General features: G+C 70.8%; 48 protein-coding genes and 1 pseudogene (1 of these 49 running past the window's edge). 23 read left to right on the forward strand and 26 right to left on the reverse strand.

Translation table 11 applies throughout. The annotated features are described in order from the left end of the window. Positions 1 to 164 precede the first annotated feature (164 nt). The 4 genes from ACFYOY_RS21330 (at position 165) to ACFYOY_RS21345 (ending at position 6903) form a co-directional block, all read left to right on the forward strand. On the forward strand, positions 165 to 1397 hold the full coding sequence (locus ACFYOY_RS21330) for a cytochrome P450 (RefSeq protein WP_351893862.1): 1233 nt from the start codon (positions 165 to 167) through the stop codon (positions 1395 to 1397). Between the two features lie 73 nt (positions 1398 to 1470). Continuing rightward, positions 1471 to 2277 (forward strand): methyltransferase domain-containing protein, encoded by an 807-nt coding sequence (locus ACFYOY_RS21335; RefSeq protein ID WP_351893865.1) that lies wholly within the window; start codon positions 1471 to 1473, stop codon positions 2275 to 2277. 228 nt (positions 2278 to 2505) lie between these two features. Next, the gene (locus ACFYOY_RS21340; RefSeq protein ID WP_014058911.1) at positions 2506 to 2946 is read left to right on the forward strand and encodes a PPOX class F420-dependent oxidoreductase; all 441 of its coding nucleotides are present in this window, start codon (positions 2506 to 2508) and stop codon (positions 2944 to 2946) included. A 102-nt stretch (positions 2947 to 3048) separates the two neighbouring features. After that, the gene (locus ACFYOY_RS21345; RefSeq protein WP_388588817.1) at positions 3049 to 6903 is read left to right on the forward strand and encodes a CHAT domain-containing protein; all 3855 of its coding nucleotides are present in this window, start codon (positions 3049 to 3051) and stop codon (positions 6901 to 6903) included. Positions 6904 to 6977: 74 nt separating this feature from the next. Here the strand turns inward: ACFYOY_RS21345 and ACFYOY_RS21350 are convergent, their stop codons facing one another. Both ACFYOY_RS21350 and ACFYOY_RS21355 read right to left on the reverse strand, forming a co-directional pair. After that, the gene (locus ACFYOY_RS21350) at positions 6978 to 7634 is read right to left on the reverse strand and encodes a maleylpyruvate isomerase N-terminal domain-containing protein (RefSeq protein ID WP_351893874.1); all 657 of its coding nucleotides are present in this window, start codon (positions 7632 to 7634) and stop codon (positions 6978 to 6980) included. Between the two features lie 156 nt (positions 7635 to 7790). Next, positions 7791 to 8255, reverse strand: a complete 465-nt coding sequence (locus ACFYOY_RS21355) for an Rrf2 family transcriptional regulator (protein ID WP_014058908.1) — start codon at positions 8253 to 8255, stop codon at positions 7791 to 7793. Between the two features lie 210 nt (positions 8256 to 8465). On the opposite strand from ACFYOY_RS21355, the gene ACFYOY_RS21360 reads away from it, so the two are divergent. Both ACFYOY_RS21360 and ACFYOY_RS21365 read left to right on the forward strand, forming a co-directional pair. Beyond that, on the forward strand, positions 8466 to 11225 hold the full coding sequence (locus ACFYOY_RS21360; RefSeq protein ID WP_351893880.1) for an FAD/NAD(P)-binding protein: 2760 nt from the start codon (positions 8466 to 8468) through the stop codon (positions 11223 to 11225). A 291-nt stretch (positions 11226 to 11516) separates the two neighbouring features. Continuing rightward, complete coding sequence (locus ACFYOY_RS21365) at positions 11517 to 12035, forward strand: lytic polysaccharide monooxygenase auxiliary activity family 9 protein (protein WP_351893882.1); 519 nt, start codon at positions 11517 to 11519, stop codon at positions 12033 to 12035. Between the two features lie 91 nt (positions 12036 to 12126). Here ACFYOY_RS21365 and ACFYOY_RS21370 read toward each other — a convergent pair whose 3' ends face one another. Together ACFYOY_RS21370 and ACFYOY_RS21375 are read right to left on the reverse strand one after the other, a co-directional pair. After that, positions 12127 to 12936, reverse strand: coding sequence for an alpha/beta hydrolase (locus ACFYOY_RS21370; RefSeq protein WP_351893883.1), 810 nt, complete (start codon positions 12934 to 12936; stop codon positions 12127 to 12129). 52 nt (positions 12937 to 12988) lie between these two features. Beyond that, the gene (locus ACFYOY_RS21375; protein ID WP_351893885.1) at positions 12989 to 13447 is read right to left on the reverse strand and encodes a cupin domain-containing protein; all 459 of its coding nucleotides are present in this window, start codon (positions 13445 to 13447) and stop codon (positions 12989 to 12991) included. A 130-nt stretch (positions 13448 to 13577) separates the two neighbouring features. On the opposite strand from ACFYOY_RS21375, the gene ACFYOY_RS21380 reads away from it, so the two are divergent. Continuing rightward, a complete protein-coding gene (locus ACFYOY_RS21380; protein WP_351893887.1) occupies positions 13578 to 14183 on the forward strand; it encodes a TetR/AcrR family transcriptional regulator in 606 nt (201 codons plus the stop codon). A gap of 33 nt (positions 14184 to 14216) precedes the next feature. Here the strand turns inward: ACFYOY_RS21380 and ACFYOY_RS21385 are convergent, their stop codons facing one another. Then, positions 14217 to 15440 (reverse strand): DUF418 domain-containing protein, encoded by a 1224-nt coding sequence (locus ACFYOY_RS21385; protein ID WP_351893890.1) that lies wholly within the window; start codon positions 15438 to 15440, stop codon positions 14217 to 14219. A gap of 164 nt (positions 15441 to 15604) precedes the next feature. Here ACFYOY_RS21385 and ACFYOY_RS21390 point away from each other — a divergent pair, with 164 nt between their 5' ends. After that, positions 15605 to 16408, forward strand: a complete 804-nt coding sequence (locus ACFYOY_RS21390) for a TetR/AcrR family transcriptional regulator (RefSeq protein ID WP_351893893.1) — start codon at positions 15605 to 15607, stop codon at positions 16406 to 16408. Between the two features lie 76 nt (positions 16409 to 16484). Here the strand turns inward: ACFYOY_RS21390 and ACFYOY_RS21395 are convergent, their stop codons facing one another. The 5 genes from ACFYOY_RS21395 to ACFYOY_RS21415 form a co-directional block, all read right to left on the reverse strand. Beyond that, positions 16485 to 16946, reverse strand: a complete 462-nt coding sequence (locus tag ACFYOY_RS21395) for an ATP-binding protein (RefSeq protein WP_351893896.1) — start codon at positions 16944 to 16946, stop codon at positions 16485 to 16487. Positions 16947 to 17035: 89 nt separating this feature from the next. After that, positions 17036 to 18070, reverse strand: a complete 1035-nt coding sequence (locus ACFYOY_RS21400; RefSeq protein ID WP_351893900.1) for an ABC transporter substrate-binding protein — start codon at positions 18068 to 18070, stop codon at positions 17036 to 17038. Positions 18071 to 18198: 128 nt separating this feature from the next. Further along, positions 18199 to 19002, reverse strand: coding sequence for an ABC transporter ATP-binding protein (locus ACFYOY_RS21405; RefSeq protein WP_351893903.1), 804 nt, complete (start codon positions 19000 to 19002; stop codon positions 18199 to 18201). After that, positions 18975 to 19784, reverse strand: coding sequence for an ABC transporter permease (locus ACFYOY_RS21410; protein ID WP_351893907.1), 810 nt, complete (start codon positions 19782 to 19784; stop codon positions 18975 to 18977). Before ACFYOY_RS21410 ends, ACFYOY_RS21405 begins: the two co-directional genes overlap by 28 nt. 110 nt (positions 19785 to 19894) lie before the next feature. Beyond that, a complete protein-coding gene (locus ACFYOY_RS21415; protein WP_350203233.1) occupies positions 19895 to 19978 on the reverse strand; it encodes a putative leader peptide in 84 nt (27 codons plus the stop codon). Positions 19979 to 20079: 101 nt separating this feature from the next. On the opposite strand from ACFYOY_RS21415, the gene ACFYOY_RS21420 reads away from it, so the two are divergent. Beyond that, positions 20080 to 20499, forward strand: a complete 420-nt coding sequence (locus tag ACFYOY_RS21420; RefSeq protein WP_351893910.1) for a YjbQ family protein — start codon at positions 20080 to 20082, stop codon at positions 20497 to 20499. A 98-nt stretch (positions 20500 to 20597) separates the two neighbouring features. Beyond that, complete coding sequence (locus tag ACFYOY_RS21425) at positions 20598 to 20816, forward strand: EF-hand domain-containing protein (protein ID WP_208517458.1); 219 nt, start codon at positions 20598 to 20600, stop codon at positions 20814 to 20816. Positions 20817 to 20857: 41 nt separating this feature from the next. Here the strand turns inward: ACFYOY_RS21425 and ACFYOY_RS21430 are convergent, their stop codons facing one another. After that, positions 20858 to 23317 (reverse strand): ABC transporter permease, encoded by a 2460-nt coding sequence (locus ACFYOY_RS21430; protein WP_351893916.1) that lies wholly within the window; start codon positions 23315 to 23317, stop codon positions 20858 to 20860. Then, positions 23311 to 24048, reverse strand: a complete 738-nt coding sequence (locus ACFYOY_RS21435) for an ABC transporter ATP-binding protein (protein ID WP_388588826.1) — start codon at positions 24046 to 24048, stop codon at positions 23311 to 23313. Before ACFYOY_RS21435 ends, ACFYOY_RS21430 begins: the two co-directional genes overlap by 7 nt. A 183-nt stretch (positions 24049 to 24231) precedes the next feature. Here ACFYOY_RS21435 and ACFYOY_RS21440 point away from each other — a divergent pair, with 183 nt between their 5' ends. From ACFYOY_RS21440 to ACFYOY_RS21450, 3 genes are all read left to right on the forward strand, one after another. After that, on the forward strand, positions 24232 to 25494 hold the full coding sequence (locus ACFYOY_RS21440) for a sensor histidine kinase (RefSeq protein WP_388588829.1): 1263 nt from the start codon (positions 24232 to 24234) through the stop codon (positions 25492 to 25494). Next, the gene (locus ACFYOY_RS21445; RefSeq protein WP_388588832.1) at positions 25467 to 26126 is read left to right on the forward strand and encodes a response regulator; all 660 of its coding nucleotides are present in this window, start codon (positions 25467 to 25469) and stop codon (positions 26124 to 26126) included. The genes ACFYOY_RS21440 and ACFYOY_RS21445 overlap by 28 nt, the downstream gene beginning before the upstream one ends. Positions 26127 to 26263: 137 nt before the next feature. Continuing rightward, positions 26264 to 26641 carry a hypothetical protein gene (locus ACFYOY_RS21450; RefSeq protein WP_388588835.1) on the forward strand — a complete coding sequence of 126 codons (378 nt, stop codon included), beginning with the start codon at positions 26264 to 26266 and terminating at the stop codon, positions 26639 to 26641. 61 nt (positions 26642 to 26702) lie between these two features. Here ACFYOY_RS21450 and dacB read toward each other — a convergent pair whose 3' ends face one another. Next, the gene (gene dacB, locus ACFYOY_RS21455; protein WP_351893933.1) at positions 26703 to 27998 is read right to left on the reverse strand and encodes a D-alanyl-D-alanine carboxypeptidase/D-alanyl-D-alanine-endopeptidase; all 1296 of its coding nucleotides are present in this window, start codon (positions 27996 to 27998) and stop codon (positions 26703 to 26705) included. A 361-nt stretch (positions 27999 to 28359) separates the two neighbouring features. On the opposite strand from dacB, the gene ACFYOY_RS21460 reads away from it, so the two are divergent. Next, positions 28360 to 29775 carry a DUF1996 domain-containing protein gene (locus ACFYOY_RS21460; protein WP_388588838.1) on the forward strand — a complete coding sequence of 472 codons (1416 nt, stop codon included), beginning with the start codon at positions 28360 to 28362 and terminating at the stop codon, positions 29773 to 29775. A 71-nt stretch (positions 29776 to 29846) separates the two neighbouring features. Here the strand turns inward: ACFYOY_RS21460 and ACFYOY_RS21465 are convergent. From ACFYOY_RS21465 to ACFYOY_RS21475, 3 genes and pseudogenes are all read right to left on the reverse strand, one after another. Further along, positions 29847 to 31522 (reverse strand): annotated as a pseudogene (locus tag ACFYOY_RS21465) (IS1182 family transposase). 157 nt (positions 31523 to 31679) lie between these two features. Then, positions 31680 to 32621 (reverse strand): D-alanyl-D-alanine carboxypeptidase family protein, encoded by a 942-nt coding sequence (locus ACFYOY_RS21470; protein WP_388588840.1) that lies wholly within the window; start codon positions 32619 to 32621, stop codon positions 31680 to 31682. 66 nt (positions 32622 to 32687) lie between these two features. Next, on the reverse strand, positions 32688 to 33368 hold the full coding sequence (locus ACFYOY_RS21475; protein WP_388588843.1) for an HAD family hydrolase: 681 nt from the start codon (positions 33366 to 33368) through the stop codon (positions 32688 to 32690). 151 nt (positions 33369 to 33519) lie between these two features. On the opposite strand from ACFYOY_RS21475, the gene ACFYOY_RS21480 reads away from it, so the two are divergent. Further along, complete coding sequence (locus ACFYOY_RS21480) at positions 33520 to 34554, forward strand: lactonase family protein (protein ID WP_351893951.1); 1035 nt, start codon at positions 33520 to 33522, stop codon at positions 34552 to 34554. Positions 34555 to 34753: 199 nt separating this feature from the next. On the opposite strand, the gene ACFYOY_RS21485 is transcribed toward ACFYOY_RS21480, so the two are convergent. The 5 genes from ACFYOY_RS21485 to ACFYOY_RS21505 all read right to left on the reverse strand — a co-directional run bounded on the left by ACFYOY_RS21485 (position 34754) and on the right by ACFYOY_RS21505 (position 39954). Further along, positions 34754 to 35752 (reverse strand): hypothetical protein, encoded by a 999-nt coding sequence (locus ACFYOY_RS21485; RefSeq protein WP_351893954.1) that lies wholly within the window; start codon positions 35750 to 35752, stop codon positions 34754 to 34756. A gap of 295 nt (positions 35753 to 36047) precedes the next feature. After that, entirely contained in the window at positions 36048 to 37229 is a 1182-nt protein-coding gene (locus ACFYOY_RS21490; RefSeq protein WP_351893957.1) for a BadF/BadG/BcrA/BcrD ATPase family protein, read from the reverse strand. Between the two features lie 4 nt (positions 37230 to 37233). Further along, positions 37234 to 38055 carry a phospholipid scramblase-related protein gene (locus ACFYOY_RS21495; protein ID WP_351893960.1) on the reverse strand — a complete coding sequence of 274 codons (822 nt, stop codon included), beginning with the start codon at positions 38053 to 38055 and terminating at the stop codon, positions 37234 to 37236. Between the two features lie 39 nt (positions 38056 to 38094). After that, complete coding sequence (locus ACFYOY_RS21500; protein ID WP_351893964.1) at positions 38095 to 38772, reverse strand: uracil-DNA glycosylase; 678 nt, start codon at positions 38770 to 38772, stop codon at positions 38095 to 38097. Between the two features lie 93 nt (positions 38773 to 38865). Then, positions 38866 to 39954, reverse strand: coding sequence for an exo-alpha-sialidase (locus ACFYOY_RS21505; protein ID WP_351893967.1), 1089 nt, complete (start codon positions 39952 to 39954; stop codon positions 38866 to 38868). Between the two features lie 356 nt (positions 39955 to 40310). Here ACFYOY_RS21505 and ACFYOY_RS21510 point away from each other — a divergent pair, with 356 nt between their 5' ends. Together ACFYOY_RS21510 and ACFYOY_RS21515 are read left to right on the forward strand one after the other, a co-directional pair. Then, positions 40311 to 41390: an NADH:flavin oxidoreductase/NADH oxidase gene (locus ACFYOY_RS21510; RefSeq protein WP_351893970.1), complete on the forward strand. Its 1080-nt coding sequence runs from the start codon at positions 40311 to 40313 to the stop codon at positions 41388 to 41390. Positions 41391 to 41482: 92 nt separating this feature from the next. Beyond that, a complete protein-coding gene (locus ACFYOY_RS21515; protein WP_388588849.1) occupies positions 41483 to 41866 on the forward strand; it encodes an ArsR/SmtB family transcription factor in 384 nt (127 codons plus the stop codon). On the opposite strand, the gene ACFYOY_RS21520 is transcribed toward ACFYOY_RS21515, so the two are convergent. The 3 genes from ACFYOY_RS21520 to ACFYOY_RS21530 all read right to left on the reverse strand — a co-directional run bounded on the left by ACFYOY_RS21520 (position 41780) and on the right by ACFYOY_RS21530 (position 45587). Further along, positions 41780 to 43186, reverse strand: coding sequence for a nucleobase:cation symporter-2 family protein (locus tag ACFYOY_RS21520; RefSeq protein WP_351893973.1), 1407 nt, complete (start codon positions 43184 to 43186; stop codon positions 41780 to 41782). The two genes, ACFYOY_RS21515 and ACFYOY_RS21520, sit on opposite strands and share 87 nt — an antisense overlap. A 165-nt stretch (positions 43187 to 43351) precedes the next feature. Next, complete coding sequence (locus ACFYOY_RS21525; protein ID WP_351893977.1) at positions 43352 to 44695, reverse strand: FAD-dependent oxidoreductase; 1344 nt, start codon at positions 44693 to 44695, stop codon at positions 43352 to 43354. Positions 44696 to 44909: 214 nt separating this feature from the next. Beyond that, the gene (locus ACFYOY_RS21530) at positions 44910 to 45587 is read right to left on the reverse strand and encodes a DUF305 domain-containing protein (RefSeq protein ID WP_388588853.1); all 678 of its coding nucleotides are present in this window, start codon (positions 45585 to 45587) and stop codon (positions 44910 to 44912) included. Positions 45588 to 45779: 192 nt separating this feature from the next. Between ACFYOY_RS21530 and ACFYOY_RS21535 the strand changes: the two genes are divergently transcribed. Next, complete coding sequence (locus ACFYOY_RS21535) at positions 45780 to 47261, forward strand: hypothetical protein (RefSeq protein ID WP_351893984.1); 1482 nt, start codon at positions 45780 to 45782, stop codon at positions 47259 to 47261. Positions 47262 to 47273: 12 nt separating this feature from the next. Here the strand turns inward: ACFYOY_RS21535 and ACFYOY_RS21540 are convergent, their stop codons facing one another. Both ACFYOY_RS21540 and ACFYOY_RS21545 read right to left on the reverse strand, forming a co-directional pair. Continuing rightward, positions 47274 to 47915 carry a helix-turn-helix domain-containing protein gene (locus ACFYOY_RS21540; protein ID WP_351893986.1) on the reverse strand — a complete coding sequence of 214 codons (642 nt, stop codon included), beginning with the start codon at positions 47913 to 47915 and terminating at the stop codon, positions 47274 to 47276. Between the two features lie 173 nt (positions 47916 to 48088). Further along, a complete protein-coding gene (locus tag ACFYOY_RS21545; RefSeq protein ID WP_351893990.1) occupies positions 48089 to 48802 on the reverse strand; it encodes an HAD-IA family hydrolase in 714 nt (237 codons plus the stop codon). 810 nt (positions 48803 to 49612) lie between these two features. Here ACFYOY_RS21545 and ACFYOY_RS21550 point away from each other — a divergent pair. From ACFYOY_RS21550 to ACFYOY_RS21570, 5 genes are all read left to right on the forward strand, one after another. Continuing rightward, complete coding sequence (locus ACFYOY_RS21550; protein ID WP_351893993.1) at positions 49613 to 52450, forward strand: AAA family ATPase; 2838 nt, start codon at positions 49613 to 49615, stop codon at positions 52448 to 52450. A gap of 156 nt (positions 52451 to 52606) precedes the next feature. Further along, entirely contained in the window at positions 52607 to 53800 is a 1194-nt protein-coding gene (locus tag ACFYOY_RS21555) for a cytochrome P450 (RefSeq protein WP_351893996.1), read from the forward strand. 42 nt (positions 53801 to 53842) lie between these two features. Beyond that, positions 53843 to 54037 (forward strand): ferredoxin, encoded by a 195-nt coding sequence (locus ACFYOY_RS21560; RefSeq protein WP_351894036.1) that lies wholly within the window; start codon positions 53843 to 53845, stop codon positions 54035 to 54037. 76 nt (positions 54038 to 54113) lie between these two features. Next, positions 54114 to 55178 (forward strand): 3-dehydroquinate synthase family protein, encoded by a 1065-nt coding sequence (locus ACFYOY_RS21565; protein ID WP_388588859.1) that lies wholly within the window; start codon positions 54114 to 54116, stop codon positions 55176 to 55178. A 323-nt stretch (positions 55179 to 55501) separates the two neighbouring features. After that, positions 55502 to 57671, forward strand: partial view of an AAA family ATPase gene (locus ACFYOY_RS21570; protein WP_388588889.1) — the 5' portion only. It continues 560 nt past the right edge of the window; the window shows 2170 of its 2730 coding nt (coding positions 1-2170); its start codon is at positions 55502 to 55504; its stop codon lies beyond the right edge, outside the window.

Consider the following 57671-nt stretch of genomic DNA (forward strand, 5'->3'; position numbering starts at 1 on the left):
CCTGACCATCCCCCTCAACTCCCCTGATGACGGCCGTGGTTGTGGGTAGGGCGGGGCCGTTGACAGGAGCACCGCCGGAGCAGGGGGGATGAGGGGGCTGGTTAGGGGAGCCGCCGAATGCCACCCGGGCAAGAATCCATGCAGGCCAAGGAAGCGAGGAAGCGATGACGGGCATGGATACGCCGGACGAGCATCAGGCCGAGATCGCGGAGTTTCCGATGCGCAGGGCGGCGGGCTGCCCGTTCGACCCGCCCCCCGGCCTACGGGCCATGCAGCGGCAGGGACCACTGACGAAGGTACGGCTGTGGAACGGCAGCACACCGTGGCTGGTGACCCGGCAAGCCGACCAGCGGGCGCTGCTGCGCGACCGGAGACTCAGCGCCGACTTCACCAAGCCCGGCTACCCGAGTCCCATCCCGATCGACAAAGACGCCACGTTCATCGCCAGTTTTCCGCTCATGGACGACCCCGAGCACGCCCGGCTGCGGCGGATGGTGCAGGGGCCGTTCGCCGTCAAGCGGGTGGAAGCCATGCGGCCCGCGGTGCAGCGGATCGTGGACGACGCGATCGACACCATGCTGGCCGGTCCCAACCCGGTCGACCTGGTGACGGCGTTCGCGCTGCCCGTGCCCTCCCTGGTGATCTGCGAGCTGCTCGGTGTGCCGTACGACGACCACGCCTTCTTCGAGACGAACAGCGCGGTCATGATCCGGCAGGACGTGACCCCCGAAGAACGGGCGGGGGCCAGCGAGCGGCTGCTCGACTATCTGCGGGTGCTGCTGCGCGCGAAGACCGCCGCCCCCGCGAACGACCTGCTCTCCGCGCTGGCCGCCCAGGTCGAGGCGGGTGAGCTGAGCAGTGAGGAGGCGGTCCAGATGAGCGTGCTGGTCCTCTCCGGCGGACACGAGACCACCGCGAACATGATCGCGCTCGGCACGGTCGCCCTCCTGCAACACCCCGACCAGCTCGCCCTGTTGCGCGGCACCGACGATCCCAAACTCATCGCCTCGGCCGTGGAGGAACTGCTGCGCTACCTGAACATCTCCCACACCGGAATGCGCCGGGCGGTACTGGCGGACGTCGAGGTCGCCGGGCAGGTCATCCGCGCCGGCGAGGGCATCATCATGGCCAACGACATCGGCAGCCGCGACCCCGATGCCTTCAGCGGCGACCCCGAGCGGCTGGACATCCGGCGCGATGCCCGCCGCCACCTGGCCTTCAGCTTCGGAGTGCACCAGTGCCTGGGCCAAACCCTCGCGCGCATGGAGCTGCAGGTCATCTACCGCACCCTCTACCGGCGCATTCCCACACTGAAACTGGCGACCGAACTGGAGAAGATTCCGTTCAAGCACGACGGGATCGTCTACGGCGTCTATGAGCTTCCCGTGGCCTGGTGATGTCCCTCGGACATGCACGTCCGAGCCGCGGGTGGACCAGACAGAGGATCCATCGATCAGGAAGGCAGTGCCCATGCCCGAGTCCACCCTGCCCGTGCCGGTGCCGGAAGCCGTCGGCAAGCTCTACGACGAGATCCTCCACGAGGAGCTGAGCTACGGCTTCGTCAACCGCCAGCTCCACATCGGCTTCTGGGACGACCCGGAGTCCGAGACCCCGTACGAGGAAGCGGCCGTACGGTTCACCGACGTCGTCATCGAGCGCCTCAAGGTGGACGCCACCGCCCATGTCCTCGACCTCGGCTGCGGGGTGGGCGGGCCGGGCCTGCAGATCGTGGAGCGCACCGGCGCCAGGGTCACCGGCATCAGCATCAGCGAGGAGCAGATCAAAGCCGCGAACAAGAACGCCGCCGAGGCGGGCTTCGCCGATCGCGCCGTCTTCCGCCACGCCAACGCGATGCAGCTCCCCTTCGAGGACGAGACCTTCGACGCGGTGATGGCGCTGGAGTCGATGGTCCACATGCCCGACCGTGAGCAGGTGCTCGGCGAGGTCTACCGGGTGCTGCGCCCCGGCGGCCGGCTCGTCCTCACCGAGTTCTTCGAGCGCGGCCCGCGCAAGGCCGAGCGGAACCCCGCCATCGACGGCTTCTGCAGGGTCTCCATGGTGACCCTGCCCGACGTCGACGACTACGTGCCGATGATGCACCGCAGCGGACTGCGGCTGCGAGAGCTGCTGGACATCACCGAGAACACCATGCAGCGCACCTTCCGGGAAATGTCCAACGCCCTTACCGAGATCGACCGTCCCGTCCGCTTCCAGCTGTCCGACCTGCTCGGGGTGGACGAGTTCGGCTGTCTCCTGGCCGTGGCCGGGCGTCCCTGATCAGCCCTCCCCGGCACGACTGAACCACGACTGAACCTCGCCGAGACGAGTGAACCTCGCCGAGACGAGTGAACCTCACCGGCCGACGCCGAGGCAGGGCGCGGAGCCGCCCCCGCCTCGGCGTCGGCCGGTGTGTGTTCGTCCGCGGTCGGGGCGGCGGGCAGTTCGGAACCCCGGTGGCCGGATATGCGTTGGACCGCTTGAACGATGAGTAAGGAGCGGAACCGCATGGCTGCCACGCTGGACGAGATCACACGTGCGTGGCTTCAGGAACCCAGGTTCTGGCAAGTGGCCACCCTGAACCCGGACGGGTCGCCGCAGTTGACCCCGATGTGGGCCGACCTGGAGGACGGCCTGGTGGTGATCAACACCTCGGCAGGGCGCATCAAGGAGGAGAACCTTCGACGCGATCCAAGGGTGTCACTGTGCTGTATGGACACCGAGGATCCGTATCACCGGGTGGAGATCCGGGGCCGTGCCGTCCGCTTCGTCGAGGGGGAGCCGGGCGTACACGTCATGGACCGTCTCGCGCAGAAGTACCTGGGCACGGAGACGTTCCCCTGGCTGGCCCCCGGCGAGGTGCGCGTGGCGGTGTACATCGAGCCGCACCATGTCCACCGCGTCGTCGGCGTCGAGAAGTTCCGGCCCGGAGTGCTGCCGGACGCCTGAGAACACACCCTCCCGCGGTCGCTCGGGTGTCACAGCCCTTTTCCGTCCCGTGGGAGGCTGGTCGTCAGCGGGTACGTGTCCGGGCACCGGGGGGAGTGCGGCATGGAGGACGAGCAACGGCGCCATGGCGAAGGTGAGGACGGTGCGCGGGCGCTGCGAGTGTGGACCGCCACTGCCGCCCGACAGGCCGGCGAGGTGTTGCGCCGAGCGGGGGGCGACCCGGGGCGGACCGTCGCGCTGGCCCATACGATCGAGCATATTGCCGCCATCGAGCAGCTGTTGCCCGAGGACGATCCGCTCCGGGACGGTTTCGTCCCCTTGCTCGGCATCCTGTTGTGCGTCCGGATCGGCAGCCGTGGGACGGACGACACGTCCGACGCCGCCCGGCGCGAACGGGAGTACGCGCTGCGTCATCTGCGCTGGGCCGACCGCACCAGACCGCTGACCGACCCGATCGCCGCGAAAGCCCGGGGAGCGCTGCTCCGGCTGCTCGTCCCCGCGCACTACGCGCGGGCCGTGCGGGCGGAGCGGCAAGACCCCCGCCAGGAGCCACGGCTGCGGGCCTCCGGCCCGCAGCCGCTGACCGCGTCCCTGCGGGAGGACCTGGCGGAGGCCAGGGAGGTCATCGAGCGCCTGGCCGGTGGCCCGAAAGATCCGGAGGTGCGTCGGCTCCTCGGGCTTCTCACGTCGGAGATCGAGCTGACGCTGTCGTCCGCCTCCGGCTTCTCGGCCCTGTCCGGGGAGAGTTCCGCAGCCGCGGCCGAGCAGTCCGATGTGGTGGCGTCGCAGGAGGAGGGCACGCCGAACCCGACCGGCACCGCCCCTCTCGCGGAAATCGGGGAAGCCGAGGGGAGCGGGGAAGCCGGGGAACGCGCCGACGACCCGCTGGCCGACGCCGTCCACACCGTGCTGGGCTGGGCCTCCGACGACCTGGCGCGGTTCACGGAGCTCCTGGTGTGGCTGTACAGGACCGCGGACCGCGCCACTGCCTCCCCCGAGGAGGCAGACGCGGAAGTGGCGGCCCTCGGGCTGGACCGACCGGCCTTCGAGCCGCTGCGCGAGCTGCTGACCGGGCTCAGGTCGGGCGAGGGTGACCCCCGGGAGCTGGCCCCGCGTGTCCGTCACGGCGCGGACGTCGCCCGGCGGGCCCTGGGGGAGCTGCCGGAGCGCACACCCGAACGGGCCCGCATCGCCAAGCTGCACGCCGTCCTGCTGGTGCACGCCAACCTTCTGGTGCCCGGCACGATGGACTTCGACGACGTGGACGAGGCCATGTCGGAGCCGGGGCCGGACCCCGAGGATTTTCCCGGCGGCCCGGGGTATGTCGGCCTGGCGCCGCGGCTGGCCGCACTGGTCGATGCCGTACGGGTGTCCCAGACCGGAGATCTGGCACACCTGGAGACCAGCGCCGCCCGGCTTCAGGAGATGATGGACACGTTGCCCGGGGACGGTGAGAGGGCCACGGCCAACCGTCGTGCCCTGGCCATCGGCCTGGCCGGGCGCCTCCATGAGGCGGCGACACTGGGGGGCAGCCTTCGGGCCGCCGACGCCGCCCGGACGATGGCCAGGGAATTGCGCGCCGCTCACGAGCGCGAGGGCTCACCGCCGTCCACGGACACGCTCACCTTGATGGTGTTCACCGCCCAGCATGAGCTGGCTCTGGCCCGCCGCAGCGAGGATCCCACCGTGCTGCCGCGCCTGGTCGAGGAGCTGACCGGCCTGTACGCCACCCTGCCGCCCGATCAGGAGAACCGCTTCGCGCTCGCCGCCACCCTGGCCGAGGTACATCAGGAACAGGCCGCCCGCAACCAGGATCCGGAAGAACTCCGCGCCGCGGCCTGGTACCTGAGGGAGGTCGTGGGGACCGACTCGCGGCGGATCGCCCCCATGCTCAGACCGTACTTCCCCACCGTGCGCACCTCCGCGCTGATCCAGCTGATCAGGATCGAGCCCAGCCGGGACGCCGCCGACGAGGCCATCGCGGAGGTCCACCGGATCCTCGAGGGACCGCAGCCCACCCCCCACGAGGAACTCCGGCTGCGGTATCAGCTCGGCCGGGCCCTGCTGCACGCGGCCCGCCACCTCGATGACCCGGACCTGCTCGACGTGTGCATCACCGAGCTGTCCCAGGTCCGTGAGATGTTCGCCCGGGGACACGGCTTGCCGCACTCCGCCGACGCCCTGACGCAGTTGTCCGAAGCCCACTGGCTGCGCCGTGAGCGCGGCGGTCCGAGCACCAAGGAGGACCGGGAGGCCGCCCTGGCCACCAGAAGCGAGGCGCTGGTCCGGCTGTCCGCCGACGTTCTCCTCCAACTCGGCTCCGAACACGGCCTGTCCGTGGCCCGCTTCGGGTCGGCACAGGCGCTGTGGTTGGCCTACTGGACCACCGTGTGTGACCGCCCGGGCGATGCGGTGGACGCGCTGGAGCTGGGCCGGGCCCTGGTGCTGCGGGCCGCGGCCGCGTCCCGTGGCATTCCCGAGCTCCTCGAAGCCCGGGGACACCCGGATCTGGCCCGGCAGTGGCGCGCCGAGGTCGCCGCGGACGCGCCCCAGCCCGATACCGCGGACCCGCTTCAGCCCGGCACCCCGGCCACGCCGAGCGGTCAGTCCACCGGGCCGCAGATCCCGGGCACGCTGCGGCGCAGGGCACTGGAAGCGCTGGGCGCGGGCAGCGGCGCGGACGCCTGGAAACTGCTCGGCCCCCCGGACCTGCCGTCACTGACCGCCGGTCTCACCGCCGCCGGGGCCGATGCGCTCGTCTACCTCGTCCCCGGGCAGCGCCCCGGCATGCCCGGTTTCGCCCTGATCCTCCGCCCCGGCACCGGCGACGCGCAGCCCACCGTCCTGAAGCTGCCGCTGCTGACGCCCGGCAGCCCGCCACTGGAGCGCTACCTCGACGCCACCGCCCGGCGCTCCCGGACAACCGCCGACGCCTCGGCCGACATGGGCCCGCAGATGGAGCGGGACGGGCAGTGGGAAGCGGCGTTGCGCGACCTGTGCGACTGGGCCTGGCCCGCCGCGATGGGCCCCGTCCTGGCAGCCGTGGGCCCGCTCGCCCGGCCGCCGCGGATCGTGCTGGTGCCGTGCGGGCCCCTCGGCGCGGTCGCCTGGCACGCGGCCCGCACCCCGTACGGGACCGCCGCGCGCGAGCACCGGTACGCCTGCGAGGACGCGGTGCTCAGCTACGCGCCCTCCGGCGCCGAGTTCCTGCGGGCCGCGACCCGGGACCGGCTGCCCACCACCGCCGGGCAGGTGCTGGTCGCCGACCCCGAACTCAGCCTCGTATGGGCCGAGATCGAGGCGGAGGCGCTGCGCGCGGCCTGCTACCCCGACGGTCTTCGCTACGGCGAGTTCCCCACGGCCACCGACGGCGACGCGCCGGGCACCCCCGAGGACATTCTCGCCGTCCTGCCCGGCGGCGGCTCCCCGGTCGCCGTCCTGCACATCTCCTGCCACGCCCTGGCCGGCCCGGATCCCACGCGTTCGGCACTGTGGCTCGCCGCCCCACCGGCCGGTCCCGAGGACGCCGGACGCCTGACCGTGGCCCGTATCCTGGATGGCGCGGCCACCGGGCAGCCCGACGCCGCGGGCCCGTTGGTGGTGCTCAGCGCCTGCGAGACGGACCTGAGCACCCGCGACCACGACGAGGCCCTGACCCTGTCCACCGCCCTGATCGCCCGCGGTGCGGCCGATGTCATCGGCTCGCGCTGGGCCGTCCACGACGCCACGACGGCCCTGATGATGGCCGTCTTCCACGACTTCGTCACCAGGCAGGGCCTCGCCCCGGTGGACGCCCTGCGCGCGGCCCAGCTCTGGATGCTCGACCCGCGGCGCGAGCCACCGCCCACCCTCCAAGGAGAGCTCTGCGACGAAGCCGTCCGCACCGACCTCGACCGCGTCCACCTCTGGGCCGCCTTCACCCATCAGGGCAACCCGGCGGCCCGGCGCCCGGGCTGAGGCGGATGGCAGGGGGCGCGGGACAGCAGGGCGCGGGCCGCCAGGCGGGAGGGGCGACGACGGCGGCCGGCGGACTATCCGAGGAAGAGCGGGAATTTCGCGGCCAGCTTGCCCAGTTCGGCCTGCTCCGCGTCGGTTGCGGCTCGCCGGCCGGTGCCGACCAGCAGTGCGTCCGTATCGGACCACGACGCGGGGAACGCCGCCCCGGCGATCCGCTCCAGCATCTCGCGTGCCCCGGCGAGGCTCTCGGCGGGCGGTTCCGCCGCGCCCGGGAGGTGTGCGATCAGGTCGAGGTGGTGCAGGGTCCACTCAAGCACGTACACGGAGAGGTAGTCGCCCGCGGTGAACACCTCGTCGCGGGTGCTGACCCAAAGACCCGGGTCGGCGAGCCCGGCCGCGCGCCCGGCGGCGGAGCCGACGTCGTCGAGGTGGAACTTCAGCAGCCACGGCTCCTCGTACGCGGCGGCCATCCGGACGGTCAGCGCGTCGAGCGGGTCATCGCCGGTCGGCGGCGTTGCGGCGACCTCCCAGTAGGTGACCGCGTTGCGCGTCGGTTCCGTCTCGGCGGGCGTCACGAGGGTGATCAGGACGTCCTGGGCGTCGATGATCAGGTGGCACACCAGGTCCCGTACGAGCCAGCCGGCACAGCCGGACGGCCGGGCGAAGTCCTCGTCCGGGAGCTCGGCGACCGCCGTGCGCAACGCCGTCCACGCGCGTGAGAAGAGATCCACGGCCGCAAGCTAGCAGCGCGTGGCCCGCCCGGCGAGCGATTTCTCCTCCACCGCGAATGACGGACCCCGGCCCGCGGAACGGGAGATGCGCGGGGCGTCGGCGGGTTCCGCCGGGCCGGCCGCGTCCGAGCCGCCGAGGCCGTCGGCCCCCGGCGGTCACGTGTCGTAGTGGCGGACGTCGTCGAGGTATTCGCGGGCCCGCGCCTGGACCAGCGGGGGCAGTTCACCGGCGGCCAGATCCGCGAAGGTGGTCTTCTCCAGCACCTGCCGCAGACTCGCCCGCACCGCGCGCCACACATCCGGGAGCACCGCCGCCGCTCCCGGGTACTCCAGACCGCTGAGGCCCACGTCCCGTACGTTGGCCAGCGGGCCGTCCATGGCGCGGATCGCGTCGGCGAGGGTGATCTCCTTCGCCGGGCGCGCCAGCAGATATCCCCCTTCAGGGCCCCGCACACTGCGCACCAGATGGGCCAGGCGCAGCTCCCGCAGGATGCCGAAGAGGAAACGCAGTGGAATGTCCTGCCGGGTCGCCACCTGCTCGGCGGTCAGGGGTGAGCCCTCCGCGGCCGCCAGTTCGGCCATCGCCCGGACGGCATAGTCCGACTTGGCTGTGATCCGCACCTGGGCAAGTTATCACGCACGTCCGTTTCATGAGCCGAGGCACCATACCACCGGCTTGGACACCGGATTCCGGCCAAGGGCTCACCGCCGTTCTTCCATCAGTTCACCAAGTTCATTGAATTGGTGCACTTAGCTGGCTACGGTACCGGTTGCGTGAGCGGGGCACCGGTTCTGCTCGACCGCCGGTTCCCGGGAAGCAGGAGGTATCACATGGCATCGCCAGAGCCGTGTACGACGTCAGGGCCGTGTACGAGGACCGTCGCCATCGTGGGCGCGGGCGCCGCCGGTGCGCTGGTGGCGATCCAGCTCTGCGAGACCGCGGCTCGCCGCCGTACCCCGTTCGAACTCCTGCTGATCGACCCGGCCCCGGAGGCGGGGCGTGGCATCGCCTATTCCACCCTCGACCCGCGCCACCGTCTCAATGTGCCCGCGGGCAAGATGAGCTGCTACCCCGACGACCCCGGACACTTCGTGCGGTGGCTGTGCCACCACGGTGAACCGGGCGTGCGCGGCGGCGACTTCGCGGAGCGCTACCGCTACGGCGCCTACCTCGCCGACACCCTCGGGCGAGCGATCATGGCGGCGCAGGGCGTCGTCACCGTCCGCCGGTTGCGCACCCGCGCCACCGGCTGCCGCTGGACCACCCTGCCTGGCGGGGAGCCGACGGCCCGGCTGGAGCTCGCCGACGGCCGGACCGTCGACGCGCACCGCGTGGTGCTGGCCACCGGACCGTCCCGCGCGAACGCCGAGTGGGCGCCGGAGGCGCTGCGCGGCAACGACCGCTTCATCGCCGATCCCTGGGCGCCGGGCGCCTTGGACGCCGCTCTCGGCCAGGGCGACAAGGAGGATGTCCTCCTCGTCGGCACCGGGCTGACCTCGGTGGACATCGCCATGACGCTCGACCGCCCCGGCCGCACGGTGCACACCGTCTCCCGTGGCGGACGGCTGCCGCAGGCGCATGCGGTGGACCCGCTGCCCGCCGCCGCGTGTGCGGCACCGCTGCACGGCCTGCCCCTGCCCGCGCTGCGCGCCGCGGTACGTCAGCACATCGGCCGCGTCATGCAGACCCATGGCGACTGGCGGCCCGCGGTGGACGGGCTGCGCCCGGTCACGGCCGAGATCTGGGCATCGATGTCCACCGAGGAGCGGGCCGAGTTCGTGGCACGGTACGGCTCCTTGTGGAACACCCACCGCCACCGTATGCCCCCGGCCACCGCGGAGGCGGTGGGGCGCATGCGCCGCACCCGGCGAATGCGGACGTACCAGGGGCGGCTCGCTGCCGCCTCGGCGCGGCCCGACGGCTCCCTGACGGTCTCCCTCACCACCGGCGACGGCCCGCGAACACTGCCCGTGGGCTGGGTGGTGGACTGTACGGGGCCGGGCCTGCGGCTGTCGGACACGGCCGACCCGCTGTGGCGGAGCCTGCTCGACCAGGGCGCCGCAGTGCCCGGCCCGCTGAGCATGGGCGTCGCCACCGACGACGGACGGTTGCACGGCGCCGACGGCGGTACCACACGCCCGCTGTGGACCCTCGGCGCTCCCCGCCGTGGCGAGTTGTGGGAAACGACCGCCATCCCGGAGATCCGAGCGCAGGCCGCCACCATCGCCGAGGCCGTCCTCGACCCGTGGACGGCCCCCGCCCTCCCGGCCGGTGGCGGCCCCGCCCGGCGCCGGACACGTCGGCCCACGGACGCCTCCGGTTTCCCCCTCAGTACCCACGCGGCCGCCGCCACCGCCTATCGCCTCGGGGTGGACCGGCTGCTGAAGGTCCGGACCGGGGTCCCGCAGGCGCTCCGCCGCTCCGTGGCGCTCGACCCCGGATTCGCCCTGGCCCATGCCGCGCTCGCGCTCATCGGCCATGAGTGCGGGGCCGACGTGGACGTTTCCCGCGCCCTGGCCGATGCCCGGCGCGCGGTGCGCGAGCGGGCCGGTGACTACGAGCGCTCCTTCGTGGACGTCGTCTCCCGCCGTGTCCTGCACACGCCCGCGGACGGCGACGCCGCGCTCCTGCGCCACCTGGAGGAGTACCCGGGCGATGCGCTGGCGCTCGCCGTCGGGGTGCCCACCATCGCCTTCTCCGGTCTGCGCGATCTCGACGGCACCACCGCGCTGCGCGTGGTCGAGCGGACCGCCCCGGCGCACGGGGGAAGCTGGTTCCACACGTCCCTGCTCGCCTTCATGCGCCAGGAGGAGGGGCGTTACGACGAGGCCGGAGTCCTGGCCGAGCAGGCGCTGGCCGCCGAGCCCGCCTCCGGGCATGCGATGCACGCACTGGCCCATGTGCACTATGAGCGCGGCGACCACGAGGCCGGCCGTGAGCGACTCGGGCGATGGCTGGCGCACCAGGGCCGGGGCGGTACCCACCGCGCCCACTTCTCCTGGCACGCCGCCCTGCATGAACTCGCCCTCGAGGACACGGCGGCGGTCCGCCGCCGGTGGGCGGAGCAGCTCTCTCCCGGGAAGGTGGACGGGGTCCGCGCCCTGGTCGACTCCGGTTCGCTGCTGTGGCGAGCCCGGCTGGCGGGCGCGTGGCAGGGGCCGTTCCCGATCGGCGACGTCCTGGACACGGCTCCCGTGGACGTCCTGGAGCGTCCGGCCACCGCGTTCGTCGCCCTGCACGCCGCCATCGCCCTCACCGCCGCGGGCGACCTGCCGGGGCTGCGGCGGCTGCGGGTCCACGCCCTGCGCGCCGACCAGGTGCAGCGGAGCGTCATCGCCCCGCTGTGCGCGGCGTTCGAGGACATCCTCGAAGAGCGCTGGACCGAGGCGGCACGCGGTTTGGAGCGGCTTCTGCCACGGCTCCCCGGTGTCGGTGGCAGCGCGGCGCAGCGTGAGATCGTCGAGGAGACGCTGCTGTTCGCGCTCGTGTCCGCAGGGCGTTGCGATGCGGCCCGGGGTCGCCTGGAAGAGCGGCTGGACCGCCGTTCGTCCCCCCACGACCGGCGACGGCTGACCGCCCTCTCGTCCTGAACTCCCTCTCGTCCTGAGCCTTTTCTTGTCCTGACCGCCGGGTGCCCCGGCCCAAGGGGTGGTGAGGGCGGTGACGACGGCGGGGATGACAGTGGACCAGACCACATCCGTCTCATGTCTTGACCGTGAACGGACAGACGGTATGGTCTAGACCTAGTGCGGGCGTAGATTCGCGACCGCCTTCGCGGCCCATGAAGCGTTCCGTACAGCCACCCCCCACATCCCCCCACATCCTGACCTTCGGTAAGGGCTTCCCGTCCGGCGTGGCGCCCTCACCGCTAAGGAGTTGGCATGAACATGAAACGCAGGGTGTCCGTTTTCGTCGGCGCGGGTATAGCGCCCCTGATCGCGCTGAGCCTCCCGGCGGGCGAGGCAAGCGCGCACGGCTACATCTCGAACCCGCCGAGCCGTCAGGCACAGTGCGCCGCCGGGACCGTGGCCTGTGGCGACATCAAGTATGAGCCGCAGAGCGTCGAAGGTCCCAAGGGGCTGACGAGCTGCAGCGGTGGCAATTCGCGGTTCGCCGAACTCGATGACGACAGCAAGGGCTGGGCCGTCACGCCCGTCCCGTCCAAGGCGAGCTTCACCTGGAAACTGACCGCGCGTCACGCGACCAACACCTGGCAGTACTTCGTCGGCGGTCAGAAGATCGCGGAGGTCAACGACGGCGGGGCGCAGCCGGGCGAGACCGTCACCCACCAGGTCGACTTCGGCGGTCTGCAGGGCAAGCAGAAGGTTCTCGCGGTCTGGAACATCGCGGACACCTCCAACGCCTTCTATGCCTGCATCGATGTGAACGTCGGCGGCTGAACGTACGCCATTGAACGCCGGGCCGGTCGCCACCGAGGCGGCCGGCCTTCGCCGTGCGCACGGCGTAGGCGCGGGGCCGGTGACGGGCCGCTCAGGGGCGCGGTCGGCTGGTGGCGTGGGCGTCGGCGAAGTCCCAGACCACCGGCAGCAGTTGCCCGGGCGTCTCGGACTGGGGCATATGGCCGGTGTCGGGCAGCAGTCGGAACTCCGCATCCGGGACGGCCTCGGCGTACGCACGTCCGTAGTCGGCGTCCACGACCTGGTCGCTCGCGCCCCATGCCACCAGGGTCGGGTGGGCGACCTTGGCCAGGCGCTCGGCCAGAGTGGGATCGGCCATGGCGTGTGGGCCCGAATACACCTGGAGGGTGGCGCGGTTGGCGGCCATGACCGCGCGCTGCGCCTCGGAGAGCGCGCCGGGGTCGAAGCGGAACTTCGAGGGGTCGTGGAAGGAGAGGTGGGACAGCTCGACCGGCGTCAGGTCGAAGGTGTCGGCGATCGGGTGGCCGGGAACGTGGATCCCGACCGCGTTGACCAGGGTGACGCTGCTGATCCGGTCGCTGCCCAGTGTCGCCAGTTCGGCGGCGATCCAGCCGCCGATGGAGTTGCCGACGACGGCCACGTCCCGTAGATCGAGTGCGTCGAGCAGCTGCGCGTAGATCTGGGCCAGGGTGGTGACGTCGGTCAGCCGGCCGGGGCGGGCGGTGCCGTCGAAGCCGGGGTGGACGGGGGAGAACACCCTGGCCGGCCGCTGCTCGGCGAGGAGGCCGGCGAACGGGGCGACGGTCTGCGGGCCGCCGCCCCCGTGCAGGAGGAGGAAGGGGTGTCCCTGCCGGCCGTGGCGGTCGACCGTGACATCGAGGGTGCCCTGGTCGAGGGTGAGGGTATGGGTGGTGCGGGTCATGTGCCGCTCCTCAAGTGGACTGATTCCTGCGTGAGTTGGCCGAGCCCAGACGTCATGCGAAGTCGGTGGCGGGGACCGTGGCGTAGCGGCTCATGGCCGCGACGGTCGCCTCCGGGGTCAGTTCCCGGCCGTCGGCGATCATGTTCCGCAGGTCGCGGAAGTACTGCACATACAGGTCGGGTGTGAAGGTGTTGAGCACCACCGCGTGGGTGTCGCCGTGGTTGGCGAAGGTGTGCGGGGCGCCGGGCGGGATCATCACGAGCGTGCCGGCCGGGGCCACATGGGTCGTCTCCCCGACGGTGAAGTGCACAGTGCCGGAGATGACGTAGAAGCCCTCGTCGTGTTCGGCGTGGCGGTGCTGGGGTGGCCCCTGGGTGTGCGGGGCGATGGCGATCTCTCCGATGCCGAGGCGGTGCCCGGTGGTGCTGCCGTCCTCGAGGATGCGCATCCGCGTGGGGCCAAGCTGGATCGCCTCGCCGTCGTCCGGGCCGACCACGGAAACCCTGTTCATCGCTGCCTCCTTCGTGAGAGCTGACTCTCATGAGAGTAGGGAGAGTGAACCGCGTTATGCAAGTCCACTCTCATGACGAGAGTGAGTTGCTACGATGGCGGTCGGAACGAACAGGAGGAGGGATTCTGCGATGACTGCGCAGGCGGGTACCGGCCGCACCAACCAAAAGCAGCGCACCCGCACGGCGATCGTGGCGGCGGCCCGCGAACTCATCGGCACGGGCGCGGAGGTGACCATGCCGCTGGTGGCCCGCGCGGCTCTGGTCTCCGAGGCCACCGCCTACCGGTACTTCCCCGACCTCCAGTCGCTGATCAGCGAGGCGTTGGCGGGCGTCTGGCCGTCTCCCGCCGAGGCGCTCGCGCCGGTCGCGGACTCCGCCGACCCCGTCGAGCGCACCGCCTTCGCCTGCGAGTTCCTGCTCCGCGGCGTGCTCGCCCGCGAGGGGGCGGTACGGGCGATGATCGCGGCCACCATCACCAAGCCAGCCACCGCGACCGCGCGGCCCGGAATCCGTTTCGGGCTCATCGAGCATGCGCTCCGGCCGCTCGACGGCACCCTCGGGGCGACGGATCCGGAAGCGTTCGCCCAGCTCAAACGGGATCTCGCGGTGGTCGTGAGCGCCGAGGCGCTCTTCACCCTCATGGATCTGTGCGGGCTCGATCCGCAGACCGCCGTGGCCAGCGCCGTGCGCACCGCGACCAGCTTGACGCAGGCCGCGGTGCGCACGATCGAGTAGCGGTTCGGGGTGTCACCGGGCGCCACGGAGCGGCTACCGGGGTCCGTACGTAAGCCTCCGCAGCACCTTCTCGGCGGGCCCTGGAAGCGAACGGCGCTGCAGGAGATAGGCCCCGGCCACCGTGGCGAGCCAGACCAGGGCGGCGCTCAGGCAGGCGGTGAGCGTCGGGCTGCCGGTGCGCTCTCCGAGTGCGAGGGCGAAGGGGGAGAGCAGCAGCACCCATGCGAGGGACTGGAACAGGTAGCCGCTCAGCGACCGCTGGCCCAGGGCCGCAAGCGCCGCCACCGGGAGCTTCGGCGGCGCGTCGGAGCGGGCCTTCGACAGCCGCAGGGCCAGGAGCCCGAAGAGCGCCACGTATCCGGGGCCGCCGAACTGGCCGCTCACCTCGTACAGCATCAGGAACGCGTCCGCGGTGGAGCCGTCGACATGCACGAATCCCGCGCTGACGAGGCCGATCGGCACCCCGCCCGCGAAGGCGATGCCGAGGGCGATTACCGCGGTGCGGGTCAGCAGGCGCCGGTGCCGGGCCGGGTCCTCCAGTACGCCCCGGCGCGCGGCCCACGCGCCCAGCCAGACGATCACGATGAACGGCACGACGGTCAGCGTGTGGATCGGCCACTCGCCGAGCCGGTCGGCCACGGACGCGGCGTAGTCGGGGGCCGAGAGCGAATCCACACCGTCCGTCGGCACGGCGGCGGAGCCTGACGTGCTCTTCGCGGCGTGGTACACGGCCATGGCCGCCACTACGGCGACGTAGACCACCATCCAGCCCCACAGCCACAGCACGACGCGCTGCACCCGCTCGCCGCGGCGCAGGAGCAACAGGGTGAAGAGGATGCCGACGATGCCGTAGGCCCCGAGGAAGTCACCGAAGTTCAGCAGCGCGGCGTGCACGAGGCCGAAGGCGATGAGCCAGGCGTTGCGCCTGAGCAGCACCGAGCGCGCCGCGCCGGGCCCGGCGCCCTGTGCGTCCTGTCTGCGGGTGAGCTGCACCAGTCCGTAGCCGAACATCACGGCGAACATCGGATAGGCGCGAGCGTGCACGAAGACGAACATGGCGAGGTTGAACCCGCGCTCCCAGCCGTGGGGGGACGCCTCGGCGCCCGGCTGGTTGCCGAAGGTGAACACCGCGGCGTTCGCGAGCGCAATGAACAACAGCATGGTGCCCCGGGCCAGGTCGGGCGCCAGGGCCCGTTCGGTCCGGCGCACAGGGCCCCGTGCGGGGCCCGTGACCTGGGGCTGCGTTATGGCTGTCACCTGGAACTCTCTCCGTCCTGACATGAGGGCCCATGGGGCAACGGGACATGAGCGAGCCCTCGGCGCACCGCTTAGTATAAGGGATAATCTATATGGGTAAAACTAAGTAGCCGTGCGCCATGATGTACCTGGTGAGCAACCGAGGTACGAGAAGGAGAAGCGCCATGTCGGCCGACCAGGAGGAGGCGCCCGCCGAGCTGGCCCGCCTGTGGAGGCTCCCGGTATCGGCCTCGGGCCTCGGCCGGCCCGCCGCGCTCGACACCGAGCGCGTGGTGCGTACGGGGGTGGAACTGGCGGACCGCGACGGGCTGCCTGGCGCGACGCTGCCGAAGATCGCGAAGGAGCTGGGCGTCTCCCCGATGTCCCTCTACCGCCATGTCGGATCCAAGGACGAGCTCCTCGTCCTCATGCGGGACCTGGCGCTCGGCGCTCCGCCCGACGTCGAGACCGCTCCCGACCGATGGCGGGCGGGGCTACGGCAGTGGACCATCGCCCAGCGCCTGGTCAACCACGACCGCCCCTGGCTTCCCCGGCTCCCCATCGCGGGGCCGCCGATGGGACCTCATGAGATCGCGTGGATGGAAGCGGGCCTGAGCACGCTGAGCGGCACGGCACTCGACTGGGCCGCCAAGGTCGGCAGTCTGACCCTGCTCAGCGGCTATGTGCGCCACGCCTCCCTGCTCGCCCAGGAACACGCGCAGGGCAGGAGCGAGACGGGCCTGAGCCAGGAGGAGACCGAGCGGGCCTATGGCAGGACCCTGGCGCGGCTGATCACCCCGGAACGCTTTCCGCAGGTGGCGCTGCTTTTCTCCTCGGGCCTGTTCGAGGCGGCGCCCGATGGCGCGTACGACGACCCGGCGACCGACCATGACTTCGTCTTCGGCCTCGAACGCGTCCTCGACGGGATCGCCGTGGCCGTCGACCGTGCGCGGACGGCGACGGAGACGGGGGAGGGGGCGACGCCGTAACGCGAGGGCTCGCGCGGCTCCGCGGCTCGGGCCCGGCGGCCCGGGCGGGGCGTCGTCAGGTGGGTGGCGGAGCAGGTCAACTCGGTGTCGGGGCAGTGGCATGCCCCCGCGCCCGCCCTTGCCGGGCGACGATCACGTTCACGGTCTTGCCGCCCGGCTCCTCGTTCACGGCCGTGGCCGTGGCCATGTCGCAGATCATCGCCCAGCCGAATCCGCCGCCCTCTCCGCGGACATCCGGAGTGCGCCGATGGGGTGGTACGCGGCTGGCATCACCCACGGCGATGGCGATGGCGTCAGGCCGGGCCGACAGGCGCAGCGTGCAGAACCGGCCGCCCGAGTGCCGTACGGCATTGGTGACAAGCTCCGAGACGACCAGCACCACCGCCTCGGCGGCGCCCTGATCCGGCGCCGGATGCAGGCTTTCCAGGAAGGTGCCGGTGAGTTGCCGTGCGTGCGAGGCCGCTTCGGGGCGGCACTCCAGGGTTGCCCGCAGCGCGGACGGCGGGGTAGCCGTCCGCTGGGCCGTGGCGGTGTGCATGACGCTCACCTCGTTTCATCGGGTGTGTTTCGCGCGGTTGACGATGCAGACGCGCTTACCCGATGCGACGCTTCTGAAAAGGGGCGTCCTCAGGATCCCTTTCCATAGGTGCGCGGTGCGGAGGTGGACGGCGGCAGATCGCCGTTGAAACGGGTGTCCACGTAATCGGCGAACTGGAAGCGGCGCGGGGTGAGCTTCAGCTTCGCGAAGGCGTCCGCGATCTCCTGCTCAGAGGCGACGGCGGGCTTGTCGACGGCGACGTACACCCGGGTGCCGTTGGTCCGCTTCACGGAGTCCAGCGCCACCTGGTACGGCAGCCCGGTCTCCTTGCCCCAGACCTTGGCCCACTCCTCGGGGTGCTCGTAGACCCAGTCCTGGGCCCGGCGCAGCCGCCCGAGATAGTCCTTGACGACCTTCGCCTTCTTCTTGTCCTCGAGGGAGGCGGGGTTGGCGACCTGGAAGTTGAGGCCGTTGACCACGCCCTTGCCCGTGGTGAGGACCCGCCCGTCCGACTGGCGCAGCGCCTGGGAGGTGTACGGGTCCCAGACGGCCCAGGCGTCCACCTTGCCGCGGGTGAAGGCGGCCAGGGCGTCGGCGGGCTGCAGGAACTTGACCTGCACGTCCTTGATCGAGAGCCCGGCCTTGGCGAGCGAGGCGACCAGCTGGTAATGGGCCGAACTGCCCTGAGCGACCGCCACCGACCTGCCCTTGAGGTCGGTGGTCTTCTTCAGCGGCGACCCCTGCTTGACCAGGATCGCCTCGCCGTCGGCCGTGCCGTGCTTGGCGGCCACGACCTTGATGTCGGACTTGGCGGCCGCGGCGAAGACGGGCGGGGTGTTTCCGACCCCGCCGATGTCCACGGCCTTGGCGCTCACGGCCTCCAGGATCGGCGGGCCGGAGGTGAACGTCGACCACTTGATCTTGTAGGGAAGGTTGTCGAGCTGCCCGGCGGCGCGCAGCACCGCCTCGTCGTTGCCCTTCTGGTCACCGACGTTGAGGGTCACATCGCCCTTGCCGTCGGTGCTGCCGGAGGAGCCGGAGCCGTTGTGCGGCGACGAGCTGACGCATGCGGACAGCAGCAGGGCGAGGGGGAGGGACAGGGCGGGGAGGATGCGCCGTCTCATGTCAGCAGGGTCCGTTCGGGAGGGTCGGGAAGTGCGGTAGTACGAGAAGTGCGGGGAGTGCGGGGAGATCGCGAGAGGGCGCGATCGGGTGAAGACATGGGGGCGGTACGGGGGAAACCAAGCAACCCTCAGGCGGCCTTGTGGACGGCCGGTTCGGGCGCCTTCACACCCAGCCGGTCCAGAAGCTCGGTGCGCAGCTCGGCGAGGAGCGGATCGGCGATGTCGCGCGGCCGGTCCCGGTCCACCCGGATCTGATGCGCGATGACACCCGTGTCCATCACCAGGACGCGATCGGCGAGCAGCAGCGCCTCCTCCACGTCATGCGTGACCAGCAGCACCGCGCAGCCGCGCCGCTGCCACAACTCGGCGACCAGCTGCTGGGCCGTGATCCGGGTGAGCGCGTCCAGCGCGCCGAACGGCTCGTCCAGCAACAGCAGATCGGGCTCGCGCACCAGCGCACGGGCGAGCGAGGCGCGCTGGGCCTCACCGCCGGAGAGGGTCTTGGGCCAGGCGTCGACGCGGTGGCCGAGACCGACCTCCTTCAGTGCCTGCTCGGCCACGGCCCGCCCCGGGCGGCCGGGCAGCCCGAGCAGCACATTGCGCCAGACCCGCTTCCAGGGCATCAGCCGCGGCGCCTGGAAGGCGACGGCCTTGCGGCGCGGCACCAGCACCTCGCCCTCGATCTCCCGATCGAGCCCGGCGAGCACCCGCAGCAGCGTGGACTTGCCGCAGCCGCTGCGGCCGAGTAGTGCCACGAACTCGCCCGCCTCGACGTCGAGTTGAAGGTCGTCGATGACCGAGCGGCCGTCGAACGAGCGGGTCAGCGAGCGAACGCGTACCGCCGCATCGCCGGTCTCACCCGCAGCCTTCCCCTTCCCCTTCTCCAACTCCTTCTCCGGGGAGTTCACTTGCCGGTGAAGTTCGGTCGCCATTGCAGCAGCAGCCTCTCCAGAGTACGGACGATGAAATCGGCGAGCAGGCCGAGGGCGGCGTAGACGATCAGGCAGACCACGATCACATCGGTCTGGAAGAACTCCCGCGCGCGGTTGAGCAGAAAGCCGATCCCATCATCGGCGTTGATGGTCTCGCCGAAGACCAGCGCCAGCCAGGCGGTGGCGAGCGAGTAGCGCAGCCCGGTCATCGCGCCGGGGAGCGCCCCGGGCAGCACCACATGGCGGATCAGCCCCCAGCGGCCGAGCCCCAGGGCGGTCCCGGCCTCGATGAGCTGGGCGTCCACGCCGCGGATGCCCGCGTAGACGTTCAGATAGAGATGGAAGGTGACGCCCAGTGCGATGAGCGCGATCTTCGGGGCCTCGCCGATGCCCATCCAGATGATGAACAGCGGGATCATGCCGACCCAGGGGATGCTGCGCAGCATCTGCACGCTCGCGTCGACGAGGTCCTCGCCGAGCCGGGAGAGCCCGGAGATCAGTGCGAGCGCGACGCCGATCACCCCGCCGATCACCAGCCCGATCAGCACCCGCTGCACCGACACCAGCATGGCGTGCGGGAGGGTGCCGTCCTTGAGCAGGTCGGAGGCGGTACCGGCGATGGTGCCGGGCGACGCCAGGATGTCGGAGGGCAACACACCGGTGGCGCTGGACACTTGCCAGAGCGCCAGCAGCAGAAGGGGTCCGGTCGTGCGGCGCAGCCAGCGCGGCACGGGGCGGCGGCGCGCGGAGAGCGGCACGACCGGTTCGAGAACCGGGGACATGGGGGCTCCACAAAAGGGGTACGCCTCGATGCCCGTACGCCACGACGGTCAGCTCGGTACGACGGAACGGGACAGAGGCGAGCGGGAGGAGTGGGGAGGGAGAAGAAACGTCAGCGGAGGCCGGGACACGCGGCGGACGCCACCCGCAGCAGGTCGATATGACCGCGTGTGGTGAGCAGGGCTGACGTAGACATGCCCTTGAAGTTAGCGACGGCGTCCGGAACCGGTCAACGGTGTCTTGCCCCTCGGACCTTTGTTGCGGGAGTTTTACGCGGCGGCGTACCAGGATGGTTCCATGAGCACATTCCGTACCCACACCATCAACGTCACCACGGGCTCCACCGAGACCGTCGCCGACCTCACCGCCGACTGCGAGGCGTATCTAGGGGAGGTGGCGGGCGGCGGCGACGGCCTGCTCAACATCTTCGTCCCGCATGCCACGGCCGGGATCGCGATCCTGGAGACGGGCGCCGGCAGCGACACCGATCTGCTCCTCGCGCTGCGCGATCTGCTCCCTGCCGACGACCGCTGGCGCCACCGCCACGGCAGCCCCGGCCACGGTCGCGACCACGTCCTCCCCGCCCTCGTACCCCCACACGCCACCCTCCCGGTCATCGGTGGCGGGCTGGCGCTGGGCACCTGGCAGTCGGTGTGCCTGGTCGATACGAACGTCGACAACCCGGACCGCCAGGTCAGGCTGAGCTTCCTGGGCTAGACAGCCCTGTCCGGATGCCGCCTCGGCGTGATGGAGGGGCCCGTGGACGGCCGGGATAGTCTGGGCCCGTCAGCCAAGATCGTACATAGGCGGAGCACATGACAGACATCATGGAGACAGCGGCGCGCACGGTGTTCGAGCGCTACGACCTCGACGGGGACGGTCTGGTCACCGCGGATGAGTTCCGACAGGTCGTCGCGGAGTTGGAGGGCCAGGAGATCACCGCGGCGGCGGCCCAGGCGCTGATCGACTCGCTCGACACCAACGGCGACCGCCAGATGTCCTTCGAGGAGTTCTGGGCGGCCATGAACCGCTGACACTGCTGCCTCCGGCACGTGAGCGTGCCGGAGGCAACGGGTCACTCCCGTAGGCCCGCCAGTTCCACTGCCCGGCGACGCAGGGCGAACGCGGCGGGGACGACCGACGAGATCACGCCGAGTACCGCACAGGCGCCGACGACCGCGCCGATGGCCGTCCAGGGGATGTCGATCGTGGCCCACACCGACAGCAGCGCCAGAGCACTCCACATGCCCACCAGGTTGAGCCCGGCGACCAGGAGGCCCAGGACCGCGCCGACCGTGACCACCGTCAGCGCCTCGGCTCCCACCAGCCGCAGCACCTGCCACGTGGTGGCTCCGGCCAGGCGCAGCACGGCCAGGTCGCGGATGCGGTCGGACGTCGCCATGACCATCGTGTTGGCCAGGGAGATGCCCGTGTAGAGGAGGGCGATGCCGAGGACCAGGAGCAAGCCGAGCCGGGTCGTCCGGTTCGTGGCCTTGGGGTGACTCGCCTTCAGCCATTGGTCTTTGGTGAGGACATGTCCGCCGGTGGTGTGCACCGCGGCGCGCAGCCCGGTGGCCGCGGTCTGCGCGTCGGCGCCGCGGGTGAGGGCGACGTCGATCCGGTCGACGGTAGCGCCCGGCGCGTTGCGCGGGGTGACGTAGACCCCGTTGTTGCCGGTGCCGGTGGCCATCACCGCCGCGATCCGCAGCGACCTCTTCGTGCCGTTGCCGAGCCACACCCGCACATGCTCGCCCACGGTGTGCCGCTGCCACTCCTCGTTGACGATGATCGAGTCGTCATCGAGATCGCTTGTCCTTCCGGCATGGATGGGCAGCCGGGTCGTGGCGGCGAGCGGGCCAGGGTCTGCGGCATGAGCGTCGGACGTGACGAGCGACGTACCGTCCTCCAGGACATGGACGGCGCTCGAAGAGGTCGCGGACACCTCGACGCCGGGCACCTCGCGCAGTCTTCGCAGCGTCGCCGTATCGAATCCCGCCCCGTCGGCGGGGGTGATGACGAATGCGGCGGCCATCTGCTGACGTGCCTCGGTGGCCCTGGCCCGGTTCAGTGTGGCGGTGGCGCCCAGAAGTGAACCGGCGAGGGCGACCGTGACCAGTACGGGTGCCGCGACGGCGGCCGTGCGGCGTACACCGGCGGCGGCATTCTCCCGCACCAGCATGCCGCCGGCACCGGGCAGCCGGGCCGGAAGCCAGGTGATCAGCCGGGTCAGCGGTCGCACCACCACCGGCGCGAGCAGCGCGACCGCCGTGATCAGCAGCATCGGCCGGCTCACATAGGTCTTCCGATGCAGCAGCTCACCCGGGTCCGTGACCAGGGCCAGGCACAGTGTCACGGTGGCCGTCACCAGCAGGGCCAGGCCGGACAACCATCGCCCCCGGGGCATCGTCCCGTTGTCCACGGACGCCTCGCGCAGTGCCTGTGCGGGGCCGGTGCGACCGGCTCGCCAGGACGCGGCTGCCGCGCCGCACAGCGCGATGAGCAGCCCCGTCCAGAAGGCCATGTGGTACGGCCAGGTGTGGTCGCCGATGGTGAACCAGCTCGGCGCGAGACCACCGTCGACCACCCAGTCGGCCAGCCGCGGCGCACCGTACGCGCCGATCAGACAGCCGGTGGCCGAGGCGAGCACGCCGACCACGAGGGCTTCGGCGAAGACCATCCGGCGGATCTGGCCCGGCGTCGCTCCCGCCGTGCGCAGCAGCCCGAGCTCCCGGCGCCGCTGGGCGACCGCGAACGCGAAGGTGGAGGCCACCACGAACACCGACACGAAGGCGCTGACACCGCCGGCCGTGCCGAACATGGCGTTCATCGCGGTGAGGGCCTCGCTGTCCCGGTCCGGGGCGGGTTCGGCGTAGCGGCGTCCCTCCCCGGTGAGGACCCGGACGCCGTCGCTGCCGCGCACGGCCTCGCGTACGGCTGCCGGGTCGGCGTCCACGACGAACTGGAGGGAGACCGGCGACAGTTGGGCTGCGCGTGCGTCGGTGTAGAAGACGGCGTTCTCGAAGTCGCGCCTCGCGACGGTTCCGACAACATGTACGGTGCCGCGTTCGGTCCGTACGCGCTCGCCCGGCTTCGCCCAGGCTCCGCTGACCACGACCTCGTCGGCCGCGCGGGGCGGGCGTCCGGCATCGATCCGGTACGGGGTGAAGGCGGCAGTCGACCAGGGATGCCCCACCAGGTCCTTTGGCCCGCCCCGCGCGCGTACGGTGAAGGACCGGTCCGCGACGACGGTGCCGAGCCTTCTCAGCTGCGCGACGGTCTCGGCGGGCACGGCGCGCGGGTGTGCCAGCTTCTGGGCCCGGACGCCGACCGAGGTGGGCACCCGCAGCGTGTCGGCCCCTTTGACCACGACCGGTGCGGCGGCGAACCGCTCGGGTGCACGGTCGGGTGCGTCCAGCGACGAGGCGAGCGCCAGGCCCATCACCGCGGTCAGCGCGACGCCGAGCGAGAGGGCGACGAAGCTGCCGACACAGGTGACCCAGCGAGTGCGCAAGGTGCCCAGGGTGACGCTCAGCACGGCACGGCCTCCAACGTGGCCATGCGCGCGGCGATGGTGTCGGCGCCGGCCCCGGCCAACTCACCGCTCACCCGTCCGTCGACGAGGAAGAGCACACGGTCGGCGTAGGAGGCGGCCACCGGGTCATGCGTGACCATGATGATCGTCTGGCCCTCGCTGTCGACCATGCCGCGCAGCAAGGTCAGCACCTCACGGCCGGTCCGCGAGTCGAGGGCACCGGTCGGTTCGTCGCCGAAGAGCACATCGGGCCGGGTGATCAGAGCGCGGGCCAGGGCGACGCGCTGCTGCTGGCCGCCGGACAGCTCCGTCGGCCGGTGCCGCGCCCGTTCGCCGAGCCCGACCTGCTGGAGCACCTCACGTACCCGGGCCGTGGAGGGGCGGTGGCCGGCGAGGCGCAGGGGCAGGGTCACGTTCTGCTCGGCGGTCAGGGACGGCAGCAGGTTGAACGCCTGGAACACGAACCCGATGCGCCGGCGGCGCAGCAGGGTCAGCTTGGTCTCGCTCAGCGTCGCCAGCTCGGTCCCGCACAGGGTGACCGATCCCGATGTGGGGCGGTCCAGTCCCGCGGCACACTGCATCAGGGTCGACTTGCCCGAGCCGGAGGGGCCCATGACGGCGGTGAACGTTCCCCGGGAGAACGAAAGCGAGACCTGGTCGAGCGCCGTCACCGCGCCGTCGCCGGTACCGTGGCGTCTGCTGACGGAGCGCATCTGGATCGCCTCATCGTTCATGGCCCTTTCTCCTTCTGTTCGGTGACTCCACGAAACCGGGTGCGGGCACCACGACGCAGTACGGCAGAAGCGAGTTTTGGGGTAGGGCCAGGCATACCCCCGATGGTCTGCCTGGCCCGATGGCAGCGGCGGAGCGGGACTTCTACGGTGACCTCCATGCATCCGCGGAATGTGTGGCAAGCCATGTCCAGGCCGGGTTTCCTGCTGTCCTCGTGGCCGTGGCGCTCCGCCGGATACCTGCTCACCGGAGCGATGACCGGTGCCGTCGCCCTCGTGGTGATCGGGGCCATGGCGGCGGCCGGAGTCGTTCTCGCCATCGCGCTGGTGGGGCTCCCGCTGCTCGTTCTCGTGGTCCTCGCCGGCATCCCGGTGGCCTGGGTGGAACGGCACAGGATGCGCCTGATCGACCCGGGTCCGGCTGTCGACCAGCATCGGGCGCCCACGGCCCATGGCCTGTGGGCCTGGCTGACGACGCGCATGAGGGAGCAGGCGACGTGGCGGGAGCTGGGCCATGCCCTGCTGTTCGCCGGGCTGCTGTGGCCGGTCGACGCGCTCGTCGTGGCGGTTGCCCTGCTCGCCCCGCTGTCCATGGTCGCAACGCCACTGCTGATGTTCACGGTCGGTGGCGGTGAGGAGGTGAAGGTGCTCAAGCAGTGGACCGTCACCACCTGGCCGGCGGCCTTCGCAACAGCCACGCTCGGGGTGGTGCTCATGGGGCTGTGCGCCTATGTCCTGGGGGTGGTGGCCGGTGCCCGGGCCGCACTGACGCGGGTGCTGATCGCTTCGCGTGAGGTCGACCTGGGCACGCGGGTTGTCGAGTTGACCCGCTCCCGCCTTCGACTGGTGGACGCCTTCGAGGCGGAACGTCGCCGCATCGAGCGCGATCTGCACGACGGGGCGCAGCAACGGCTGGTGGTGCTGACGATGACCCTCGGTCTGGCCCGTTTGGACGCACCTCCCGGGCCGGTCGCCGATCAGCTCGCGAAGGCTCACGAGGAGGCGGACAAGGCCCTCGCGGAGCTGCGCGAACTCATCCACGGCATCCACCCCAAGGTCCTCTCGGACCACGGCCTCCCCGCGGCCGTCGCCGACGCCGCGGACCGCTCCGCGATTCCCGTGGACGTGGAGCTGGCCCTGCCCGGGCGGTTGCCCCAAGCGGTCGAGGCCGCCGCCTACTTCGTCGTGTGCGAGGCCCTCACCAACATCGCCAGGCACAGCGGGGCGAGCCGCGCGGAGGTCAGCGGGAGACACCGGGACGGACGACTCTTCCTCCACGTGCGGGACAACGGCCGGGGCGGTGCGGACGCCGGCGCCGGAACCGGTCTGACCGGACTCGCGGACCGGGTTTCGGCGCTGAATGGCAGACTTTCCCTGTCCAGTCCGCCGGGCGGACCGACCCTGCTGCGTGTGGAGTTCCCTTGCGTACGGACCGACCGCTCCGCGTAGTACTGGCCGAGGACAGCGTGCTGCTGCGAGAAGGGCTCATCGGCCTGCTCAGCCGCTGCGGGCATGACGTCGTCGCGGCCGTCGGCGACGCTCCCGGACTGCTCGCCGCGGTCGAGGAGCACGCTCCCGACATCGTCCTGACGGACGTGCGCATGCCCCCGGGGTTCCAGGACGAGGGACTGCACGCGGCGGTGCGGCTGCGCGAGAAGCGGCCCACGCTGCCCGTCCTGGTCCTCAGCCAGTACGTGCAGCGGACGTACGCCTCGGAACTGCTGGACTCCGGTGACGGCTCGGGCGTCGGTTACTTGCTGAAGGACCGGGTCGGGCAGGTGGAGGATTTCGTGGACGCCCTGTGCGAGGTCGCGGACGGTGGCACCGTCGTGGACCCCGAAGTGGTGCGCCAGCTGCTGCGCCGGCACCGCGATCCGCTGGACCGGCTCACCGCGCGGGAGCGGGAGGTTCTGGGGCTGATCGCCGAGGGCAAGTCGAACGGTGCCATCGCCCGGGAGCTGGTCGTGTCCGAGGCTGCCGTGGGCAAGCACATCAGCAGCATCCTCACCAAGCTGGACCTCCCCCCAGCGGACGAGACACATCGCAGGGTGCTGGCAGTGCTCGCCTACCTGCGCGCGTGACGCGGGGGACGACCGGAAGGCCCGGCCCGGCTATCGCTTGCCGGTGAGTTTCTCCATCACCTCGTAGACCTGTTCCGGGGTGAGCGGGCCGACGGGGAGTGGTTGGCGGACGGCCTCGGTGCACAGTCCGGGCGCTGATGCCGCTGCTCCTGTTCACCCCGGTGGAGGTGGTCCGTGCCGTGCTGCCGGAGTGGACCGAGCGCGGCGACGGCGCCTTCCTGCTGACCCAGGGCTACTCGGCGGCGCAGCCGATACCCCACCTCAGCGGTGTGGGCCCGGTGGTGGCCGCTACCCGCAACTACCTGTACTCGCTCAATGGTGAGCTCGCCGACACCGGTGCCTACGCGGGTACCCTCACGATCGGGGCCCTGATCGAGCGCAGCGAGATGGCGGAGTTGGCCGTGGCCGACGTCGAAGCGTTCGCGAACTTCCCGGTCGCCGACCCGGACGACCTCGCCGAGTACTACTGGGACATGTACACCAAGCGCAACCGCGTCGAGCAGTTCCACCCCTAGTCCCCGGCTGCGCAGGCCACCGCCGGGTGACCCACGGGGCCAGGGACGCGGGGCAGTGCGGCTACGCCCAGCAGCCGTTGACCGTGGCGGCGAGGCCGTCGAGGGTGTCCTTGGTGGCGGCCGGGTCGGCGGAGGACTGGTTCTCGATGAAGGAGAAGACCTTCCACCGGCCGTCCGCCGCCTTGGTCAGCCCGCTCAGGGCGATCGCGCCGGTCAGGGTGCCCGTCTTGGCCTTGACCTGGCCGACGGCGCACTGGGAGTCCGGGGTGTCGAAGCGGCCCCACTCGGGCCCCAGGGTGCTGCCCGCCTCGCCCGCCACCGGCAGGCCTTCGTCGATGGAGCGCAGCAGGCCGCTGTAGCGCGGATCGGTGAGCAGATCGAGGATGTCCGCGACGGTCCGGGCCGGGATGCGGTCCGCGCGGGAGAGCCCGCTGCCGTCGTAGATCTCGAAGTTCTCCATCGAGACGCCGTAGCGCCGGCTGAGGACGTCCCGCACCACGGCCGTGCCGTCCTCGAAGGTGGCGGGCCTGCCGGCGGCGATCGCGGTCATGCGCAGCATCGTCTCGGCGATCTCGTTGTCGCTCGTCTTGAGCATCTTCTTGACCGTCTCGGCCAGCGTCGGGGACAGGTGCTGTCCCACCGGCACGTCCGTGGCCGACGCCGTGCCACGGGTGACCTCACCGTCGACGGTGACACCCTGGTCGGCGAGTTGCTCGGCGAAGACCTTCCCCGCGTCGATGGAGGTGTCCGCGGACAGCTTTCCGTCCACCACCAGGGAGCGCACCGGCGAGACCTGGTCGTCGTAGTACGAGTCGTTCCAGCCGTTGGCCAGGGTCGGCTCGGCGAAGAGGCTGTCGTCGATACGGACCTTCACCGAGCCCAGGCCCGCGCTCTTGACTCCGGCGGCGGCGGACTTGGCGAGCTCGGTGACGTCGGTGGTGCTCAGCAGCCGGTCGCCGCCGCCTATGAGGGTGAGCGTGCCATCGCCGTAGACCACCTTGGTGGTGAACCGGTGTTCGGGGCCGAGCACGGTCAGCGCCGCCGTGGCGGTGGCCAGCTTGGCGTTGGACGCGGGCATCAGCGCGGTGTCCGCGTCATGCCCCCAGATCACCTTGTCGGACGCGGAGTCCAGCACGATGCCGCTGAAGGTGCCGCCGAGGCTCGGGTTCTGGGCGCGGGTGTTGAGGTTGTCCGCGATCTTCTGCTCAGCGGAGTCGAGCCCGTCGGCGGCCACGGACTGGGTCGCCGTGGTGGTCTTGGTGCTCTTGTCGGCGGCGAGCGCCGACGGAGCGGACAGCAACGCACCGGTGACCGGGACGGCGGCGATGATGAACGCGCGGCGGACCGCGAGGCTCATGGGCTTGGCTTTGCGATGACGCCCACTGGACGAGTTCGCGCTGGACATGTGGGGGGCTCCGCGGGCGCGTAGAAGGGGTAACGGGGGTACGGCGAAGTAAACATTTTAACCGGAACTGATCAGCTTCATTCCGCCGGGCGGCGGACATGTGGTGAAGCCACTAGGGAGATGTGCCGGTGCACCGACTCCTCCGGCTATTTACGAGATGTTGCGACCACCGTTGAGAACGATCGCCTCGCCGTCCGTATCCATCGGCGTCGCGCTGTGTCCTTTGCCCCGGGACGGGGTGAGGGGGCGCGGCCCGACGCGGCCGAGGGCAAGACGTCCCCGGCGTAGGAAGACTGCCGATGAGGGGCGAAGGATGAGGAACAAGAAGAGACACAAGCGATCCAGGGTCATCGGGCTGACCGTGGTCGGAGTGACCGCACTGGCCGTGGGCGGCGGGGCGCTCCTGATGACCGACAACGATGCTTCCGCCGCCCGCCGATCGGCCGGGCAGCAGGCGCCGGCGCGGGCGGCGATGACCGTCAAGTGCCCGGACGCCACGACCCGGCTGTCGAATGTGCCGCAGCGGGCGCGGCCCGCCGTGGACAAGGAACTGGCGACGATGGACAGCCAGGTCGCCGACGCCTACCAGCAGCTGGCCGCGCGCGGCGCGAGCGCCGACCAGGACTGGGTGCGCACCCGGGTGCTGGAGCCGCTGAGCGCCCAGCGGCGTGGCGCGCTGAACCGCATCGGGAACGAGATCGGCCGGGTGGCCAGCCGCCCGTCCGGCCTGGACACGCTGGCGTCCTGCACCGTGCAGCAAGCGGCCCCGGCCGCCGCACCGGCGGGCGCCACCCCCGCCGCGGGAACGGCCACCCCCGCCGCTCCGGCCGCGGGTGGCCAGCCGCAGTCCGGCCCGGTGAAGGCGGACTTCGTGGACATCCGCAGGGTGCGGCCGAACGTCAAGAACCCCCGTACGCGGGGCAACGCCTCCCGCGGCACCTTCTCATCGCGCTGCGGCCGCAATGAGAACAAGCACTTCAACTCGGACAACGTGATCGTCGCCCCCGGTGTGAGCAACGGCGCCCACCATATGCACGACTACGTCGGCAACCGCGACACCGACGCCTTCTCCACCAACGACGGCCTCGCCGCCGCCGGGACCACCTGCACCAACGGCGACCGCTCCACCCACTACTGGCCGGTCCTGCGACAGCAGGACGGAACGAAGGAGGCCGACGCCGACCAGCCCGGCGGCGGCACCGAGGGCAATGTGGGGCGGATCCTGCGCCCGGAGACCGCGTCCATCAGCTTCCGTGGCAGCGCGGTCTCCAAGGTCGTCGAGATGCCCAAGTTCCTGCGCATCATCACCGGCGATGCCAAGGCGTTCACCAACGGCACGGCCAACGCCAACGCCTCCTGGAGCTGCACCGGATTCGAGAACCGGCAGCTGAAGGACAAGTACCCGCTCTGCCCGAAGGGCAGCAAGGTGGTCCGTACGTTCAAGTTCCAGAGCTGCTGGGACGGCAAGAACGCCGACAGTGCGAACCACCGCACCCATGTGGCCTTCGCGGACGCCAAGGGCGCGTGCGCCAAGGGGTTCAAGGCCATCCCGCAGCTCGTCCAGCGGATCACCTACAAGGTCGCGCCCGGCTCGCTCTTCGCGGTCGACAGCTTCCCCGAGCAGCTGCACAAGCCGGTGACCGACCACGGCGACTTCATCAACGTGATGTCCAACTCGCTGATGAAGAAGGCCGTGAAGTGCATCAACACCGGGCGTAAGTGCGGCTGACCGCCGCCCCTACGGCCCGGTGCCCCAGCCGGATGGCCATCCGGATGCTGCTGGTTAATTCGGAGCCGGGCCTACTTCGCCCCGTCGATCGTGTGGTCGGCGGGGCGAAGTGCTGCGAAGTGGCTGGTGCGGGGGCGGGCTCGTGGGGCGCCGGTGAGGTGGGCGTCAATGCGGGCGAGGTTGATCGCCGCTCCGGTCAGCTGGTGCTGGAGGCTGGTCTTGGCAAGCCCGCGATAGCGGGATCTGCGCAGACCGCAGCGCTGAAGACCCTGAGAAATCGTCCCTTCGACCCCCGCGCGGATCTTGTAACGCTCCTTCCAGCGATCGGTTTGCTGGAGGGAGCGAGCGTGGCCAATGGCGTCGTGTTCCTCGTGGTGTCGGAAGGTCGGCTGGCGCCGTTCTGCGGTCGGCGAGCTGACACAGTCCCGCAGGTGTGGGCACGGCCGGCAGCCGGAGGTCGAGAATTTCACCCGAACCACGGGGGTGCCGCGGTGGGAGAGGGCTTCCTGCCACTTGTCCGTGGTGATCCCGCCGGGGCAGGTGACGCTGCGGTTGTTCCAGTCGATGATGAAGGCGTCCTGGCCGTGGCCTTTGCTTCTCACCTGGGCCTGAGGTGTGGTGTCGGGCCCGACCGGACCGTGCAGCTCGACCCCGTGGTCGTCTTGGGCGGCGACGATGTGGGCAGCGGTGGGGTAGCCGGCATCGACCCAGTGTTCAGCGGGCAGACAGTTGCGGGCGGCCAGTCCGGCATGGATGGCTGAGGTCATGGCCACGTCAGGGACGGTGGAGACGGTGGTCACGACATTGGTGATCAGGTTCGGGATATCGGGCTCGCAGGTCTCGGTGAGATGGACCTTGAAGCCGTCCCAGAAGGTGTCACGCTTGACGCTGCCGCGCGCCTCGATGTCATAGGGGGTGACCAGGCGAATCGCGCCCGGCGGCCGGTCTTTTGGGTTCCGCCGCCGCACCTCACCTTCGACCAGATGGAAGTGCTGCACCCACATCTGCCGTAAGACCTCCACCTCCGGCACCGTCCGTAGTGCGGCAGGCGCACCGGACGAGGTGACGGCCTCAAGCAGCCGCATCCCGTCGCTTCCGATCCGCTGGCCGATCTCGTCCCGCTTGGCCGGGGCCTTGGGGAACCGTGAGTCCTCGGCGCGGGTGGCGTAGTGCCGAAACCAGTCCGGCTCGGCGTCCTCGGACAGCCAGTCGGGAACGGCTGCGGCAAGCGCGTTCAGGGCCGCGCGCAGCGTCTCGGCGACCATCTTCAGCCAGCACAGCTCCCTCGCCGCCGACAGCACATGCGTGGAGTCGGTCCGAGCCTTTCCCCTACCGATGAGCAGCCCCTTCTCCCGGGCCGCGGCAAGGATGCCGTCCAGCACCCACCGTCCAGCGTCCGCCTGAACCAGCCGATCCCTGAACTCCGAGAGGATGGAGAAGCCGAAGCCCGGATCATCCAGCCGGAGCCCGAGGGCGTACTTGAAATCGATCCGAGCCCGGACCGCATCTGCGGCCTGCCGGTCGGTCAGCCCCTCGACGAACTGCAACACCAACACCAGCGCAAGGCGCCCCGGTGACCAGGCATGCCTGCCCCGCGACGGGAACAGACCCGCGAACTCCTCATCTCGAACAGCGGCCCCAGCTCATCACGGACCCGGATCGCCAGGCTCCCTTTCGGGAACGCGGCCCGCGCCACCCGCACCGTGTCCACCGGGATCTCCCCAGAGCCCTTCGGCTGCATCGACATCGGCACCCACCCCATACGACAACGTCGGCCTTCAAGACCACAACCGGGTCTTGAAGGCCGACGTCACGCCCGGCTCCGAATTAACCAACAGCATCCGGATGGCCATCCGGCCGGGGCACCACCCGCGTGGAAAGCGGGCCGTGGATCAGTCCCGCGATCAGTCCTGCGGTGCGCCCTTGGGCAGCTGGCGCCAGGTGACCTTGGTGTGGGCCCGGAAGGCCCAGTCGAGCATCTTCTTCGCGTCCGGGTAGCGCTTGGGGGCGTTGAGGATCACGCCCACGACGGTGCGTCCGTCACGCTTCGCGGCGAAGACGAGACACCTGCCGGGCGCGGTACCGGTGCCCGTCTTGATGCCGATCGCGCCGCTGTACGAGCCCAGCAGCCGATTGGTGTTGTTCCAGTAGTACGTCCTGGTCCTGCCATTGGCGGCCGGGGCCTTCTGGATGGTGTCGACGGACTTGACGACCGTGCCGAGGGTGGAGTTCTTCAGCGCGTGCCTGGCCAGCTTGGCCATGTCGCGGGGCGTGGTGTAGTTCTGTCCCCCCTGCGAGATGCCGTCGAAGGTGTCGTAGTGGGATGTGGTCATCCCCAGCGCGGACGCCTTCTTGTTCATCTGCGCGATGAACGACTTGGTGCGCTTGGCGGTGGTGTCACCGGTGCCGAACGTGTCCGCGAGGGCCATGGCCGCGTCACAGCCGGACGGCAACAGCAGCCCGTACAGCAGCTGCTTGACGGTGAGCTTGTCCCCCTTCTGCAGGTCCGCCTTACTGCCGCCGACGCGGGCGGTGTAGTCGATGTACGACTGCTTGACGGTGACCTTCTTGCCGAGATTGAGCCCCCGGGTGTCGAGCACCACGACCGCCGTCATGAGCTTGGTGGTGCTCGCCATCGGCCGCTTGGTGTCGGCCGCCTTGGCCCACAGCTGCTTGTTGGTGTTGTTGTCCAGCAGATACGCGCCCTTGGCGCTGACCCCCGAAGGGCCGCTCCTGACCTCGGTGGCCTGGGCCGCGTTCGCCGGTACGGCGACCGTCAAGGCCGCCGCCGAGGCGATGACCGCCGTCCCCCAACGGCGGATCGCCTTACCCCCACGTCTTTCCATACGCCCTCCGTCTCTCCTGCGACATGCCGGTGAATGTCCGGGCATGCGACGCATGGTCTCACGGCCTCAACTGAGGGCCGCGACCCACTCGTAGGCCCGCTGGGCGTCGAACTCCGGCTGCCCGCTCCGGAAGAGCAGCCCGGCGGAGGTGAACGGCTCGCCGTCCGGCGACGGCCCGGCCGCGTACGGAACGGCGATACAACGCATCCCGGCCCGCCGCGCCGCCTCCACCCCGGGACCGGCGTCCTCGACCACCACACACCGCCCCGGATCGACGGACAGCAGCCGGGCGGCGGCCAGAAACACATCCGGCTCCGGCTTGCCCCGGCCGACGTCCTCCGCGGACACATACACCGGCAGCAGCGCGTCCAGCCCGGTGGCCTTGAGCGCGGTCTCGATCGCCGAGCGGGACGAGCCGGAGGCGACGGCGAGCGGATGCCCGGCGGCGCGCAGCCGCTCCACGAAGGTGCGCATGGCGGGAAAGATCTCGGTCGCCGCGGCCAGCTCCAGATAGTGCCGGTTCTTGACGGCGAGCAGCTCCTCCACGGGCGCCTCGATGCCGTACCGGTCGCGCAGCGTCTCCAGGGTCTCCCGAGTGCCGATCCCGATGAACCGGGAGTGCTCCTCCCAGGTGAAGCCGCTGATCCCGTACCGCTCGAGGGTCCGCCGCCCCGCCTCGTAGTAGAGGGGCTCGCTGTCCACGAGAGTGCCGTCCAGGTCGAAGATCACGGCGGGCATGGTGTTCATGGGGACAGCATGCCAAGAGTCCCGCCCGTGGAGCTCGCGGGGGAGCCTCCGGGCCCGGTGGGGCGGAAGATGACGGCGTGTTGGTCTAGACCGCTCTGTTACCGTCGGCCCCTAGCGGTACCGGAACCGGAGTCGGCGGAAGGGTAGTGCGGTGGGCGCGAGTGGGAGCGGGCTGCGGGCGTATATCGGGTCCTTCACTGTGGCGGGCGGTGCCGGGATCACCGTCGCGGATGTCGACGACGAGACGGGCGCGCTGCGGATCCGGAACTCCACGGACGTGGTCGTCAACCCGTCCTATCTGGTGCTCGCCCCCGGCGGGCGCGTGCTGTACGCGGTGAGCGAGGCCGAGGATGGGGCGGCCGCCGCGCTGGATGTCACGCAGGATCCGCCCTCGCTGCTCGGTGAGCCCGTGCCGGTGCGGGGCGCGGGGCCCACCCATCTCACGCTCGCCGGCGGGCAGCTGCTGACCGCCAACTACGGTTCGGGCAGCGTCACCGCGCTGCCGGTGCTGGAGGACGGCCGGCTCGGGGAGCCGACGGGGGTGCTGCGGCACGAGGGCAGCGGACCGCATCCGGAGCGGCAGGAGGGGCCGCATGCCCACGCCGTGGCGCCCGATCCGTCGGGTGGCTGGCTGCTCGCCGTCGACCTGGGGATCGACGCGGTCCAGGTGTACGCGCTGCCCGGGCCGCGTCCGCACCACGAGGTCCGGCTGCGCCCGGGGAGCGGCCCGCGCCATCTGGCGTTCCATCCGCGTGGCGACCGCGTGTATGTCATCAACGAGCTCGATCCGACGATCACGGCCTGCCGCTGGGACGCGGCGTCCGGCGTTCTCGAACCGCTGGGGGAGACCCGTCTGGTCCCCGACGGTACGGACGTCGAGACCTACCCCGCCGAGGTCGTGGTCTCCGGGGACGGCCGCTTCGTATGGGCCGCCAACCGCGGTCACGACAGCATCGCGACGCTCGCCCTCGACGCATCCGGCGACCGGATGGAGCTGGTCACCACCACGCCCTGTGGCGGCCACTGGCCCCGTGATCTGACGCTCGACCCGTCGGGACGCCGGCTCTATGTGTCCAATGAGCGCTCGGGCGATGTCACCTGGTTCGACATCGACCCCTCGACCGGGGTGCCGCGTCGTCGCGGTTCGGTCCCGGCTCCGGCGGCGTCCTGCGTGGTCTTCGGCTGACGTACGCCGGGCACGGACAGGGAGCCCGGTGGATACGGGGCCTCTCGGATACGGGGCCTCTTGGATACGAGGCTTCTTGGATACGAGGCTTCTTGGATACGAGGCTTCTTGCATACGAGACTTCTTGGATACGAGCGGGGCGGTGACCTTGACGGTCACCGCCCCCGCTGTCTCGTGCGTTGCTTCGCCGTGCGTTGTGTCAGCGCATCGCCGGCGACGCCTGCTGCAGCGTGATGCCCAGCGCCGCCGCGTACTTCGCCAGCACCAGCTTGCCCACGGCCGGGTAGTCGCCCAGCGCCTCGGCCGCCGCGCAGCCCGCCTCCTCGGCGGCCGCCGAGATCAGCTCGGCGGAGACCTCCGGGCCGATGAGGTACGGCGCGAGGGCGAGCCGGGCGGAGCCGGCCGAGCGCAGCTGCTCGGCGACGCGGAGGACGGCCCCGTCCTCGTCCAGCGCGGCGGCCATCACCGGCACCGCGAGGCGCGCGGAGAGCAGCATGCCGGTGATGCCACCGGCCTGGGCCGCCTCCTCGCCGCCGACCGTGGCGAGGATGATGCCGTCCGCGGCGGTCGCGACCGTGAAGAGACGGGCGCGGTCGGCGCGGGCCAGACCCGCCTCCGACAGACGCACGTGCAGGGCCTCGGCGAGCAGCGGATGGGGGCCGAGGACGTCGGTGAGTTCGGCCGCCGAGCCGCTGCTCATGACGGCCTGGCGTATCCGGCGCAGCTGTGCGCTGTCCGGGCCCGCGAGGAGCGGGACCACGACGGCCGCCGGACCGTCCGTGGGGACCGTGGGGATGGACGGGACCTCGTCGACGACCTCGCCCGCGGCCTCGGCCGCGGCGATCGCCTCCGCCGCCTCGTCGGCGAGGGCCTTGGCGGCCTCGGCCGCCTGTCGCAGACGCTCGGGGTTCTCCTGGGCGGCGCGGGTGAGCACGGCCTCGAGCTGCGGGTACTCCTGGCCGTCCCCGTCCAGGAAACCGATCTGAGCGTCGAGCCCGGGCATCTCGGAGCGGGCGATGCTCACCAGGTCCTCGGCAAGGCGCCGGGCACCGTCGCTCGGGGCACCAGGGACGGCCAGCACCAGCGGAGGTGCGCCGAGAGGCGCGGCGGCGGCCTCCGGTCGGCGGTGCCGTCCGGACTGGCGGGGACGCGGCATTCGTACAGGCAGGCCGGACGCGGGCCCTGTGGGGGAGCTCATGGCGCCGCATGTTAGTCGCTCGATGGGCTCGGCTGTTCGGGAGGGTGTGACTGGGGGTATCTGTCCCGCTTTGTCGACTGGTGTTGTGCGGTGATGTGCGCTCAGCGGCCATACTTGATCGAAGAATCGACCATGTGTCCGGAATTGCCGGTCATGGAATCCCATACTGGGCGCCCACGCTGAGCGCCCATATGGGACACCCCGTGTCGGGAGCCACGGGGTGGGGCTACGGGTCGGGGCTCCGTATCGTTGCCCTGCGTCGGAAGCCCTGCGGCGTGCCCGCACGGGGCGGCGCTCAGACGATGCTGAGCAGCGCCGGGTCCCGGGGCAGCCGCAGTCCGTCCGCCGCCAGCGCCGCCGCGACGCACAGCGCCCCGTCCAGCGGATCCCCGGCCGCCTCCGTGATCCTGATCCCGGGTAGCCGCGCCGCCAGTTCCTCGCGCACGGGCGTCAGCAGTGGCGCGCCCATACGGAACAGCCCGCCGGTGAGCGCCACCTCGCTCGACTCCAGCCGCGGGCAGACCGCCTCCGCGGCCTCGGCGATATGGCGGGCGGCCGCCCGCAGAATCGCCTCCGCGACCGGATCCTCGCCGGCGCACCGGCCCACCTCGGGGGCGAACGAGGCCAGGACGGCGGGGCGGTCGGGGCGCGGGTACAGCTGCCCCGGCAGCCCGGTCGCGGGGCCGAACACGGCCTCCAGGCGGGCCAGCAGCGGCTTCGAGCCGCCCTCGCGCCCGTCGTACGCGCGCATGGCCGCCTCCAGGCCCGCCCGGCCGATCCACGCACCGCCGCCGCAGTCGCCCAGCAGATGGCCCCAGCCGTCGGCGCGTCGCCAGCCGCAGGTGGCCCAGCGGGTGTCGCCGCCCGAGGTGCCCGTGGCCGTGGCGCCCGTGCCGGATACGCCGTGCGCATCGCGCAGGCCGTCCGTAGGGGATACGCCGTCTGCGGCAGGCTCGCCGTCCGTACCGCCCAGCCCGCCGGCGAAGCCCTCGGGCACCGCGCCCAGCGCGATCAGGCCCGTCCCCGCCGCGACCACCGCGCCGGGACGCTGTCCCAATGCCCCGGCGTAGGCGGTCACCGCGTCGGCCGCCAGGGCCAGTCGCCGTACGCCGAGGGCGTCGGCCAGCGCGTCCGGAAGCCTGGCGCGCAGATCGTCGCCGAGCGTGGCCATGCCTGCCGCGCCGACACAGACCGCACCGAGGTGCCGGGCCCCGGCCTCGCGCAGCAGCTCCTGGGCGGCGGGCAGGACCCGCGCCAGCAGGCTTTCCGCGTCGATGCCCCGGTCGCCGACGGCGGCGGGTGTGGACGAGGACCAGGTCAGTGGCGAGGACCAAGTCGGTGACGAGGAGCAGGTCGGTGGCTGCTCCGCGGAGCAGCCGGGAGCGGCTGCGCGTGCCACCGCCACCCGTACGCCGGAACCGCCCGAATCGATCCCGAGCACATGCGTCACCGCATCGTCGGGCACCGTGTCGCCCACCGGCTCAGCCGAATCCGCGCGAGTCCTGCTTGAGCGCGGTGTCCACGGTGAGGGCCGTGGCGATCACCAGGCTCAGCAGCGGATCGGGAAGCTGGCGGTGGATCTGCAGCACATAGTTGTCCGCCGTCGTGAACATCGTCTTCGCCAGGCCCTCCCAGGTCTTGGTGATCCGGGCGACCTCGCTGTCCGTGTGGTCGACGATGGCGAAGTTCCAGGCCCGCCAGTTCTCCGCCTTGATGGCGCCGACCTGCTGGCCGTTGACGAGCATGCCAAAGTTGATCTTGCCGATGACGTTCTGCTGGACGATCTCGCCGACCGGCTGTCCGTCCGGGCGGGTCACCACCACCTTGGACTTGATGAACTTCGCGGGCCGGGTGAGCACCAGATGCGGCTGCCCGTTGGCGTCGCGGATCTCCAGTTTGTGCGTCATGAACTGGTCGAGGCTCGAGACGAACCGCGCGACCTTCTTCAGCGTGCTCTGGCCGACCTGGACCACCGAACCGAGAGTGCGCCCCTGCTGGTCGAAGACGCTGTACTCATTGGTGAGCTCGATCAGCTTGGCCTTCTGGTTCACCACCAGCACCGGTTCGGTGAACAGCGTGCCGCCGCCGCCCATCGTGGGCCCCACATGCGCCTGCTGCTGCACCTGGTGCTGGACCCTGGCGGGGTTGGGGTTGGGCGGGGCGGCCTGCGTCGGAGGGGCCTGGCCGGGCTGGCCATGGTGCGTATGCGCGGTCCACTGGGCACCGTCCCACCAGCGCAGCTGGTTCGGCGTGCCCTGGGGGTCTGCGTACCAGCCCGCAGGGGTGTTCGGATGTGATGTCATGGCGGGCAGACTACCCGTCGCCCACCTGGAACGATGGGGTCAGGGAAGGCGCCAGTCCACGGGTTGGGCCCCCTGCTGTACGAGCAGGTCGTTGGCGCGGCTGAACGGACGTGAGCCGAAGAACCCGCGGTCGGCGGACATGGGGGAGGGGTGCGCGGACTCGACCGCCGGAAGGCTGCCCAGCAGCGGCCGTACGTTGCGGGCGTCGCGGCCCCACAGGATGGACACCAGGGGGCGGCCGCGCCCGGCCAGCGCCCGGATGGCCTGCTCGGTGACCTCTTCCCAGCCCTTGCCGCGGTGGGCGGCGGGCCGGCGCGGGGCCGTGGTGAGCGCCTTGTTGAGCAGCAGGACGCCCTGCTGGGTCCAGGGCGTCAGATCGCCGTTGGACGGGCGCGGCAGACCGAGGTCGGTGTGCAGCTCGCGGTAGATGTTCTCCAGACTGCCGGGAAGCGGCCGGACCTCGGGCGCCACCGAGAAACTGAGCCCCACCGCGTGTCCGGGCGTCGGATACGGATCCTGACCCACGATCAGCACCTTCACCTCGTCGAAGGGCTGCTGGAAGGCGCGCAGCACATTCGGCCCGGCGGGCAGATAGGTACGGCCTGCCGCGATCTCGGCCCGCAGGAAGTCGCCCATCGCCGCGATGCGTTCCTCGACGGGCTCAAGTGCCTTGGCCCAGCCCGCTTCCACAATCTCATTCAAGGGTCGTGCTGCCACACCGCGTCACTCTAGTGGCTCAGCGGGTGGCCGCGTGCCGCCTCGCGATCACTCTCAGCCGATCACGCTCAGCCGATTACGCTCGCGATCACTTCAGCCGATCACGGCGGCCCGGACACACAGCACATCCGGGAGGTGACGGGCGATCTGCCGCCAGCTCTCGCCCTCGTCGGCGCTCGCGTACACCTCGCCGTTGCGATTGCCGAGGTAGACCCCGACCGGATCGGCGTCATCGGTGCGCAGCGCGTCCCTCAGCACCACCCCGTAGTGGAGCTCGTCCGGCATCCCGGCGGAGCGCTCCTCCCAGGTGGCGCCCGCGTCCTCGGTGCGGAACACCCGGCAGCGGAAGCCCGGGGGGTAGCGGTCCGAGCCGTCGTTGACCGGGAAGACGTACGCGACGCCGCTGCGGCGCGGATGGACGGCGACCGCGAAGCCGAAGTCCGCCGGGAGGTCCTTGCCGATCTCGGCCCAGTGCGCCCCGCCGTCGTCGCTGCGGTACACCCCGCCGTGGTTCTGCAGATAGAGCCGGTCGAGGTCGACCGGGTCCCGGGCGACCTTGTGGACGCACTGTCCGAACTCCGGGTACTGATCCGGCAGGAAATCCGCTTTGAGCCCGCTGTTGGACGGCGCCCAGCTCTCTCCGCCGTCCGCGGAGCGGTACACCCCGCCGGAGGACACGGCGACCATGAGCGCCCGCGGGTCCCTCGGATCGGGGACGACCGTGTGCACGGCCTGCCCGCCGAATCCCTCGCCCCACTCCGGCCGCTGCGGGTGGTCCCACAGGCCGCGGACGAACGCGAAGGTCTCCCCGCCGTCCTCGGAGCGGAACAGCGCGCCCGGCTGGGTGCCCGCGTAGACCACCCCCGGCTCGTCGGGCCCGGCGGGCTGCAGCTGCCACACCCGCTCCAGCGAGGTGTCGGTGCCCTCGGGGAACTTCACCGCGGGCTTGGCGGGCTCGTGCCAGCTGCCCCCGAGGTCGTCGGAGCGGAAAACCGAGGGGCCCCAGTGCGAGCTGTCCGCACCGGCCAGCAGCCGGGGGCGGTCGCCCCGGGTGTCGATGCCGACGGAGTAGACCGCCTGCATGGGGAAGTGGGGGCCGGTGAAGTCCCAGCCCTCTCGGCCGCCGCGGCGGCCGAGGAAGAGACCCTTGCGGGTGCCGACGGCGAGCAGGACATCGTTCATGACGGCTTCACTCCTTGGGGTGCGGGTGCGGGTGCGGGTGCGGGTGCGGGACGGACGGCGGAAGGAACGGCGAAGGAACCGGTGAGCGGATCAGAAGGAATCGGTGAGCGGATCAGTGGAGGGGAAGGCGATGTGTCCGGCATCACAGAGTCTGCACCCGGCCACCGACAACCGGAGGGAGCGCGTCCGCATTTATCTGAGGGTGTCCATGTCACCGCAGGTCGCGGGTGCCTGTGCCGGCGGGGATCAGGCTCGCTCGTACGAAGGGCTTCGTAATTTGACGATCGTCGTACTACGGTGGTTACCGTACTACCGCGCGGTCCGGCCGGGCCCCGCGAGGAGAAATGGAGACGTTCATGAGTGCCCTCTTCGAGCCCTTCACCCTGCGGTCGCTGACCATCCCCAACCGCCTCTGGATGTCGCCCATGTGCCAGTACAGCGCGGATGGGGCCGAGGGTGCCGGGGTTCCGCACGACTGGCACTTCGTCCACTACGGCGCCCGCGCCACCGGCGGCACCGGGCTGATCCTGGTCGAGGCGACGGCCGTCTCCCCCGAGGGCCGCATCACCCCCGGAGACCTCGGCATCTGGAACGACACGCAGGTCGAGGCGTTCCGTAAGATCGTCGGCTTCCTCAAGGGGCAGGGCACGGTCCCGGGCATCCAGCTCGCCCATGCCGGCCGTAAGGCGTCCACCGACGCCCCCTGGAGGGGCGGTGCGCCGCTCGGCGCCGACCAGGGGAGCTGGCGGACGCTGGCGCCGAGCCCGATTCCGTTCGACGAGGGTCATCCGGTGCCGGAGGAGCTGTCCGTGGAGCGGATCGGCGAGATCACCCGCCAGTTCGCGGACGCCGCACGGCGCGCGCTCGCGGCCGGTTTCGAGGTGGCCGAGATCCATGGCGCCCATGGCTACCTCATCGGCGAGTTCCTCTCCCCGCACACCAACCACCGCACCGACGGCTACGGCGGCTCCTTCGAGAACCGCGTCCGCTTCGCCCTGGAGGTCGTCGACGCGGTCCGCGCGGTCTGGCCGGAGGACCTGCCGTTGTTCTTCCGTATCTCGGCCACCGACTGGCTGGAGGAGAACGGCTGGACGCCGGAGGACACCGTCCGGCTCGCCGCCCTGCTGAAGGACCATGGCGTGGACCTTCTCGACGTCTCCAGCGGTGGCAACGCCGCCGGTGTGCGCATTCCGACGGGGCCGGGCTACCAAGTGCGGTTCGCCGAGCGGGTGCGCCGGGAGACCGGGCTGCCGGTGGCCGCCGTCGGGCTGATCACCGAGGCGGAGCAGGCCGAGAAGATCGTCACCAACGGTGAGGCGGACGCCGTCCTGCTGGGCCGCGAACTGCTCCGGGACCCCTACTTCGCCCGCCGCGCGGCGACCGAACTGGGCGGCCAGGTGCGCAACCCGGACCAGTACCACCGCGCGGTCCGGTAACCCGGATCGCCACCGTTCCCTCCTGGACTGAAGTAGTACGGCGATCGTCAAACTACACTGGAGGTCACGGAACGAGGCGATGAGGAGCAGCCGTGCAGACGCAGACCACGTCGACCGGGCCCCAGCCACAGGCGACCGGGCGCTCGATGGAGCATCCACGGCGCGAGGCGATCCGCCTCGAGGATGTGCTGCACGCGCTCTCCGACCCCATGCGGATGCGGGTGGTGCGGACGCTCGCCGAGGAGTCCGCCGAGCTGACCTGCTCGGTCATCGACCTGCCGGTCAGCAAGTCCACCACCACCCACCACTTCCGGGTGCTGCGCGAATCCGGGGTCATCCATCAGATCTACCGGGGCACCGCCAAGATGAACGCGCTGCGCCGGGAGGACCTAGACGCGCTGTTCCCCGGTCTGCTCGACAGCGTCCTCGCCGCCGCGGCTCTCCAGGAGGGGCGCCTCGGCGGCGACCGGAGCTGAAGCCCGCCCGCCCGGCAGGTGGTTGAAGAGCAGATTGAGCGCGATGGCGGTGACGCACCCGGCGCTGATCCCGCTGTCCATCACCGTCTGGAACCAGTTCGGGAACTCCTCGTAGATCCCCGGTACGCCGACCGGCAGCAGCCCCACGGCGACCGACACCGCGACCACGGTGAGGCTGTGGTTGTCCCGGAAGTCCGCCCCGGCCAGCGTGCGCAGCCCGCTCGCCGCGACCGTACCGAACATCACCAGACCCGCCCCGCCCAGCACCGGCGCCGGGATCGCCGCCACCACCGCGCCCAGCTTCGGGGCCAGCCCGAGGAGCACCAGCATGCCGCCCGCGGCCGCCACCACCCAGCGGCTGCGCACCCGGGTCATCCCCACCAGGCCGACGTTCTGCGCGAAGGCGGTGTACGGGAAGGTGTTGAAGACCCCGCCGAGCACGGTCACGGCGCCGTCCGCGCGCAATCCGTCCGCCAGCCGCCGCCTGTCGACCGGGCGCCCGGTCATCTCGCCCACCGCGATGAAGTCGCCGGTGGTCTCGGTCATCGTCACCAGCGCGACGACCAGCATGGACACCACGGCCGGCGTCTCGAACGTGGGGGAGCCGAAGTGGAACGGGGTGGAGACGCCGACCCAGTCGGAATCGCCCACCCCGGAGAAGTCGGTGAAGCCCAGCGGTATCGCGGCCGCCGTCCCGGCCACGATGCCCACCAGCACCGCGACCCGGCTCAGGAAGCCGGGCGCGAAGCGCTGGACGGCCAGGACCAGGACCAGCACTCCGGCGGCCAGGCCCAGGTTCTTCGGCGCGCCGAAGTCCGCCGCACCCTGGCCGCCCGCCGCCCAGTTGCCCGCGACCGGCAGCAGCGAGAGGCCGATGATCAGTATCACCGTGCCGGTCACCAGCGGCGGGAAGAACCGCAGCAGCCGCCCGAAGACCGGCGCCAGCAGGATCATCGCCACCCCGGCCACGATCACCGAACCGTAGATCGCGCGCAGCCCGCCGCCCTCGGTGCCGATCAGCACCATCGGGGTGACCGCCGCGAAGGTGCAGCCCTGCATGATCGGCAGTCGGACGCCGAACCGCCACAGCCCCACGCACTGCAGCACCGTGGCGATACCGCACAGCAGCAGATCGGCGTTGATGAGATACGCCAGATCGGCGGGCGACAGCTTCATCGCGCCACCGACGATCAGTGGCACGGCCACCGCACCCGCGTACATGGCCAGTACATGCTGCAGTCCGAAGGCGGCGAGCCGGCCGGGCGGCGGCACCTCGTCCACGGGATGGCGTATGGACACGGGAGGACGTACGGACGGCATGGCGGCTCCTCGCGCGGCGACGGGATGGGCGACGGATCAGGGTGACGCGACCGTAGAGGGCTTAAACAATCTGTTGATTTCAGGGGTGTTGCCGCCGTGTGTCAACCCCTCTGACAGCGCGGACCCGGGGACCGCCGGCGAAGCCCGACCGGTGCCCCGCCCGGTTCACTCCTGCTCGCGCGCCGCGCCCAGCAGCCCCGTCCAGTCCGGAATCTTCACCTTCGTACGCCCCAGCGCCTCGCCGAGCGCCTCCTCGGCCGCCTCGATCCGCAGCCAGCCGGTCCACTCCACCGGCTCCACCCCCGCCTCGCGCAGCGCCCGCAGCGGATCCGCCACCACCGGGCGGGCGGCGAGCGCCTCCGCGTCGGCCAGCAGCGAGGCCACGGTCTCCTTCGCACACGGCCGGTTGGTGCCGATGACCCCGGTCGGCCCGCGCTTGATCCACCCCGCCACGTACTCCCCGGGCGAGGGCTCACCGCCGCGCAGCACCCGCCCCGCCGCGTTGGGGACCGTGCCGCGCTCCTCGTCGAACGGCAGCCCCGGCAGCGGCACACCCCGATAACCCACCGACCGCAGCACCAGCGGCGCCTCGATGTCCTCGAAGACCCCGGTGCCCGCGACCCCGCCGCGCCCGTCCGGCGCGGTCCGCTCGAAGCGCACCGCGCGCACCGCGCCCTCGCCCAGCAGCGCCACCGGCCGCAGGAAGAACCGCAGATGGATCCGGCGCGGCCGGCCCACGGGCGCGCGCCGCGCCCAGTCGCGCAGCACCTCGACATTGCGCCGGTTGACCGCCGGCAGCCCCGACGGATCCTCGTACCCCGGGTCCAGTGCCAGCTCCTCGGGGCGCACCAGCACCTCGGCGCCGGTCAGCGAGCCCAGCTCGCGCAGCTCCTTGGTGGTGAACTTCGCCTGCGACGGCCCGCGCCTGCCGACCATATGGATGTCCGAGACCCGGCTCTGGGACAGCGCTCCGAGGGCGGCGTGCGGCACATCGGTGGGCCGCAGCTCCTCCGCGCCGCGGGCCAGGATGCGCGCCACGTCCACCGCGACATTGCCCACCCCGACGACGACGGCGGAGTCCGCCCCGAGCGCGAAGGCGTCGCCGGTCGCGTCGGGATGGGCGCTGTACCAGGAGACGAAGTCGGTCGCGGAGAAGCTGCCCGCCAGCTCCTCGCCCGGAACGCCGAGCCGCCGGTCGGTCGCCGCCCCCACGCAGTAGACCACCGCGTGGTAGAGCTCCAGCAGCCGCTCGGGCACCAGCGGGGCCGGGCCCACATGCACATGGCCGAGAAAGCTGACCCGGGGGTGCTCCAGGACCGCGCGCAGGGTGTGCTGCAGCGACTTGATCTTCTCGTGGTCGGGCGCGACACCGTAGCGCACCAGCCCGTACGGACAGGGCAGCCGGTCCAGCACATGCACCGACACCTCGGGGACAGCCTGCTGCTGGACGAGCGCTTGGGCGGCGTACACCCCGCTCGGCCCGGATCCGACGACCGCGACGCGAAGCACGAAGGAGCCCCTTCCGCAGGATGTCTCCAGCATCCCACCCGGCGGGGCGCCGTGTCCGGCACTACGCGCCGGGGGACCGGTCCGGGTGACGCCTCCCGGCCACCGGTCCACGGGCCCGCGACCGCGCCGCGAGCCCGGTTCGACGAGACGTGGGACCCAACGGCCCTGCACGGCCCCGTACGCTCCTCTACGAGATCCGCCTGCGGCTGTCTGCCTACGACATCCGCAGCATCCGCCGAATCTCGCTGCTCTGCTGCGCGATCACATCGCCCGCCATCTCCTCCACCCGGATGTTGTTCCCCTGGGCCAGCACATCCGTGGCCATGGAGACCGCGCCCCGGTGATGGGCGATCATCAGCTTGAGGAAGAGCGTGTCGAAGTCGGCGCCCTCGGCGTCGCGCAGCCGCTTGAGCTCGGCCGCGGTGGCCATCCCCGGCATCTTCGCGTCATGGCCCTCATGGGCACTCTCGTCGGCCTTCGGCGCGCCGCCGTTGGTCTTCTGCCAGGCGCGCATCGCCTCGATCTCCGGCTTCTGCCCGGCCGCGATGCGCTCCGCGAGCCGCTTGACCTTCGCCGACCCGGCACGGTCGGTGGCGAGGTCGGTCATCACCAGGGCCTGTGCGTGGTGCTCGATCATCATGCGGACGTAGGAGCGGTCTGCCGCGTTGGGGGAGTCGTCGTCCCCCGCCTTCGCCGCCTCCTCGGCCGACAGCTTCTTCGCCGCCTCGCCGGGCTTGCCCGGCGCGATCACCGCGGGCTTCCCGTCCTTGCCCTTTCCGGCGTCGGCCCCACCGCCGCTCTCCGCGTCACAGCCGGTCAGGACGAGTGCCAGGGCCGCCGCCACGGCGGCCGCGAGGGATGCGGTGTGGAGCGTCGTACGGCGGTTCAACACCGGGGCCTCCTGGGGCGCTTGGGATCCGCAGACCGTCTTAGCACGTCAGCGGCGCGACCGGTCCGGGCGCGTTGGGAAATTCTCTTTACGAACATGTTGCTACCTGTTGTGGTGTACATGGATAGAGCGATACTTCCCCCGGTCCGTCAATCGTTCAACTCCGAACGGGGACGGCGAAAAAGGGAGGACGCAGTGAAGCCGTGGGAAAGACCTCCGCAGCGGCGCAGATATCTCGGCGCGGCCGCGGCCGCCTTCGGGCTGGTGGCCACCTTGCTGGCCGCGGGCCCGGCGGCCGCGACGCCCGACCCCGGTGAGGCCCCGCACAAGGAGCGGGTGACGAAGGGTCAGCAGTCGGAAGCCAGGGCCGCCATCGAGAACGGCGACATCCCCGGGGTGGACCAGGTGGTCCACAGCGACAATGTCAGCCACCTCACCAACATCCCCAAGCAGGACCTCAAGGGCATCGACACCGACCTGGCCTTCCAGGGCAAGTACGCCTTCGCGGGCAACTACGACGGCTTTGTCATCTACGACATCAGCCGGCCGAAGAGCCCGAAGATCGTGAGCCAGGTGCTCTGCCCGGGCTCGCAGAACGATGTGTCGGTCTCAGGAGACCTGCTCTTCCTCTCCACCGACTCCTCGCGCAGCGACAACTCCTGCACCAGTACCACCCAGCCCGCGACCGAGAAGTCCTCCTGGGAGGGCATGAAGGTCTTCGACATCAGCGACAAGCGGAACCCCCAGTACGTCGCCGCCGTCGAGACCTCCTGCGGTTCGCACACCCACACCCTGGTGCCCGAGCGCAAGGACGTGTACATCTACGTCTCCTCGTACGCGCCCAGCGCCACCTTCCCGGACTGCCAGCCCCCGCATGACGGCATCTCCGTCATCAAGGTGCCCCGTAAGGCGCCCGAGAAGGCGGCTGTCATCGACTTCCCCGTGCTCTTCCCGGACGGCGGCAACCCCGGCGGGCCCACCAACCCCGGCGTCTCCCAGACCACCGGCTGCCATGACCTCACCACGTTCCCCAAGCTGAAGCTGGCGGCGGGCGCGTGCATGGGCGACGGCGTCCTGCTCGATATCGCCGACCCCGCGAAGCCGAGGGTCATCGACCGGGTCGAGGACAACGTCAACTTCGCCTTCTGGCACTCGGCGACCTTCAACGAGCGCGGCACCAAGGTCGTGTTCACCGATGAGCTGGGCGGCGGCGTCGCCGCGACCTGCAACACCGAGGTGGGTCAGGACCGCGGCGCCGACGGCATCTACGACATCGTCGGCAAGGGCGACAAGCGCAAGCTGGTCTTCCGGAGCTACTACAAGATCCCGCGCCACCAGGCCGACACCGAGAACTGCGTCGCCCACAACGGCTCGCTGATCCCGGCCAAGGGCCGCGACATCATGGTCCAGGCGTGGTACCAGGGCGGCGTCTCTGTCTGGGACTTCACCAACTCCGACAAGCCCAAGGAGATCGGCTACTTCGAGCGCGGGCCGCTCTCCAGCGACACGCTCATCACCGGCGGCTCCTGGTCCGCGTACTACTACAACGGCTACATCTACTCCAACGACATCGACAAGGGCTTCGATGTCCTGAAGATCCACGACCGGCGCACCGACAGCGCCGCGTCGGTCCGGCTGCGCGAGCTCAACGCGCAGACGCAGCCCGACTACCGCTGAGCGCCCGTCCGTTCACTGCAGCGTGCTCATCCGGCTCCCGTCGGGCGGCTCCTCGCCCGGCGGGAGGCCGAGCTCCCAGTCCAGTCCGTAGCGGTGGAACAGCTCCGCCCGCAGCCGCTCGGGTGGCATCGGCGCCCCCGGCAGCAACACCGCGACCACCGCGCCCATCAGCAGGGCGCGCAGCAGCCGGTAGTCGGTCTCGGGGTCCTCGGAGCCGTAGCGCGTGACGGTGTCCCGCAGCAGACCGGCCAGCCGCTGCTGCTCGGGGCACTGGATGAAGCCCTCGGCCGTGAGGATCCCCGCCATATGCGTCCGCATCAGCCGCGGCCGGTCCCGGGCCAGCCCCAGGATCGCGTCGATCGCCCGCGCCATCAGCTCCCGCCCGGTCTCCTCGCCCTCCGGACGCGGCTCCCGCTCGAGCCCCCGGGCCAGCTCCATGTGCATCAGCCGGTGGACGGCCGTCTGCAGCAGCTGCCGCTTGCCCGGGAAGTAGTACGAGACCAGGCCGCGGGCCGCTCCGGCCCGGTCGGCGATATCGGCGAGGGTGGTCGCCTCGTAGCCGTGCTCGTCGATCAGCTCGACCGTCGCCTCCAGCAGACGGACCTGGGATCGGCGGCGCAACTCCTCATTGACCGACGGGCTTCGGGGGACCATGCTGTAACTCCTGCGTTGGCTGGCTGTCAGCCAATATACTCAGGCGACGTTCGGTTGTCCGCCGATCCCTTGAGGGCGGCCGCATGTCTCCGCCGGTTCGGGCGACACGGGGGGATCGCCCGAACCGGTGGGTCCGCCCCGTGGGGTCCCTTCTGGGCTTCGTCCCGCGGGGCCTAGGGGGCCGTGGCGGCGTCCGGCAGCAGGCCGAGAATCGCGCGCAGGGCGTCCGGACGCCGGTCCACCGGGAGATGGTCCACCAGGTGGACCCGGCAGCCCAGGGCCGCCGCTCCCGCGTCCGCCCGGCGGTCGTCGCCCACCATCACCGCATCGCCCGGGGCCACTCCCAGCGCGTCGCACGCGGCCTGGAACAGTCGCGGGTCGGGCTTCTGGACCCCGTGCTCGTACGAGAGCACATAGGCGTCCACCAGCGGGTCCAGGCCGTGGGCGCGGAAGACCGGCCGCAGATCCCAGCCGATGTTGCTGACCACCGCGATCCGCACCCCGCGCCGGCGCAGCTCGCCCAGCACCTCGGGGGCGTCGGGGTAGGGCCGCCAGGCCGCGGGTTCCATATGGCGGTCATAGAGGGCGTCGTAGAGCTCGGGGTGGGGCAGCGGCACCTCGCGGGCCATACCGGTGAAGGCGGCCCGGTGCAGCTCGGCGCTGCGGTCCCGGACGGCCCACACCTCTTCCAGGTGCGGCGGCACCGCGAGCGGCGGGGCGCCGCCGGGCAGCGCACCGGCCTCCTCCAGGCCCCGCGCGTACCGTACGAGCTCCTCGTCCGGGACCGCGGTCCCGCTTTGCTCCAGCACGGTACGGAGCCAGGACTCGGTGGACTCGATTCGGAACAGCGTCCCGGAGAAGTCGAACAACGCACCCTTGACGGTCACGGTTCACGCTCCCTCGTCTCTGATGTGGCTAGGAGCCAGGACTTCCGGCATCGTATGCCGCGGGTCCGGCCGCGGGACCGGTCCACGGCGCACCCGTTTCGGCCGATTTGCAGGCAGATAAATCCCGGCCAAATCACGGCGAAGAGTTTAGGGGAATCATGGGGCGGCGGCCGTTTATGGTCGCGCTGTCGCGGTGATCATATAGGGGTCAATCCCCGTATCTCCGTGACGAGTCGGGGGCAGACATTATCTGCTGAGGGGCGAGGAGGTTGCCGGGAATGGTACGCGACATGACTTTGAGGCAACCGGGGGACGGCCGCAGGTTGGACACTTGCCGCTCCGGAGCCCGCTGGGACGGGTGCGGAGCGGCGGCCGGCCGGGGCGGCTGCTGGTAGACCACCAGCTTTGCGCAGGGCAGGAATCTGCCGGATCCATAATCGGTTCAGAGTCTGAGGTGCATTCGCGTCGGCATGCCGCATATCGCATTTCTCCTGCGCGTCGGCACCGGCGGCGTCCCGCCCTTCTCGGGGGTGCGAGGACGGGGCCGCCCGCTCAGTCGGGCACGTTCGCACGGGGGTCGGAAACCGTGGCTCATCATGATCGGTGGAAGGTTTCGCTCCGATTGTGACTCTGCTTGTATGAACGTCAAGGACATGGGCTCCCACCGGAGGTGATCCAGATCAGGGAATCAGCCGCCGTCGGCGCAGCGGTTATCTGTCTCGTCAGAGAAGCGTTCTTCCGCAAGGTGGGATGACTGCGGAGATCAACTCATCGCTGAGACGTACACCCCCACAGCGAGGACTGATGAGTATGAGACTGACAGATTATCAATTCGAGCTTCGCGACGTCCTCGACACGGCAGCACGAGGCAACGGTGGGCTTCTCCAGGTGACCGGCGGGCCCGGTGTCGGAAAGACCTCCTTATTGGGAAGTCTGAAGGAACAGGCGGCCGAGTCGGGTGCGGTTTGTCTTATGGCGTCCGGATTCGCGGACGACACCGCCATCCCGTTCAATATAGTGGAACAGCTGATCTGGTCCTCCGCGTTCACAGCTGAATTGGACGTGGTGGCGCGCTGGAGGACTGCCGGAGAGCGGTATTCGGAAGCCGAACCCGGCATGCTGAGAAGCCTGGTCCGTGAAATATCCGATGTGCTGCACCGTATCGCGGGAGGCAAGCAGCTGATCATCGCGGTTGATGATGCCGAGCATGCCGACTACCCCTCCCTCATGTGCCTTCTGCATATCGCCAGGCATGCCTCCGGCACCCGCACGCTCGTCGTGATGACCGGCGGGCAGGCGCATCAGTTGTGCGCCAGGACGCACAGCTTCCATGAGCTCTACAAGATCAAGATCGATACACTCCCGGAATCCGGGGTCGGACACCTGCTGGAGCGGCACAGCGACGCCGGCCTGGCCGACCGGATCCGCGCCTCCTGCCACGCCGTCAGCGGTGGCAATCCCAGACTGGTCAAGGCCCTGCTGCGCGACCATCTCCAAGCCGCTCCGGGCGGGGCGGAAAGAGAGGTCACCGTCGGCGCGGAGTTCCAGGAGGCTTATCGCGGGTGCCTGTTATCCCATCCGGCGTTGCTCCAGGTGGCACAGGCCCTCGCCGTGCTGGACCGGTACGGCAGCCCGCGGCGGGCGGCCAGTCTGCTCGGCTGTGGCCAGGAACGCGCGGCCCGGGCCCTCACCATCATGAACTCCGCGGGACTGCTGGAGGACGGACGTTTCCGGCACCCCGCGGCGCGATCCGTCACGCTGGAGACGCTGGCGGCCGAGGACCGGGCCCGCCTCAGCGCGAAAGCGGCCGAACTTCTGTATGCCGACGGGGCCGACCCGATCGCGGTGGCGGAACTCCTGATCACCGCCGACAAAACGCCCGACCAAAAAGGCGTCACCGTGCTCTGGCACGCGGCCCAGAAGAATCTCGACCACGGCCGTACGGAGGAAGCGATCGCCGGCCTGCGGCTCGCCGCCCGCGCCGACCTCGGCCGCCGGGAGCACATGGACATTCTCATGGCACTGGTCGGGGCGTTATGGTCCAGCAATCCGGCGACCGCCGAACCCGAACTGGACCGCCTGATGGCCGCGATACGAGAGGAATTCCCCGCGGACATCCCCGAGCGGTATCTGTGCTTCCTGCTGTTCATGGTGCTGTGGTTCGGCCGGTTCAGCGATGGGGAGGAAGCCTTCAAGTGGCTGTCGGGCGGTGGTGGCACCGATAGTTCGTCCAGCGTGGCCGCTCTGCGGGTGACCCGACAGTGGGCCACGTTCCTCAAACCGACCCTGATCCATGACTTCCCCGAGCAGGCTTCCTCGGACGGGGAAGTCGACGGACTATGGGCGGCCAACCTGGAGCACGGTCTCCAGCTCTCCGTCGACGAATTGGGCATGGAGATCGGGCATCTCCAGGATCCCCGGCAGGTGGCGGACTTCTCTCCCGACGCCATGCACCTGTTGTCGCCCTCCAACCACTTCTGGTTCGCCTACGCATACGCCTGCCGGATGGTCTGGGCATTGGCCGCGAGAGGAGAAGCGGAAGCGGCGGACCGGCTGTGCGGCGCGCTTTTCACCGCGGCCGACAAGCTGAACCTGAAGACGCCCGGAGCCGTCGCCCTGTCCATGCGCGCCTACATCAGATGCCGCCATGGGGACTTCACCTCGGCCATCGATCTCGCCGGCACCGCACTGAAGTCCATCCCCCCGCGCGGCTGGGGCGTCGCCATCGGATTGCCGCTCTCCGTTCTGGTGGCGGCCCACACCGCCATCGGCAGACTCGATGAGGCCCAGCGGTATCTGCATTACTGGGTGCCGAAGGAAATGTTCGACAGCGTGGTGGGATTGGAGTACCTCCGGGCTCGCGGACAGTACTGCCTGGCCACCAACCGCCCCTACGCCGCGCTGAACGATTTCATGGTGAGCGGGATGCTGATCGACCAGTGGCCCGTGGACTTCGGCGACCTGGCGCCCTGGCGCATCGACGCCGCCGAGGCGTATCTGCATGTCCAGGAGTCGGCGGAGGCCAAAAGGCTCGCCCTGGAAGAGCTCAAGCTGTCGCGCGACCGCCCCCTGAGCACCCGTGGCCGAGCGCTGCGCGTTCTGGCCATGGCCGAGGACCCGGACAAGCGCAGGCTGCTCCTCTATCAGTCCGCCAAGTGTCTGCGCGAGCACGGCGACCGTTTCGAACTCGCCCGTACGCTCGCCGAGCTCAGCCAGGACTTCCTCAGCACGGGGGAAACCCAACAGGCGCGCAGCACCTGGCATGAGGCGCAGAAGCTGATGGACGAGTGCGGGATCAGCGCCCAGCACGAGAGCCGCAGGGACCTCGTCATGGACGGCGCCGAGAGCCCCGCGGACGCTCGACTGTCGGAAGCTGCCGGGGGTGCCGGGGAGTCCGAGGAGAGAGACCCCGGCGCATCGGCCGAAGGCGCCGAGCAGCCCGTCCTTTCGGAGGCCGAGTGGCGCGTGGCGACACTGGCCGCGTCGGGGATGTCGAACCGGCAGATCGCCAAGAGCCTCTACATCACGGTCAGCACCGTGGAGCAGCATCTGACGCGCATCTACCGCAAGCTCTCCGTGGGAAATCGGCAGGAGCTGTCCCGTCGCCTGTGGCTGCTCATCGGGGCCACCGGATCGTCCTCCTGCTGACCGTCCTGCCGCCGAGGCGAGGGGAGACACCTGCCCCCAAGCCAAGGGGGCATAGGGGAGTGGTTAGGGGAGTGGGGGTCCGGTGCGCGGACCAGACTTGTCCATCCGTAGGGCGGCGCAGTGGTGGCGACGAAGCGACTGACGGGACGGACAGGCATGGACGAGATACGCGACTACCCCGAACTGCGGGCTGCTGCATGCCCGTTCTCACCCCCGCCGGGATACGAGGAGCTGCGCGAGCGGTCCTCCGTCACCCGGGTGCGGATGTGGGACGGCAGCACCCCGTTTCTCGTCACCGGTTATCACGAGGCGCGGGCCGCACTCGGCGACAGCAGGTTCAGCGCCGACGGCACGCACAAGGCGATGCCCCGCTTCGTGAAGTTCGAGGTGCCGGCCGAGGTGTTCAACCTCGGCAGGATGGACGATCCGGAGCACGCCCGGATCCGCCGCATGCTCACCGCGAACTTCACCATCCGGCGCACCGAGGCGATGCGGCCGATGATCCAGGGCATCGTCGACGGCCTCCTGGACCGGCTGATCGCCCAGGGCCCGCCGGCCGATCTGGTGGCCGACTTCGCCTTCCCCCTGCCGTCCCAGGTGATCGGCGTGATGCTGGGAGTCTCGGACGCCGACTTCGCGGAGTTCCAGCAGGCGTCGCAGGGCGTCATGGACTTCACCGCGTCGGCCGAGGAGATGGGCGCCGCGCTCGGTGTCATGGTGGACTACGTCACCCGGATGTGTGCGGCCAAGCGCGCCGACCCGGGAGACGACCTCCTCAGCCGGCTCATCGTCGACCAGGAGCTGACGGGCGGGCTCACCCAGCAGCAGGTGGTCGCCACCGCCCTGGTGCTGCTGCTGGCCGGGCACGAGACCACCGCCAACATGATCGCCCTGTCCACCGTCCTGTTGCTGAGCCACCCCGACCAGCTCGCCGGGCTGCGGGCGGATGCCGGGCTGATGGGCAACGCGGTGGACGAACTGCTCCGGTACATCACGATCGTCCAGGAAGGCACCGGACGGGTGGCCGTCGAGGACGTCGAGGTGGGCGGCGTGCTCATCCCGGCCGGTGAAGGGGTGATCATCAATCTGCCCAGCGCCAACCGCGATCCCCACTTCGCGGACGCCCACGAACTGGACCTGAGCCGGCCGAACGCCCGCGAGCATGTCGCGTTCGGCTTTGGAGTGCACCAGTGCCTGGGGCAGACCCTCGCCCGGGTCGAGCTCCAGATCGCTCTGGAGACCCTGCTGCGCCGGCTGCCCACACTGCGCCTGGAGGTCCCGTTCGACGACCTGGCGTTTTTGTACGAGTCGATGAACTTCGGCGTCGCCCGTGTGCCCGTCGCCTGGTGACCGCGGAACGGATGACAGACGGAAGATGAGGGGAACACGATGGTGAAGGTCTCGGTGGATCAGGAGAAGTGCTGCGCGGCCGGGCATTGCGCCCTGGCGGCGCCGGAAGTGTTCGACCAGCGGGAGGAGGACGGGACCGTGGTCCTGCTGGATGCGCGGCCGCCGCTCGCGCTGCGCGACAGCGTCGCCGAGGCGTCGTTCCTGTGTCCGGCCGCCGCGATCGCGGTTGAGGACTGAAAAGGGCTCCGCACCCGATTCCGGCCCCGGCGAGACGGCCTCTCGCCGGGGCCGCGCCAGCGATGGGAAGGCAGTCTTGACCACGTCGACTTCCACTCCGGCCGCCCACTCCGCGTCCCCTGTCCGGCAGGTCACCGTCGGGCTGGCCGAACGCTCCTACACCGTTCACATCGGCCACGGTGTCCAGCGGCTGCTCCCCGAGGTGGTGGCCGCCCTGGGCGCGCGCCGGGCGGTGGTGGTCACCACGCGGCCCGCCGCGCAGACCCCCGACCCAGGAGTGCCCTCGCTCGTCGTGCCCGCCCGCGACGGGGAGGAGGCCAAGGACCTGGCCGCCGTGACGGACCTGTGCCGCCGGTTCGTCGGATTCGGACTGACCCGCTCGGATGTGGTGGTGTCCTGCGGCGGCGGCACCACGACCGACACGGTGGGCCTGGCCGCGTCCCTCTACCACCGGGGCACCCCGGTCGTACACGTGCCGACCTCGCTGCTCGCCCAGGTGGACGCGAGCGTCGGCGGGAAGACCGCGGTGAACCTGCCCGAGGGCAAGAACCTGGTCGGCGCCTACTGGCAGCCCGCGGCCGTGCTCTGCGACCTCGAGCACCTGAAAACCCTGCCCGAACGGGAATGGCGCAACGGCCTCGGCGAGATCGCCCGCTGCCACTTCATCGGCGCGCCCGATCTCGACGGGCTGCCGCTGCTCGACCAGATCTCGGCCAGTGTGACGCTCAAGGCGGGCATCGTCGCCGCGGACGAACGCGACTCGGGCCTGCGCCACCTCCTCAACTACGGACACACCTTGGGGCATGCGCTGGAACGTGCCACCGGGTTCGCGCTGCGGCACGGCGAGGGCGTGGCCATCGGCACGGTCTTCGCCGGCCGGCTCGCCGGCGCGCTGGGGCGCATCGGTCCGGAACGGGTGGCCGAGCACCATGACGTGGTCGCCCGCTACGGCCTGCCGACCGGGCTGCCCCCGGATGTCTCCGTGTCCGAGCTGGTGGAGCTGATGCGCCTGGACAAGAAGGCCACCGACGGGCTGACGTTCGTCCTGGACGGCCCCGAGGGGCCCGGACTGGTGCGCGGGATCCCCGAGGACACCGTCAGCGCCGCCCTCGCGGCGATGCCCCGCGCGCCCGCATGGTGACGCCTCGGTATCCACGGCCCCGGACGTTTCTCGGCATACGTTTTAGGGGCGCACGGAGTCGATAGGGGGTTGACCGTGCGGCGCCCGCCACGGATAACTGAACGGCGCGATGAAGAGAACGAGATGTGGTGGGGCCGGTTAGGGGGCGGAGGTTCCGGTAGGGGTTGAGGCCGGCAGGGGCGTGCTGATGGAATCGTGTCCCGATCAACAATTTGGTCTGACTCAAGGGCCGCGAGTCCGCATTCCGTCGACCTCGATCGGGGACCACCACCATGCCCTACAGCTATGCCATGCCGGTGAATACCGAGCGGAATTCCCGTCCGATGGGCGGGGTATTGCATACCGCGGCGTACCTCGGACATCCATTCGGTGACTCTTTGGTGCGGCCCGGGCAGGCTCTTCTCGTGGACGGACCGCTGGCATGCGGGAAGACGACCCTGCTCCGGTCGCTCGCCGAGCGAGCCGCGGAGGCCGGCTATCTGGCCGTCACGGCGACCTGTTCCCCCAGCGAGCGGGACCTCCCCTTCGGCGTCGTCTCCCAATTGGCCCGCGGCGCCTGGAAGTCACCGGGCGGGCTGCCCGAGGTACCGGGGCTGCCGGACATCCTCCGCGGGGCCGGCGATCCGGTGGACCAGGCCGAGATCGCCCGGCTGTGCCATCGGCTGTGCACCGCGCTGATCGACCATGCGGAACACACGCCGCTGCTCCTCGCCGTGGACGATGTGCGGCACAGCGATCCGGCCTCCGCGCACTTCCTCCTGCAGCTGGTGCGGCGCCTGGACTCGGCGCGGATCGCGTCCGTATTCACCGACGATTTGAGCCTGCCCTCGTCCCTGCCGCTCCGCTACGAACTGCTGCGCGCCCAGCACCTGCGCCGCATCGGACTGGGCCCGCTCTCCCCCGCCCAGGTGGCCGAAGTGGTCGTGGCCGAGCTGGGGGAGACCGCGCGCCGCCGCGTCGGCGACATCTGCGCCGCCACCGGTGGCAACCGGCTGCTGCTGCACACGTTGCTGTCCGACTACCGCGAGCACGGCGAGGCCCGCCAGGCCGGCTACGGCCAGTCCTTCCTGAGCTGCCTGCACCGCAATGAGCCGATCTTCCTGGACGTGGTACGCGCGCTGGCCGTGGTGGGCTCCGCCCTGCCCGCCGCCGACCTCGCCTGGATGACCGGACACGAGCCCGAGCCCATCAGCCAGGTGCTCGCGGCGCTGACCGGGGCCGGGCTGATGGACGACGGCGCGTTCCGGCAGGAGGCGGCCCGGTTGAGCGTGCTCAACGACATGCCGGCGCAGGCCCGCAGGACCCTGCACCAGCGGGCCGCGCGGCTGCTGCACGACCAGGGCAGGCCCGCCACCACGATCGCCCGCCATCTGGTGCGGGCCGGGCAGATCCCCGATTCATGGTCGGCCGAGGTGCTTCTGGAAGTGGTCGAGCAGGTGGCGGTGGGCGAAGAGGCCTCCATCGCCGTCGACTTACTGGAGCAGTCCTTCGAGCAATGCCCACACGAAGAGCGCCGCGCCGCCCTGCAGGCGAAGCTCGCCGAGGCGGAATGGAAGATCAATCCGTCCACCGCCACACGGCACCACGCACCGCTGTACGGCGCCGTCCGCGCCGGCCGGCTCGGCCTCCCCGACAGCGTGACCCTGCTCATGCAGCTCCTGTGGAAGGGGGGACTGAGCGAGGTGGAGGGGCTGCTGGCCCATCTGCGCGAGGACCCCGCGGCCACGGAGCAGCTCCATGCCATCGAGGCGGCACTCACCTGCACCTATCCCTGGCTGGCGGAGCGGCGGGCAGCCCCGGCCGAGCACGGTGGCTCCGCGGCGACACGGGCGGCGGTGTGGCCCCGGGCCGGCACGGTCCTGGCCGACGTGCTCACCGGCGGGCAGACCCATGACACCGTCCGTCGGGCCGAGGAGGTGCTGCGCGAACTGCAGCTCGGACACGACCCGGCATGCCACGAGCAGGCTGGGCTGTTCGCCCTGCTCGCCCTGGTCTACGGCGGCCGGAACGACCTGGCGTCCGCCTGGTGCGAGGGTGCGCTCGGCGAGACCGGTGGGGGACCGCACGTCCCGATGCGGCAGGCGGTGCTGTCGGCGGCCAGGTCGGAGATCGCCCTGCGCCGCGGTGACCTCGCCGAGGCCGCGGAGCAGTCCCGCGCCGCCCTCACCCATGCCTCCCCCGGCGCCTGGGGTGTCGCGATCGGGCTGCCGCTCGGCGCCCTCATCCTGGCGTGTACGCGGATGGGGCGGCACGAGGAGGCGGGGTTCCATGTCGCGCAGACCGTACCCAACGCCATGTTCAAAAGCTCCTACGGACTGCACTACCTGTACGCGCGCGGCCACTACTTCCTGGCGGCGGACCGGCACCAAGCCGCGCTCGCGGACTTCCTGCTGTGCGGCGAACTGCTCACCGACTGGGGGCTGAGCAGCGGCTGCGACCCGGTGCCGTGGCGGATCGGGGCGGCGGAGGCATGGCTGGCGCAGGGCAACCACG

It is taken from the genome of Streptomyces sp. NPDC007875 (assembly GCF_042868035.1).
Taxonomy (GTDB): Bacteria; Actinomycetota; Actinomycetes; order Streptomycetales; family Streptomycetaceae; genus Streptomyces; species Streptomyces antimycoticus.

Bases quoted from the DNA above. Each gene is read 5' to 3' on its own strand.
- ACFYOY_RS21330 (WP_351893862.1), top strand. From the start codon at position 165: ATGACGGGCATGGATACGCCGGACGAGCATCAGGCCGAGATCGCGGAG.
- ACFYOY_RS21335 (WP_351893865.1), top strand. From the start codon at position 1,471: ATGCCCGAGTCCACCCTGCCCGTGCCGGTGCCGGAAGCCGTCGGCAAG.
- ACFYOY_RS21340 (WP_014058911.1), top strand. From the start codon at position 2,506: ATGGCTGCCACGCTGGACGAGATCACACGTGCGTGGCTTCAGGAACCC.
- ACFYOY_RS21345 (WP_388588817.1), top strand. From the start codon at position 3,049: ATGGAGGACGAGCAACGGCGCCATGGCGAAGGTGAGGACGGTGCGCGG.
- ACFYOY_RS21360 (WP_351893880.1), top strand. From the start codon at position 8,466: ATGGCATCGCCAGAGCCGTGTACGACGTCAGGGCCGTGTACGAGGACC.
- ACFYOY_RS21365 (WP_351893882.1), top strand. From the start codon at position 11,517: ATGAACATGAAACGCAGGGTGTCCGTTTTCGTCGGCGCGGGTATAGCG.
- ACFYOY_RS21370 (WP_351893883.1), bottom strand. From the start codon at position 12,936: ATGACCCGCACCACCCATACCCTCACCCTCGACCAGGGCACCCTCGAT.
- ACFYOY_RS21375 (WP_351893885.1), bottom strand. From the start codon at position 13,447: ATGAACAGGGTTTCCGTGGTCGGCCCGGACGACGGCGAGGCGATCCAG.
- ACFYOY_RS21380 (WP_351893887.1), top strand. From the start codon at position 13,578: ATGACTGCGCAGGCGGGTACCGGCCGCACCAACCAAAAGCAGCGCACC.
- ACFYOY_RS21390 (WP_351893893.1), top strand. From the start codon at position 15,605: ATGTCGGCCGACCAGGAGGAGGCGCCCGCCGAGCTGGCCCGCCTGTGG.
- ACFYOY_RS21395 (WP_351893896.1), bottom strand. From the start codon at position 16,946: ATGCACACCGCCACGGCCCAGCGGACGGCTACCCCGCCGTCCGCGCTG.
- ACFYOY_RS21400 (WP_351893900.1), bottom strand. From the start codon at position 18,070: ATGAGACGGCGCATCCTCCCCGCCCTGTCCCTCCCCCTCGCCCTGCTG.
- ACFYOY_RS21405 (WP_351893903.1), bottom strand. From the start codon at position 19,002: ATGGCGACCGAACTTCACCGGCAAGTGAACTCCCCGGAGAAGGAGTTG.
- ACFYOY_RS21410 (WP_351893907.1), bottom strand. From the start codon at position 19,784: ATGTCCCCGGTTCTCGAACCGGTCGTGCCGCTCTCCGCGCGCCGCCGC.
- ACFYOY_RS21415 (WP_350203233.1), bottom strand. From the start codon at position 19,978: ATGTCTACGTCAGCCCTGCTCACCACACGCGGTCATATCGACCTGCTG.
- ACFYOY_RS21420 (WP_351893910.1), top strand. From the start codon at position 20,080: ATGAGCACATTCCGTACCCACACCATCAACGTCACCACGGGCTCCACC.
- ACFYOY_RS21425 (WP_208517458.1), top strand. From the start codon at position 20,598: ATGACAGACATCATGGAGACAGCGGCGCGCACGGTGTTCGAGCGCTAC.
- ACFYOY_RS21435 (WP_388588826.1), bottom strand. From the start codon at position 24,048: ATGAACGATGAGGCGATCCAGATGCGCTCCGTCAGCAGACGCCACGGT.
- ACFYOY_RS21440 (WP_388588829.1), top strand. From the start codon at position 24,232: ATGTCCAGGCCGGGTTTCCTGCTGTCCTCGTGGCCGTGGCGCTCCGCC.
- ACFYOY_RS21450 (WP_388588835.1), top strand. From the start codon at position 26,264: ATGCCGCTGCTCCTGTTCACCCCGGTGGAGGTGGTCCGTGCCGTGCTG.
- dacB (WP_351893933.1), bottom strand. From the start codon at position 27,998: ATGAGCCTCGCGGTCCGCCGCGCGTTCATCATCGCCGCCGTCCCGGTC.
- ACFYOY_RS21460 (WP_388588838.1), top strand. From the start codon at position 28,360: ATGAGGAACAAGAAGAGACACAAGCGATCCAGGGTCATCGGGCTGACC.
- ACFYOY_RS21470 (WP_388588840.1), bottom strand. From the start codon at position 32,621: ATGGAAAGACGTGGGGGTAAGGCGATCCGCCGTTGGGGGACGGCGGTC.
- ACFYOY_RS21475 (WP_388588843.1), bottom strand. From the start codon at position 33,368: ATGAACACCATGCCCGCCGTGATCTTCGACCTGGACGGCACTCTCGTG.
- ACFYOY_RS21485 (WP_351893954.1), bottom strand. From the start codon at position 35,752: ATGAGCTCCCCCACAGGGCCCGCGTCCGGCCTGCCTGTACGAATGCCG.
- ACFYOY_RS21495 (WP_351893960.1), bottom strand. From the start codon at position 38,055: ATGACATCACATCCGAACACCCCTGCGGGCTGGTACGCAGACCCCCAG.
- ACFYOY_RS21505 (WP_351893967.1), bottom strand. From the start codon at position 39,954: ATGAACGATGTCCTGCTCGCCGTCGGCACCCGCAAGGGTCTCTTCCTC.
- ACFYOY_RS21510 (WP_351893970.1), top strand. From the start codon at position 40,311: ATGAGTGCCCTCTTCGAGCCCTTCACCCTGCGGTCGCTGACCATCCCC.
- ACFYOY_RS21520 (WP_351893973.1), bottom strand. From the start codon at position 43,186: ATGCCGTCCGTACGTCCTCCCGTGTCCATACGCCATCCCGTGGACGAG.
- ACFYOY_RS21540 (WP_351893986.1), bottom strand. From the start codon at position 47,915: ATGGTCCCCCGAAGCCCGTCGGTCAATGAGGAGTTGCGCCGCCGATCC.
- ACFYOY_RS21550 (WP_351893993.1), top strand. From the start codon at position 49,613: ATGAGACTGACAGATTATCAATTCGAGCTTCGCGACGTCCTCGACACG.
- ACFYOY_RS21555 (WP_351893996.1), top strand. From the start codon at position 52,607: ATGGACGAGATACGCGACTACCCCGAACTGCGGGCTGCTGCATGCCCG.